The following is a 55,504-nucleotide window of genomic DNA, read 5'->3' as shown; positions in this document are numbered from 1 at the left end:
CCGGACTTGGCCGTGTAGTGGTCGCTCACCAGGCGGTACTCGCCGGCGACGATCGAGGTCAGGTAGGTGGGCAGCGGGGGCGTCGGGGCGAACCGCCAGACGGCGGCGCCGTCCGGGGCCGGCTCGGGCTCGGGGGTCGGGGAGGCGGAGAGGACGGTCCAGGCCGCCGGGGCGGTCACGGTGAAGGCGAACGGGGCCTTCAGGTCCGGCTGTTCGAAGGTGGTGAAGACCCTTCGGGCCTCCTGCACCTCGAAGTGGGTGAACAGGTAGACCTTCCCGTCCACCGGGTCCACCGAGCGGTGGAGCCCCGCGCCGGTATTGGAGTACGCGCAGTCCGCGACCACGATCAGCTCGTTCTCGGGGGCCAGCCCGTCCAGGTGGATCCGCTCGTCCCGGTGGACGGCGGCGGGGTCGAGGGCGCGCCCGTTGAGGGTGATCTCGTGGACCCGCTCGGCGAGCAGCTCGGCGAAGGTGGCCGAGGGTCCGGCGGGGTCCGCCGTGAAGCGGATGCGGGTCGTCGAGCGGAAGGTGTCGGGGCCGCGGGTGAGGTCGAGGCCGACGTCGTACGAGGTGACCGAGAGCAGGGCGCTCCGGGCGGCCGCTTCTTCGTAGGTCAGGTGGGGGCCGCTCATGGTGGTGCTCCTGTCTCGGGACGGTGCGGAGGGGGCGGGTTATGCGACGGGGACGAACAGGGAGGCGTCCAGCGGCCGGTCGAGGGCCGCCACGCCGATCGGGGAGGGGTCGGTGCCGGTGAGCCGGTCCGACAGGGCCCGGGCGATGAGCGGGGCGAACTTGAACGAGGTTCCGCCGCAGGCCGCGTACGCGTACCCGGTGCCGCCGAGGGCCACCAGGAGGGGGCCGCCGGTGTCGGCGAAGGACATGTAGTAGGCGTCCTTGGCGTCCATGACCCAGGCGGGGCCGATGCCGGGGATCAGGTCGGCGAACTCCGCCTCCAGCTGCCGGCGGAAGACGTCCTCGGTGCCGTAGTCGGTGATCTCGTCCACCGTGCGGCAGACCGAGGCCGAGGTGATCTTGAGTGCGGTCCCGGCGACCGGCGGGATCAGCCAGGCGCCGCGCCGCGTGCCGAGGGAGGGGATGGCCGGGGTGGCCGCCCAGGCCGCGGCCTGACGCCGGGGGACCCGGCAGTACAGCAGGGACTGGCGGGACAGGACGAGCCGGTCGGCGATCCCGGGCGGCAGCAGCCCGCGGGACCAGGGGCCCACCGCGACCAGTACCGCGTCGCCGCGCAGCACCCGCCCGTCGGCGAGCCGGACGTTGCCGCCGTCGCCGTCCACCTCGGTGGCCGCGCGGTGCTCGATCAGCTCGATGCCGGGCTGCCATTTGAGCCAGGCGACGCAGGCGTTCAGGACGCGGTCGGCGAGCAGGACCCCCGCCTCGTCCTCCAGTACGGCGCCCAGCGCGCCGTCCGCGTACAGGTGCGGGTAGCGGTCGGCGAGACCGGCCGCGGTCAGCTCCCGGGCGTTGCCCCCGGCGCCGGCGATGAGCAGTGCCCCGGCGGCGGCCGCCTCGGGGGGCAGCACGGTGAGGGCGCCGACCTGCTCGTAGAAGCGGGTCGAGAAGAGTTCTTCCAGTTCGAGCCAGCGACGGTGGGCGCGGAGCGCGGCCGCCGTGGCCGGAGGGTCGGCGGGGTGCAGGGTCCGCATGATCCGGTGCTGGTCGTAGGAGGTGGCCCGGCTGAAGGGGATGGGACCCTGGTCCACGATCGTGACCTTGTGCCCGCCGAGTACGCACTCGACGGCCGTGAGCAGGGCGATCACGCCGCCGCCCACCACTGTCACCCTCATCGCACACCTCACTTTCTTTGTTGGCGGGGTCTTGGGGGTGGGGCCGCCGGGTCAGCTGTCGAGGACGAGCGTGGTGAGGGCGGCCGCCTTGTCGAGGGACTCCTCGACGGAGGCGAAGTCCTCGCCGGCGCAGATCACGTAGGCGTAGCGGGCGAGGTAGCCCTCCGGGGGGAGCAGCAGCGTGGTGCCGGGCTCCACCATGGGGACGGCTTCCAGCAGGCCGGGGCTGTCGGACGGGGCGGGTACGTCGACCGAGCGGACGGTGCCGTTGGCGTGCGGGTAGAGGAAGCGGATGCCGACGGTCCGCTGGTGGGCCGGGGTCCACTCGGGGCGTACGCCCGTCGCCGCGTCCACGGCCAGCGCGGCCGGGTCGACGCCGGTGGCGAGCTTGCCGAGGTAGGGGATGAGGTCGCCGCCCAGCCGGGCGTTCACCTCGATGATCACCGGGCCGCGGGAGGTCAGCTTCACCTCGGTGTGGGTGATGCCGTACGCGATCCCCAGCTCGCGGTGGGCGGTCCGCAGGACGTGCAGCAGCTCCTCGTCCGCCAGCAGCGGGTCGGTGGCGGACAGGGTGTGCCCGGTCTCCTCGAAGTACGGGGCGGGGCCCAGCTCCTTGTGGGCGAGGAACAGGGGGGTGTAGCCGCCGTCGAAGTTCACCCCGTCGATGCTGATCTCGGGCCCGGTCACGCACTCCTCGACGAGCACCCCGCCCTCGTAGGAGAGGGAGCCGCCGCGGCTGGCGGAGTCCGCGACGTCGAAGGCGCTGAGCACCTCGTCGGGGCCGTCGACGCGGATGACGCCGATGCTGGCGCCCATGCCGCGGGGCTTGAGCACGACCGGGTACCCGAAGGAGTCGGCGGTGACCAGGGCCTCGTCGGCCTCGGTCACGTAGGCGAACCGGGGCTGGGGCAGTCCGGCGGCGGTGAGCACCTGCCGGGTGTTGTGCTTGTTGCGGCAGTTCTCCACGCCGGCCACGGTCAGGCCGGGCAGGCCGAGCCGCTCGGCGATGTGGGCGGTGGCGACGACGAGGGTCTCGTCGTAGCTGAACACGCCCGCCACGCGGTGGGTGCGGGCCACCTCCTCGGCGGCCGCGACCAGCGCCTCCTGGTCGGGGACCAGGCGTTCCGCGTCCAGCAGGGGCACGGTCGTGGAGCCCCTGACGTAGGGCTCCTGCCAGGTCGGGTCCACCGCGTCCAGGATCCATACCGGGTGGCGGCGGGCCGCGCCCGCGAGGAGGTACTCGCGGTAGGGGCGGCCTCCGCTGCCGACCAGGATCACCACTGCGTCGTCCGTCATGTCCGTCACCTCGTTCGTCGTTGCGTCGGTCGTGTGCTCGTTCATCGGTGTGCCGTTCCCGTGCGTCAGCTCGCCGCGGCGGCCAGGACCCGGTCGCCGGCCGTGGATATCGCCGCGACGCGCGGCTGCGCGATGCGCAGGTAGTCGGCGGTGGCCAGGCCCACGGAGCGGTCCAGGCGGGCGGCGTTGAAGTAGATCTCGTCGTTGTCGAGCAGCCGCTCGTCGACGATCAGGTGGAGGTCGGGGTGGAAGCTGAACGGCATCACCGTGCCGCTGACGCTGCCGGCGAGGCGTTCCGCGATCTCCCGGGTGGCGAAGGCGGTGCGGCCGCAGCCGCCGACCAGGTCCGCGAGGGCGTCCATGTCGACTTGGCGGTCGCCGGGCACCACGGCCAGGACGTACATGCCGGTCCGCTTGGTGATGCTCACCCGGACGACCATGCACTTGGCGGCCTCTTCGAGCCGGTGGCCGCGCAGCAGGCTCGCGAGGTCCGTGCGCCCCTCGGCGGGGTGGTCGATCAGCCGGTAGCGGGCCTGGTGGGAGTCGAGGAGGTCGATCAGCTTCCGGTACATCACAGCTCCTGTTCCACGTAGTGCCAGTCCTCGGGGTTGATGAGCCCGAAGGGGTTGATGGGTGCGACGCCCCGGAGGTCCTTGGCGACCTCCAGCAGCCGGAACGGGAAGTTCGGCATCCAGATCACCGGGACCTGCTCGGCGATGTAGTCCTGGTAGGCGTGGAGGTCGGCCAGGTCGTCGCTGACCACGGTCCTGGCGATCAGGGCGTCGGCCTTCGGGTCGCTGTAGCTGCCGAAGTTGACGGAGGATCCGGACGAGTAAAGGGCCTCGCCCGTCGGGTAGAAGCCGGGTCCGTAGCCCCAGCCGCCGTTCCAGTCGCTGAACTCCCACAGGCAGGGGCTGTCGGGGCCCGGGGTGCAGGTGGTGTCCTCCAGGACCAGGACGCTCGCCTCGACCTCGGTCAGCTCGATCTCGATGCCGGCCTTCGCGGCGTCGGCGGCGAACTTCCGCATGACCTCGGTGAGGGTCTCGTGGCCCTGGGCGTAGCGCATCGAGAACCGCAGCGGGGTGCCGGCGGGAATGCCCTCTCCGGCCTCGCCGGGGCCGGTGCCCTCGCGGACGCAGGTGGCCGGGGTGGTGCTGGTGTCCCAGCCGTTGGCCTCCAGCAGGGCGCGGGCCCGGTCGACGTCGAAGGGGTACGGGTCGTGGTGGCGGGCGGGGGAGAGGAGGGGGCTGTCCGGGAGGGACGGGATGGGTCCGGTGGTCGGGTAGCCGTAGCCCTTGTAGACGTCGCGGATGGCGCCGTTCGAGTCGAGGCAGGACTGCAGGGCCTGCCGGAAGTAGAGCTCCTTGAAGATCCGGCCCGAGACGGTCGGGTTGTTGAAGTTGATCGGGAAGTAGTGGATCTTGTAGGTGAGTTGGGGCAGCAGGTCGTAGTGCTCGCCCAGCGGGTTGGGCCCGCCGGTCATCGGGTCCTCGGCCGGTTCGGTGATCTCGTCGAAGGGCAGGAAGCCGATCTGCACGCCGTCCGGGGCGTCGGGGCCCTTGCGGAGCCTCTCGTACTGGTCGCCGTCCGAGTCGGTCGGGATCAGCCGGAACTCGTCGAGGTAGGGCTTGTTCGCCCCCGAGTAGCTCTCGTTCGGGACGAGCACGCACTCGCCGGAGACCCCGTCGATGGTGTAGCGGTCCAGCTTCCAGGGGCCGTTGACCACGCTCCACACCGGGCTGGTGTCCCAGCTCTCGCGGTCGTCGTTGCGGGCCCGCAGGTAGGCGTAGACCGCGGAGGCCTGCGCGGGGTCGTGGGTGGCGTCGGCCGGCCGGTCGTCGGCGGTGCGGTCCCAGGCCTTCGGCAGCGGGGTGATGGTGCTGAACTGGTTCATCAGCACCCAGTTGTGCGAGTACGCGTCGTCGAAGGTGAAGCTGACCTTGTCCTCGGCGACCTTCTCGTAGGAGACCAGGTTGTCCGGGAAGAAGCCCGGGGTGTAGCCGCCGAAACGGTCCTTCTCCGCCTCCAGCAGGTGCATCCACAGCATCACGTTGTCGGCGTTGACGGTCTCGCCGTTCGACCAGCGGTACGGCTTGACGGTGATCGTCGCCGTACGCCCGTCGGCGTCCCACACGGGGGGCTCGGCGAGGCTGCGCTCGTAGTCGACCGTCGGCTGGCCGCCGCTGCCGTACCAGTACAGCGGCCGGTACATCAGGGTCTGGAACTCGTGCAGGTTGGCGACCCCGTAGTAGTCGCCCGGGGTGAACGGGAAGATGAACACCGGGCTGAAGCCGCTGGTGCAGGCCCAGGTGACGCTTCCCCCGCGGCGCGGGGCGGGATGGGTCGTGGTCATGTCAGTACCTCTTCCAGGGCGGACTCGCCGCTGCTCGCGTGGGCGCCGTAGCGCTCCCAGCGCTCGTTGAGCCGGATGCGTCCGTCGGCGAGGAACTCGGGGGTGCTCCAGCACCGGCCGGCCACCACGTCGCCGTTTTCGAGCACCATCGTGTAGGCGAATTCGAGCTTCCCGTCGTCCGCGACGCGGCCGTTCAGGGAGCCCCGGCGGACCGGGCCGCCGTCGAAGTCGGCCCACAGCAGGTCGCCTTCGTGGCGGTAGTGGCCGATGGGGGCGCTCACGCCGGCCGGGTAGCCGGTGTTGCGGAAGTGCCGGCCGTCGTAGTCGATGGTCACCGGCGGATCTCCAGCGTGCAGCACTTCACCGATCCGCCGGCCTTCAGGAGCTCCGAGGTGTCCACCCCGTGCGGGACGAACCCGCGCTCGCGCAGCTCGTCCATCAGCCCGGTGGCGGTCTCCGGCAGCACCACGTTGAGCCCGTCGCTGACCGCGTTCAGCCCGAAGGCCTCGGCGTCCTCGCGGGAGGCGATCACCGCGTCCGGGTACAGGGCCCGCAGCACCGCCAGGCTCTCCGTGGAGAACGCGGCCGGGTAGTACATGACCGTGTCGTCGTCCAGGACGCACAGCGCCGTGTCCAGGTGGTAGAAGTGCGGGTCGACCAGGGTCAGGACGACCACGTGCAGTCCGAAGTAGGCCTTCAGCCCCTCGTGCGCCGCCGGGTCGCTGCGGAACCCGGTGCCGGCCAGGATGCGCCGCCCCGCCGGGGCGAAGTCGCCCTCGCCCTCGTTGACGTACTCCGGGACGTGCACCTCGGCGTAGCCGTGTTCGGCGAACCAGGCCCGGTAGGCGTCGGCCTCCGCGGCCCGCTCCTCGTGGCGGAAGCGGGCCACCAGCACCTTGCCGTCGACGACCGTGGCGCCGTTGGCCGCGAAGACCATGTCCGGCAGGCCCTCGACCGGGTCGATCAGGTCGACCTCGTGGCCCAGTTCCAGGTACAGGTCCCGCAGCCGCTCCCACTGGGCCATCGCCAGCTCGGCGTCCACCGGCTTGTCGGGCCGCATCCAGGGGTTGATGGCGTAGCTGACCTCGAAGTGGGCGGGCGGGCACATCAGGTAGTGCCGTCGGGTCGCCTCGCGCACCTCAGCCATGCTCGGGCCTCATCTCGGTGCGGATGCGGCTGGCCATCACGTGGGCGGTGCTCAGGGCCTCCTCCAGCGAGGTGCCCTTGGCGCCGAGGAAGCCGAGGATGTTGTTGCCGGCCGGCGGCCGCTTGATGACCGTCCCCGGCGTGGCCGTGATCTTCAGGAAGAAGACCGAGGGGTCCTCGGCGGCCTCCGGCGGCACCTCGACCGAGGCCACCGTCCCGGAGCCGCTGATCAGGCACATCGCGGCGGTGTGGACACCGGTCGGGGAGTACGGCGAGACGTCCGGGCGGGCGCCGCGCGAGACGTCGGCCACGCAGCGGATCGGGTCGTGCCCGGCGCTGATCCGGGCCATGTGGTCGAGGCCGCCGCCGCCGGGGCGGACGGCGATCTCCAGGACGAAGGGCTTGCCCTGGTGGAAGCGGATCTCGGCGTGGAGCACGGCCCGGCGCAGCCCCTGTGCGTGGGCGGCCGTCCTCACCACCTCGTGGACCTCGGCGACCTGCTCGGACGTCAGGGAGGTCGGCGCGTGGTGCACGTCGTCGTCGAAGGTGCCGCTCTCGACGGTGATCCGGTCGACGATGGAGCCCAGGTAGACCTCGTCGTCCCAGGCCACGGCCTCGATGAGGTGCTCGTGGCCGTCGAGGTAGCCCTCGATGATGACCCCGTTCGGGCCCAGGTCCAGGCCCTCGGCCTCCATCAGGGCCCAGGTCATGGTCTCGATGCCGGTCATCACGTCCGCGAACCGGACGCGCATCTCCTCCGGGTCGTCGACCTTGAAGACGAAGTTGCTCGCCGCGCCCAGGGTCGGCTTGAGGATCAGCGGGTAGCCGAGGTCGGCGCCGGCCGCGAGGGCCGCGTCGACGTCCCCGGCGAAGCGGAAGGCGGGGTGCGCGGCGCCGCCGCGCTCGTGGGCCTGGCGCATCAGGAACTTGTTGCGGCTGGTGCGGGCGGCCTCGACGCCGATGCCCGGCAGGCCCAGCGCCTCGGCGACGGCCGCGACGGCGACCACGCCCGACTCGGAGAAGGTCAGGACCCCCTCGAACTCCTCCTCGGCGTGCCAGGCCTTGGCCGCCGTGATGATGTCCTCGATCTGCTGGGACCCGGCGATCCGGTAGCGCGACGCGTCCCAGAAGTCCTCGGTGCCCAGGCCGTTGAGCACGTACAGCTCGGCCCCGAGTTCCTCGACCTGCCGGTAGCGCGACACGTAGTAGGTGGCGTTCTGGCTGGCTTCTACGGCGAGCAGCTTCATCTCGGTTGCCCCTCTCAGGCCTTGGCCGCGGCGGCCACGAGGACCTCGGCTTCGGCGTCGGATGCGGTATCGGCGGCCGGGGCCGGGGTCACGGCGGGCTCGGCGGGCTCGGCCTCTGCGGCGGGCGCCGCGAGGAAGGACTTCGGAAGGGCCAGGACGGTGGCGGTCGCCACGACCACGACCAGGGCGGAGAGGGCGTAGAAGCCGTACTGCACCTTGGTGGCGTCGACCAGGAGCGAGATCCCCGTGACGGCGGCGGTGCCGGCCGCGAGGCCGAAGGCGTTGGTGGCGCCGAAGACGAAGCCGGTGCGCTCCTCGGGAGCGGCCTTCATCAGGGCGGTGCGGGCCGCGATGCGGGCCACGCAGAAGGTGATGCCGGCGAACGGGATGGCCGCCATCATCGCGTACAGGTGCAGGGACTCCGTGACCAGGATGACGGCCCAGACCAGGTAGCCGATGAGGGCCGTCTTCACGAGGCCCGACTTGGCGCTGAGCTTCCCGAAGGTCCAGGGGGCGGCCAGGGCGCCGATGCCGAACAGGGCGTCGACGATGCCCAGGTAGCCGGTGTTGCTGTGGAAGGCGTCGATGACCAGGACCAGCATGATGCTGTTGCCGGTGATGATGACGATGTTGCCGATGGCGTAGAGCAGGGCGAGGCGGGCCAGCGGCGGGCGGGGCCCGGAGGCCTTCGCGGTGGCGGCGGCGGCCTTGGCGGCGGTCGCGGCGGCGCTGGCCGCCGAGCCGGCCGGGCGGCGGCCGATCGCGAACATCATCAGCGCCGAGACGAAGAAGGTCGCCGAGTTGAAGTAGAAGAGGGCGTCGACACCGGTCCAGACGATCACCCAGCCGCCGAGGGCGGCCGAGGCCAGGGAGCCGGCCTGGATGGCGACCTCGGAGTTGCCGTTGAACTTGGCGAGGCGGGCCTCCGGGATGCGCTCCTTGATCAGGGCGTTGCTGGCCGGGAAGAACAGGGCCGCGGAGATCGACAGGATGAAGCTGGCGACGTAGCTGACCGTGGACGGTTCGCCGCCCAGCGCCAGCCACAGCGGCAGGCCGATCGCCGCCACACCGCTGACCAGGTCGGAGGTGACCGCGAGGGTGCGGCGGTCGAAGCGGTCGACCAGCTTGCCGAAGTACACGGACAGCGCGACCTGCGGGATGGTCACCGCGATCATCAGCCAGCTGACCGCGAGCATGGTGTTCTGGGCGGTGAACACCAGGTACGAGGCGGCCGTCAGCTGGATGCCGTTGCCGAGGTTGGTGATGAACGTCGCGGGGACGAGCAGCCGTTCGGCCTTGTTGGCCTTCGGCGGGGCGGTCGTGGACACAGGGGCTCCTCGGGGGGTCAGACTCGGACGTCGACCGGCTCGGCGGGGGCGTCGAAGGCCCCTACGGCGGTGGACAGGGTGGGCAGTCGCAGGGCCGCGACGGGGGTGGCCGCGGTGAAGCGGCCCGGAAGGCTCAGGTCCATGCCGGCCTTCTCGGCGCGCTCGGCGAGGTCGACGAGCAGCGGGGCGGCGCAGGCGAGCAGCGCGCGCACGGACAGCAGCAGGTCGCCGGTGGCCGGCAGGTCGCCCGCCCGCGTGCGCCCGGCCTGCTTGAGCAGCCGGTCGAGGTAGACGACGACCAGGTCGGAGGCCCGGTGCAGGCTGAAGCTCTCCAGCTCGTAGTGGGCGCGGAAGCGGTCCACGACGATCCCGGCCTGCTCGGCGCCGGCGGCGGACACCGGCAGCGCCGTGCCCTCGGCCACGCCGTCGAGCAGCTCCGCCACCCGGCCGGCCAGCCGGTTCCACGGCTCGACCAGCCGGGAGGAGGCCAGGGTGTCCAGGGCCGCCCGGCTGAAGTTCGTCCGGGAGTGCTCGGGCGCGGTCAGGGCCAGGTAGAAGCGGACCAGGTCGCGGGGGACCTCGGCCACCAGGTCGGCGGCCCAGACGACGTGGCCCTTGCTGGTGGAGAACTTCTGGTTCTCCAGCTCGTAGAACTCGTTCGAGACGATGGCGTGCGGCTCGACGTACCGGCCGCCGTGCGCCATGAGCAGCGCCAGGTGCGTCATTCCCCAGAAGTAGACGTTGTCGAATCCGAGGAAGTAGACGAGCTCGATGTCGTTCTCGGCGAGCCAGTGCTCGTCGAGGCCGTCGGTGCGGTCGCCCTGCTGCGCGGCGGCCCACCAGGTGCAGTACATCGACGCGGCCATGCCCTCGGCCCACGCGTTGAGGACCTGCCCCGGCGTCTCGGGGAACGGCGCCGGGATGCCCCAGGAGACGGGGTAGGTGATCGGGAAGTCGGGCAGCGGCCGGGCCAGCGCCTCCCGTACGAGCTGCTCGGTGTGCGGGCGCAGGACGTCCCGGTGCGAGGCGTAGTAGGCGGTGAGCCGGTCGCGGTACTCCTCCATCGGGAGGACCAGGACCTGAGCCTCGCGGTGGGTGACCACGGCGTCCGGATCGGTGGTGGAGCGCGGGTTCAGCAGCTCGTCGAAGTTGTTCGGGTGGCCGCAGGACTCGCACAGGCCGCCGCGGCTCTCCAGGAGGCAGACCGGGCAGTCGCCGGCGACCAGGCCCTCCACGAGGTACTCGCCGGTGGCCTCCACGTACGGGAAGCGGACCGTCTTGAGCCGGAACGCCCCCGCGGCGTGCAGGTCGGTGACGAAGTCGAGGACGGTGGTCTTGTAGCCCTGGTCGAAGGGGGCGAAGCCGTCCACGGAGACCCCCGCCGCCTCCAGGGTGGCGACGATCTGCGCGGCGGAGCGGTCGGCCAGCTCCTGCGGTTCCAGCCCGGCCCGCAGGGCGCTGGCGACGACGTAGGTCTGGCTGTCGTCGGTGCCGCTGGTGTACGTCACGGGGCGGCCCGAGGCGCGCAGGTAGCGCGCGTACACGTCGCCGGCCAGGAAGGGGCCCGCCAGGTGCCCGGTGTGCAGGTCCCCGTTGGGGGTCGGCGGGGGCGCGATGATGACCGTACGGCGCGTCACTTGGCGCCCTCCGGGTGACGGGCCGAGAAGCGCTCGGTCATCTCCAGGTCCCACCAGACGCTGTACATCTCGAAGTCCGCGCCGGACTCGTTGACCACCCGGTGCTCGGTGCCCGGCGTGAAGTGGACGATGTCCCCCGTCTCGAAGGGCACGCGGGTGCCCTCGGACTCCAGGAACGCGGAGCCGGAGACGGCGATGAAGATCTCGTACTCGTGGTGCGCGTGCGGGGTCGAGGCGGTGCCGGGCGCGATCACGCACCACGAGCCCTCGAAGGGGGCGTTCAGTTCGGGCCAGGGCAGCAGCCGCTGGGCGTCCAGGCCGTTCTCGTGGACCAGACCGGCACGGTCCAGGTGCTTGATGAGCATCGGGTGGGTCTCTCTCGTGGGGTGGCGGGGCTCGTACGGGGCTGCGCGCGGCCGTCAGGCGGCGGCGCCGGCCAGGCTGAGCTCGCGGGCCTGGGCCGGGATGGCCACCGGGGCGGTGGCGCGGTGCGCGAGGATGTCGAGCGTGATCTCGGCGGAGCGGCCCGCGAGGACGCTGAGCAGCGAGTCGGCGATGCCGTGGGTGGCCTCGTTGACGCCCTGCAGGTAGCAGGCGGCGCTCGCCGGGCGGCCCAGGTCGAGCCGGTAGTGGCGGCTGACCTCGATCCGCTCCAGGCCGATCGAGTCGCCCAGGGCCCGGACCGCGCGGGGCATGTCGCGGACGAAGCCGGTGCCGAGGAGGACCAGGTCGGTGCGCATCTCGCGCTCGACGCCCGTCTTGCGGTCGGCGAGGGTCAGGACGACCTCGTCGCCGTCCATGCGCGCGCCGCGCACGTCGGTCATCGGCTGCATCCCCAGGCGGCCCTCGCCGGTGCGGCGGTCCTGGTAGAACTGCCGGTAGAGGGCGTCGAGGGTGGCCGGGGCCAGACCGCCGTAGTTGGAGCGGTACATCTCGTTCAGCAGCTGCCGGCGGGCGTCGGGGGCCGAGTCGTAGAACTCGTCGATGAAGGACGAGTAGTAGAGCTCGTTGGTGAACTTGCTGCTCTCGTAGCCGTTGAGGCCGATGGAGCGCATGATCAGCGTCGGCCGGCACTCGGGCAGGTCCCGCAGGGCCTGGCCGAACAGCTCGGCCGCGCTCTGCGCGCCGCCGATGACGGCGACCCGGTGCGGGAGTGCGGCGTTCACCTCGCGGATGCGCTGGGTGTACTGCGTGCTGTGGATGACGCGCTCGGCGGGCAGGCCGGCGAACACCTCCGGCACGTGGGCGTCGCGGCCCGCGCCGACCACCAGGTAGCGGCACTCGATGGTGTCGCCGTTCGCGAGGGAGACCGTCCAGCCGGTGATCTCGCCGTCGTCCGCGGTTTGGGCGGTGACGGAGACGCACTCGCGGCCGTACTCGATGCGCACCGTGGTGAGTTCGTCCGCGACCCACTGGAGGTACTCGGAGATCTCGCTGCGGTACGGCACCCAGCTGCCCAGGTTGACGAAGGCGTCGAGGCGGTCGTTGGCGTGCAGGAAGTTGACGAAGGAGAAGCGGCTCTGCGGGTTGCGCAGGGTCACCAGGTCCTTGAGGAAGGACACCTGGCTGAGCGCGTCGGGCAGCAGCATGCCGCGCTGCCAGACGATGTCCTGGTCGCGCTCGATCAGCAGGGTGTCGCCGGCCAGCTCGGGGGCCAGCTCCTCGATCGCCACGGCCAGGGCCAGGTTCGCCGGGCCTGCGCCGACTGCGAGCAGTTCGACCTTGCGATGTGCCATGGAAGTTACCTCCGTGAGGGGGAGCGATAACCGGATTCCACGCCGCGGCGCGATTGCCCGGAAGCCCTGGACGGCACGGACAATCAACTCCGCCGAGACGGGCGCCGGAGCGTTGATTGACCGGTCCTCCAGGCCGCTTCCGGTCAACGTGTGGCCCGATTTCGATGGGTCTCCACAGCCATGACAAGGAGTGCTCGTGCCGATCACCGACACCATCACGCCCGCCGGCACGTACTACCGGCCGGCCGCTCCGGCCCGGGTGGCCACCCGACGCCGCCTGCTCATGTGCCGACCCCGGCACTACGACGTGACGTACTCGATCAACCCGTGGATGAACCCGCAGCTGGCCACGGACAACGCGCTCGCGGTCCGCCAGTGGGAGGGGCTGCGCGACCTCTACCTGGAGCTCGGCCACGTGGTCGAGGAGATCGACCCCCTCGACGGCCTGCCCGACATGGTGTTCGCCGCCAACGGCGCCACCGTCGTCGACGGCCGCGTCTACGGCGCCCGCTTCCGGCACGCCGAGCGGACCGCCGAGGGCCCCGCGTACCTGCGCTGGCTGGAGGGCCGCGGCTACAAGGACGTGCTCTGGCCCGAATACGTCAACGAGGGCGAGGGGGACTTCCTCACCGTCGGCCGGCGCATCCTGGCGGGCACCGGCTTCCGCACCGACCCGCGCTCGCACCTGGAGGCCCAGGAGTTCCTCGGCCTGCCGGTCACCTCGCTGACGCTGGTGAACCCGGACTACTACCACCTGGACACCGCGCTGGCCGTGCTCTCGGACGACGAGGTCATGTACTACCCGGCGGCCTTCTCGCCGGGCAGCCAGGCCGTGCTGCGCGCCCTGTTCCCCAGCGCGATCCTGGCGAGCGCCGAGGACGCGGCCGTCTTCGGCCTCAACGCCTTCTCCGACGGCCGCCACGTGCTCCTGCCCGCCGCGGCCACCGGCCTGCACGCCCAGCTCAGGGCGCGCGGCTTCGAGCCGGTCGGCGTCGAGCTCTCCGAGCTCCTCAAGGCCGGCGGCAGCGTGAAGTGCTGCACGCTGGAGCTCCGGGACCGCTAGGCGGGACCGGCACCGGATCCGGCCCTGTGACCGGGTGCTCCGGGGGTCTGTGGGGTCCCCCGGATGGCCCCGTCACAGGGCCGTCGTGCGTCCTGTGGCCGAGAGTGGGTCAATGAACCCAGGGGGCCACACCACGCCGGAGGCGCACGCAGATGGGACTCTTCGATTTCCTGAAACACGACAAGAAGAAGCAGGCGGAGCAGACGGAACAGCAGGCCGCCGCCCCGGGCGCGGGCGCCGGCCCGACGACGCCGTCCGACATGGGGTCGAAGTACACCGACGCCGCGGCGTCCACCAAGGCGGCAGCCGAGCGGATGGCGGCCGCCGCGCCGCCCAAGCCGGGCGCGGCGCCGGCCCGGCCGCATCCGGCACCGGCCGCGCCCAGTGACATGTCGGCCGCGCACAAGGCCGTACCGGTGCCGCCGAAGCCGGCGCCGGCCGCGAAGAAGCGCACGTACACCGTCAAGCCGGGGGACTCGCTCTCCGCGATCGCCCGCCGCGAGCTCGGCAACGAGGCCCGCTGGCGCGAGCTGTACGCCATGAACCGGGGGGTGATCGGCGCCAACCCCGACCTCATCCACCCGGGACAGGTGCTGACGCTGCCTTCCTGAGCGGCCGTACCGCGCACGGCAGGGGCCCGGATCCATCAGGATCCGGGCCCCTGCCGTGGTGGAGTTGCCGTTGCGGAGCGGTGGCGCGGTGCGCGTTCAGGGCGTCCCGTTCTCCCGCTCCTTCTCCGCCAGTTCGTCGTCGAAGGTCGCCGGCGCGGCGTCCTGCGCCGACAGCTCGGTGGCGGCCGGGGGTTCCACGAGCCAGTCCGGGTTCGACTGCTGGTCCCACCACTTCCAGGCCGCGTACGCCCCGCCGGCGAGTACGCCCACCAGCGCGATCCCCTTGAACAGCCGCCCGCACTTCGCCCGCCGCTCGTGGCGCCGTACCAGCCGCTGCACCTCCTTGGCCGAGACCTGCCCGCGCAGCGCGGCCAGCGCCGCCATGGAGCGGTTCGAGGCCTCCTCGGCCACCGGGCGGCTCGCGGCGATGGCGCTCTCCAGGCGCGGCGCGGTGTAGTCGACGGCCTGACGTGCCGCCAGGCGCGTCTGGTGGACGGCCTTGGTCGCGGCCCGGTCCACGTTCGGGGGCAGGTGCGTGCGCGCCGCGCACATGCGCGGATGGAGATGGTTGTCGTAGGCGGCGCGGGCCTGCAGGGACGCCTGGCTGGCCGCGTGCGAGACCTTCGGCGCCAGCCGTGCGTTGGCCTCGTGGGCGTAGTGGACGGCCGCGTCCTTGGCGGTCCCCGCATAGGGTGCCACCACTTCCGCCGCGTGCCTCATGGCGTCCCTGGCGTTCTCGGCGGCCAGGCTCACGCTGTCCTTGCGGGTCACGGGATCCTCCTCGTCGGTGGCGGACACAGTTCACCTTTCCACCCTTTGTCGGATCATGCCTGCCATAGCGGCGCGTGGCATGCGTGACAGGGCATCCGGGTGGAGGAATTTCCGCCGCGCACTTCCCTCCGTGGGAGGATCGGGACCGACAGTGATGACTATGGAAGGCAGATCCGTGGCCGAGAAGCTCTACGCCACCCTGAAGACCAACCACGGCGACATCGAGATCGAGCTGCTGGAGAACTTCGCGCCGAAGACGGTCAAGAACTTCGTGGAGCTCGCCACGGGCGCCCGCGAGTGGACCCGTCCCACGGACGGCCAGAAGACCACGTCCCCGCTCTACGACGGCACCGTCTTCCACCGCGTCATCAGCGGCTTCATGATCCAGGGCGGCGACCCGCTCGGCAACGGCACCGGCGGCCCGGGCTACCGGTTCGCCGACGAGTTCCACCCCGACCTGGCCTTCACCAAGCCCTACCTGCTCGCCATGGCCAACGCCGGCCCGGGCACCAACGGCTCGCAGTTCTTCATCACCGTCGCGCCGACCGCCTGGCTGACCCGCAAGCACACCATCTTCGGCGAGGTCACCGACCCGGCCAGCCAGAAGGTCGTGGACGCCATCGCCGCCGGCCCCACCAACCCGCGCACCGAGCGGCCGCTGGACGACGTGATCATCCAGTCCGTGTCCGTGGAGCGGCGCGAGTCCAAGCGCTGACGCGGCCGCCGTCCGCCGGTTCCCGGAGCCTCCCGGGAACCTTCGCGGCCCGCCCGTCCGTACTGGATGTGTACGGACCGGCGGGGGCGCGCCCCCTGCCCCGCCGCTGACCGAGGGGACCGATGGACACCGACCGTCTGCCGGGCTGCTACCGCCACCCGGACCGCGACACCGGCATCAGCTGCACCCGCTGTGACCGGCCCATCTGCCCGGAGTGCATGATCAGCGCCTCGGTCGGCTACCAGTGCCCGGAGTGCGTGCGGGGCGGTTCCGGCACCGGGCACGCCCCGGCGGCCAACGCCCCGCGTACGGTCGCGGGCGGTCTGGTCGCGGGCGACCCGCAGCTCGTCACCAAGATCCTGATCGGGATCAACGTCGCGGTGTTCCTCGCCGCGTACGCCGTGCCCGGCCTGGCCGTCGGGCTGGAGCTGCTGGGGCGGTACGTGGAGTACTACGGGGCGCCCGTGGAGGGGATCTCCACCGGCCAGTACCACCGGCTGCTGACCTCGGTGTTCCTGCATGTGGAGTGGTGGCACATCTTCGGGAACATGGTCGCCCTGTGGGTGATCGGCGGCCCGCTGGAGGCGGCCCTGGGCCGCGCCCGCTACCTCGTCCTCTATCTGCTGTCGGGGCTGGGCGGCAGCGCTCTGGTCTATCTGCTGACCGCGCCGAACACCCCGACGCTGGGCGCGTCCGGCGCCATCTGCGGCCTGCTCGGCGCCACCGTCGTCCTCGCCCGCCGGCTGCGGTACGAGATGCGGCCGGTGCTGATCACCCTCGGGCTGATGCTGCTGGTGACCTTCGTGCCGCTGGGGGGCGGCTGGTCCGTGTCCTGGCAGGCGCACATCGGCGGCCTGGTGACGGGCGCGCTGGTCGCCCTGGGGCTGCTCGCACCCGCCACGGGCAGAAAGCGCACACTCGTCCAAGCGGGGACGTGTGTGGCGGTCTTCCTGCTGGCCACGGCCCTGATCCTGGTCCGTACGGCCGCACTCACCTGATCACACCGGCGTCAACTCTCCACAGAGTTATCCACAGATCTTCTGTCTTTTCCTCAGGTGTGGATGACGCTGTGGATAACTCATGGGGAGAGGTTGCGCCGCTGGGCTATCCGTGTACTACTTCCACTGAGTGGAAACGCCGAATCCGGCGGCGATGAATCCGAAACCGACCACGATGTTCCAATTGCCCAGCGCCTCGATCGGCAACTGGGTGTCGGTCACGTAGAAGACGACGATCCACGCGAGACCGATCAGGAAAAAGGCCAGCATGACCGGGGCGACCCAGCCTCGGCTCCCCAGCCTGATCTGCTGCGCCTGCTGCTTCGCCGGCGGCGGCGTGTAGTCGTCCTTCTTGCGGATACGTGACTTCGGCACGAGGGGCTCTCCTGTCGATGCGCTGGGGGACCTTGCCTGCCCCGGGCGTCCGTTAGCGTAGTGGACCTGTGGCGTTGAAGGAGAAGGGTACGTTGACTAATTCCGACGACTCCTCCGCGGGTCCCCGCCGCCGGGCCAGCCCGGTGCGGCTGCTGACGGCCGCGGTGTTCGCCCTGGCGGGCCTCATCTTCGTCACCAGCTTCAACACGTCCAAGGGTACGAACATCCGCACGGACGCCTCCCTCCTCAAACTCTCCGACCTGATCCACGAGCGCAGCGCCAAGAACGCCGAGCTGGAGAAGAACGCCGCGGCCGCCCGCGCCCAGGTGGACGCCCTCGCCGACCGCGACAACGGCAGCACCAAGGCCGAGGACGCCAGGCTCGCCGCCCTGCGCAAGGCCTCCGGCACCGAGGAGCTGGCCGGCAGGGGCCTGAGCGTCACCCTCAACGACGCCCCTCCCAACGCCACCGCCCGCGTCCCGGGCGTGCCCGAACCACAGCCCAACGACCTCGTCATCCACCAGCAGGACCTCCAGGCCGTGGTGAACGCGCTGTGGCTGGGCGGCGCCGAGGGCATCGAGGTCATGGGCCAGCGGCTGATCTCCACCAGCGCCGTCCGCTGCGTCGGCAACACCCTGATCCTCCAGGGCCGGGTGTACTCGCCCCCCTACAAGGTGTCGGCGGTCGGCGACCCGGGCGCCCTGCGCAAGGCCCTCAACGCCTCCCCCGCCATCCAGAACTACCTCCTGTACGTCAACGCGTACGGGCTCGGCTGGAAAGTGGAAGAGGACAAGCGGCTGACACTCCCCGGCTACTCCGGCACAGTGGACCTCCACTATGCGAAGCCGCTGGAGTCCGCCGCGCCCTGACGTCGTACTGCGCCTGGTGGTACGGACGTTCAGCGAGCTGTGCCTGACGGCGGGCACGCTGATCGTGCTGTTCGTCGTCTACGTCCTGCTGTGGACCGGGGTCACGGCGGAGCGGGCCATGGACGCGGAACGGGCCCGGCTGCGCGACCGCTGGGCGGCGGCGCCCGCCGCGGCCCCCCTCCCGGCCCCGTCGGCGCCGGCCCCTGCTTCACAGCCCTACCCCGCGGGCCGGGCCTTCGCCGAGATGTCCGTCCCCCGCTTCGGCGCGGACTGGAGCAAACCGGTCCTGGAGGGCACGGACGCCGAGCTGCTCAAGAAGGGCCTCGGCCACTACACCGGCACCGCCCGCCCCGGAACCGAGGGCAATTTCGCGGTCGCCGGCCACCGGCGCACGTACGGCGACCCCTTCAAGGACCTGGACGAGCTGCGCCCCGGCGACACGGTGGTCGTCCGGGACGCCGTGAACCGCTACACCTACACCGTCCGCGCCGAACCGCTGCGGATCCTGCCCACCGAGACCGGGGTGATCGACCCCGTTCCGCGCCGCTCCCCCTTCGCCACCCCCGGCAGGTACCTGACCCTCACCACCTGCGACCCCGAGTGGGGCCACAGCCACCGCCTGGTCGTCTGGGCGGAGCTCACCGGCACCGCACCCGCCGATGCCCCGGGATTGCCCGGCTGACCCACGCCGCGGGGGCCCCGGCCCGTAGTCTGGTGCGGTACCGCCTCAGCGGTGCGTGAGTGAATCGTGGACGACGAAGGAAACAGACGGAATGTACGGCTGGATCTGGCGGCATCTGCCGGGCAACGCGTGGGTGCGGGCGCTGATCTCTCTCGTACTGGTCCTGGCGGTGGTGTTCGTGCTCTTCCAGTACGTCTTCCCGTGGGCCGAGCCGCTCCTTCCCTTCAACGATGTGACGGTGGACGAGGGATCGGGAGCCACTCCGTGAGCGCGCGCATTCTGGTTGTCGACAACTACGACAGCTTTGTCTTCAATCTGGTCCAGTACCTCTATCAGCTCGGCGCCGAATGCGAGGTGCTGCGCAACGACGAGGTCGAGCTCGCCCACGCCCAGGACGGCTTCGACGGCGTCCTCCTCTCCCCCGGCCCGGGCACGCCCGAGGAGGCCGGGGTCTGCGTCGACATGGTCCGGCACTGCGCCGACACCGGCGTACCGGTCTTCGGCGTCTGCCTCGGAATGCAGTCCATGGCCGTCGCCTACGGCGGCGTCGTCGACCGGGCCCCCGAGCTGCTGCACGGCAAGACCTCCCCCGTGGTGCACGAGGGGCTGGGCGTCTTCGCCGGGCTGCCCTCGCCGTTCACGGCGACCCGCTACCACTCCCTCGCCGCCGAGCCGCAGACCCTGCCCGACGTGCTGGAGGTCACCGCCCGCACCGAGGACGGGATCATCATGGGCCTGCGGCACCGGGAGCACGACGTGGAGGGCGTCCAGTTCCACCCCGAGTCGGTGCTGACCGAGTGGGGCCACCGGATGCTCGCGAACTGGCTGGTGCGCTGCGGTGACGCCGGCGCCGTCGCACGGTCGGAGGGCCTGGCCCCGGTGGTGGGCAAGGCCGTCGCGTGACGACGGTCGCGCCGTCCGCGCCCAGCGAGGGCCGGGCCGCGCGGCGCAGGGCAGCGCAGGAGGCCGCGAAGCGCTCGCACGCGCGGGCCCGCAAACGGGGCGGGCGGGGCCGTCGACGCGCTCGCCCGCGTTCCGGCGGGCCCGTGGTGGTGCTCAGCCGGGCCGTGGGCGAGCTGTTCATCACGGCCGGCGTGGTGATGCTGCTGTTCGTCGCCTACCAGCTCTGGTACACGAACCTGCTGGCCGAGCGGTCGGCGAACGGGGCCGCCGGCTCCCTGCGCCAGACCTGGGAACACCCCCCGGCGGCCGCCGCCCCGCCCGTGGCCGCCTTCGAACCGGGCCAGGGCTTCGCCATCCTCCACATCCCCAAGCTGGACCTGAAGGTGCCGGTGGCGGAGGGCGTCAGCAAGGCGAAGGTGCTCGACAAGGGGATGGTCGGCCACTACGGCGAGGGCGCGCTGAAGACGGCGATGCCGGCCGACCAGCAGGGGAACTTCGCGGTCGCCGGGCACCGCAACACCCACGGGGAACCGTTCCGGTACATCAACCAGCTGGCGCCGGGGGACCCGATCGTCGTCGAGACCCGGGACGCGTACTACACGTACAAGATGACCTCGATACTGCCGCAGACCTCCCCGGCGAACGTGTCGGTGATCAAGCCGGTGCCGGAGGGTTCCGGATTCACCGGGCCGGGCCGGTACATCACGCTGACGACCTGCACCCCGGAATTCACGAGCACCTACCGGATGATCGTATGGGGCAGGATGGTCGACGAACGCCCGCGCAGCCAGGGCGCTCCGCCCGCGCTGAACAGCCGCTGAACAGCTTGTAAGGACGAATCCGCAGTGTCTCGTGCCCGCCGCCGCTCCGCACCGCCGCCCGCCGACCGCAGTGTGATCGCCGGGGCCCTGGGCCTGCTGGGGGAGCTCCTGATCACGGTGGGGCTGATCCTGGGCCTGTTCGTGGCGTACTCGCTGTGGTGGACGAACGTCCTCGCCGACCGGCAGGCCTCGGCCCGGGGCGACCAGATCCGCCGGCAGTGGCAGCAGCCCGGGTCCGGTCCGGGTTCTGCGGCGCAGCCGGGGGCCCTCGACACCCAGGACGGGATCGGCTTCCTGCACGTGCCGTCGATGAACAACGGCGAGGTACTGGTCAAGCCCGGCACCTCCCCGGAGGTCCTCAACGACGGCGTGGCCGGCTACTACACGGACCCGGTGAAGGCGGCGCTGCCCTGGGACGACAAGGGCAACTTCGCGCTGGCCGCGCACCGCGACGGGCACGGGGCGAAGTTCCACAACATCGACAAGGTGAAGAAGGGCGACGCGGTCGTCTTTGAGACCAAGGACACCTGGTACGTCTACAAGGTTTTCGCCGAGCTCACCCAGACCTCGAAGTACAACACGGACGTGATCAACCCGGTCCCCAAGGAGTCGGGCAAGACGGCCCCGGGCCGCTACATCACCCTGACGACCTGCACCCCGGTCTACACCTCGAAGTACCGGTACATCGTCTGGGGCGAGCTGGTGCGGACGGAGAAGGTGGACGCGCAGCGCACCCCGCCGGCGGAGCTGCGCTGAACCTGCTCGTACCGGCGTTTCACGTGAAACAGGCCCGGCCCCCCTCGGTGGGGGCCGGGCCTGTTTCACGTGCTGCTAGTTGCGGCCGCCGGTGAGGCCGCCGAAGAAGCCTCCGCCGCCCTGGCCGCCGTCCTGCGGCTGGTTCGGGTTGACCATGGTGCGGACGTTGACGACCGTGCCCGCCGGGACCGGGGCCCCGGCCGTGGGGTCGGAGCTCACCACGATGGCGTTGTCATCGGTGGGACCGCCCAGGACCGACCCGAAGTTCAGGTTGGCCTGCTTGAGGGTGTTCTTGGCCTGCGCGACGGTCTGCCCGGTCAGCGGCGGCACGGGGGTCGGCTGCGCGTTGCCCTTGGCGATGCTGACATTGACGGTGGTGTCCTTGGGCAGCTGCTGACCGGGCTCGTACTGCTGCGCCACGATCGTCTTCGGCGCGGCCCCGGGCTGGTCCACCTCGGTGGTGCTGCCGAGCTTGAGCTTGGCGTCCTGGAGCGCCTTGATCGCCTGCTCCTTGGTCAGCCCGGTGAGGGGCGGGACGACGCCCTTCGCGATCTCCTTGGCCACGGTGAGGGTGACCACCGAACCCTGCTCGGCCTCGGTGCCGCTCTTGGGGTTCTGGTCGGTCACCGTGCCGGGGCTGGCGGTGTCGGACTCGACGAGCTTCCGCTCGACCTGGAACTTCTTGGCCTTCAGCTGCGACTCGGCCTCCGCGACCGGCAGCCGGAGCACGTCGATCACCAGCACCTTGGGCGCGCCCGAGGAGACCTTGACCTTGATGGCCGTGCCCTTGTCGACCTTGGTGCCCTCGGCCGGGTTCTGCGAGCAGACGTTGCCCTTGGGCTGGTCCGCGCAGGGCTCCTCGCCCTCCTTCTCCACGGTGAGGCCCATGTTCTTGCCGCTGCTCTGCGCCGACTCGAAGGTCTGGCCGACGAGCTTGGGCACGGCGGGGCGGTTGTCCGCGGTGTTGAAGAGGGACTTGCCGATCAGGATCGCGCCGACCAGGACGAGTACCGCCGCCACGGCCAGCAGGATCGTCGAGGCACGGCTCTTCTTCTGCTGGCGGCGCCCGTGACCCTGGTCGTAGCCGCCGTGCCCCTGGTCCTGGTACCCGTATCCGCCGTCGCCCCCGGGGGGCATCGGCGGCATCATCGAGGTCTGGCCGGCGTCCGGGGAGCGCAGGGCGGTGGTGGGCTGGTCGTAGCCCTGGTGCCCGTAGCCGCCCTGGTCGGGGTAGCCGTAGCCGTTGCCGCCCATGGTGGCGGTCGCGGCGACGGGCTGGCCCTCCAGGCAGGCCTCGATGTCGGCCCGCATCTCGTCGGCGGACTGGTAGCGGTAGTCGGGGTCCTTGACCAGGGCCTTGAGGACGATGGCGTCCATCACGGGCGTGATCTCGGGGTCGAAGTTCGACGGCGGCTGGGGCTCTTCCCGTACGTGCTGGTAGGCGACCGCCACGGGGGAGTCGCCGACGAACGGGGGCCGCACGCACAGCAGCTCGTACAGCAGGCAGCCTGCGGAGTAGAGGTCGGAGCGCGCGTCGACCTGCTCGCCCTTGGCCTGCTCCGGGGAGAGGTACTGGGCGGTGCCGATCACCGCGGCCGTCTGCGTCATGGTCATCCCGGAGTCGCCCATGGCGCGGGCGATGCCGAAGTCCATGACCTTGACCTGGCCGGTCCGGGTGAGCATGACGTTGGCGGGCTTGATGTCGCGGTGCACGATGCCGGCGCGGTGCGAGTACTCCAGCGCCTGGAGGATGCCGATGCACATCTCCAGGGTCCGCTCGGGCAGCAGCTTGCGGCCGGAGTGCAGCAGCTCGCGCAGGGTGGAGCCGTCGACGTACTCCATCACGATGTACGGGATGGAGATGTTGTCGACGTAGTCCTCGCCGGTGTCGTAGACCGCGACGATGGCCGGGTGGTTGAGCGACGCGGCCGACTGGGCCTCGCGGCGGAACCGGGCCTGGAAGGACGGGTCACGGGCGAGGTCGGCACGCAGGGTCTTGACGGCTACGGTACGGCCGAGCCGCGTGTCGTGGCCGAGGTAGACCTCGGCCATGCCACCGCGGCCGAGCACGTGGCTCAGCTCGTACCGGCCGCCGAGGCGACGCGGCTCTTCCATAACGTTCCAGCCCTCTCCGTCAGTCCCGACCGCACCCGTGTGTGGTCCGGCGGTGTGCTGTTCGCGGCAAGGCTACCGGCCGATCGTCAGTGATCGGTTCGTGACCACAGGCTGATATCGGACCGGTACCGAGCGCTCGGATCCTGTCTGCGGGACTCATCCCTTGTTCTTCAGAACGGCTTCCATGACGGCCTTGGCGACCGGCGCGGCCAGGCCGCCACCCGTGATGTCGTCGCGGTCCTGGACGGCGCTGTCCTCGATGACGACGGCGACGGCGACGGGGGAGGTCCGGTCGGGCAGCTCCGCGTAGGAGATGAACCAGGCGTAGGGGCGCTTGGCGTTCTTCTCGCCGTGCTGGGCGGTACCGGTCTTGCCGCCAACGGTCACGCCGTTGATCTTGGCCGGGGTGCCCGTACCGTGCTCGACGACGTTCACCATCATCTGCTGGACCTTCTGCGCGTTCGCCGCGCTGAGGGGCCGGCTCATCTCCTGCGGCTCGTGCTTCTCGATGGTGTCGAGGTTGGGCGCGGTGAGCTGCTCGACCATGTACGGCTTCATCAGCTTGCCGTCGTTGGCGATGGCCGCGGTGACCATGGCCATCTGGAGCGGGGTGGCCGCCGTGTTGAACTGGCCGATCGAGCTCAGCGCGTTGCCGTCCTTGCCCATCGTCTTGTCGTAGACGCTGGCGAAGGCGCGGACCGGGGTGTCTACGGTGCTGTTGAAGCCGAACTTCTGGGCCGTCTCGACCATGCCGTCGCGGCCGACCTTGTCACCGACGTTCGCGAAGACCGAGTTGCAGGAGACCTGGAGCGCGTAGTTCAGGGTCGCCTTCTCGCAGCCCGTGGCGTGGTTGACCATCGGGGTCTTCGTGCCGGGCAGGATGTACGGCTCGGGGGTGTCGGTCGGGGCGTTGATGTCGCTGATCACCCCGTGCTCCAGCGCGGCGGCGGTGGTGACCACCTTGAAGGTGGAGCCCGGCGGGTAGGTCTCGCGCAGGGCGCGGTTGACCAGGTTCTTGTCGGAGCTGTCGTTGAGTTCGCGCCAGGCCTTCTCGTCGTTCTTGGAGTTGCCCGCGAAGGTCGACGGGTCGTACGACGGGGTGCTGGCCAGGGCCAGGATGGCGCCGGTGCGCGGGTCGATCGCGGCGACCGCGCCCTTCTTGTTGCCGAGCTGCTGGAAGGCGGCCTTCTGCGCGGCGGCGTTCAGGGTGGTGATGACGTTGCCGCCCTGCTTCTTCTCACCGGTGAACATGCCGATCGTCCGGTCGAAGAACAGCCGGTCGTCGTTGCCGGTGAGGATGCCGTCGTCGATCTTCTCCAGCTGGGTGGAGCCGAAGGCCTGCGAGGCGTAGCCGGTGACCGGCGCCCACAGCGGGCCGTCGATGTAGGTCCGCTTGAACTTGAAGTCGCTGCCGTCGGTGACCGCGGACCCGGTGATCGGCTGGCCGCCGACGATGATGTTGCCGCGCTCGGTGGCGTACTGGGCGATCTGGACCCGGCGGTTCTCCTTGCGGGTGCTGAGGTCCTCGGCCTGGACGTATTGCAGCCAGTTGGTCCGGATCAGCAGGGCGAGGACGAGGAGCCCGCAGAACAGCGAGATGCGGCGCAGGGGCTTGTTCATGACGGGCGGACCACCTGGGTCATCTCGGAGTCGGGGGACGGGGCGGGGGCCGGGGCGGGGCGGCGTGCGGTGTCGCTGATCCGGATGAGGATGGCGATGAGCATCCAGTTCGCCAGGACGGAGGAACCGCCGTTGGCGAGGAAGGGCATGGTCATGCCGGTGAGGGGGATGAGGCCCATGACTCCGCCGGCGACGACGAAGATCTGGAGGGCGAAGGCGCCGGAGAGCCCGATGGCGAAGAGCTTGCCGAAGGGGTCGCGGGCGGCGAGGGCGGTGCGCACGCCCCGCTCGATGATCAGGCCGTAGAGCAGGAGGAAGGCCATGACGCCGGTCAGGCCGAGCTCCTCGCCGACGGTCGAGAAGATGAAGTCGGAGTTGGCGGCGAAGCCGATGAGGTCCGAGTTGCCCTGGCCCCAGCCGGTGCCGAGGACGCCGCCGGAGCCGAAGCTCATGATCGACTGGCCGACCTGCTCGCAGGCGCCCGAGGTGGTGTAGCAGGCGAAGGGGTCCAGCCAGGCGGTGACGCGGACCTTCACGTGGCTGGCGGTCATGCCGACGACGGTGGCGCCGCCGACCGACATCAGCAGGCCGATGACGATCCAGCTGGTCCGCTCGGTGGCCACGTACAGCATGATCACGAACATGCCGAAGAACAGCAGCGAGGTGCCGAGGTCGTTCTCGAAGACGAGGACGAGCAGGCTCATCGCCCAGATCATCAGGATCGGGCCGAGGTCGCGGCCGCGCGGCAGGTAGAGGCCCATGAAGCGGCGGCTGGCCAGGGCCAGGGCGTCGCGCTTCACCATCAGGTAGCCGGCGAAGAAGATCGCGATGACGATCTTGGCGAACTCGCCGGGCTGGATGGAGAAGCCGCCGACGCTGATCCAGATCTTCGCGCCGAAGACGTCCGCGCCCAGACCCGGGATCACGGGCAGGATCAGCAGGACGAGGGCGCCGGCCATCGAGATGTACGTGAACCGCTGGAGCACGCGGTGGTCCTTGAGGACCAGCAGGACGACGGAGAACAGGGCGATGGCGAGCGCCGTGTACATCATCTGCCGGGGCGCGGACTCCGAGAAGCCGCCGAAGCTGCGCTTGGCCAGGGCCCGCAGCCGCTCGGACTGGTCGAGGCGCCAGATCAGGACGACGCCCAGTCCGTTGAGCAGGGTGGCGATCGGCAGCAGCAGCGGGTCCGCGTACTTGGCGTAGCGGCGTACGACGAGGTGCGCGATGCCGGAGAGCACGGCGAAGCCGAGCCCGTAGACCAGCATGCCCGGGGGCAGTTCGCCGTGGATGGACAGGCCCACGTTGGCGTAGGCGAAGATCGGGATGACCACGGCGAAGGCGAGCAGCAGGAGCTCGGTGTTCCGCCGGCTCGGCGCCTCGATGGCGCCGATGGTGGTCGTGTTGGTGACAACGCTCATGGTGTGGCGGGCCCCCTGTGCCCGCGTATGACTACTGCTTCTCGCACTGGCCGACGACTGCCTGCTCCGCGGGAGTCAGGGTGGGGCCGGGCGTCTGGCTGCCCTGCGCTTCGGCGGCGCGGCGGGCCTCGTCCTGCTTGCAGGCGGAGACCTGGGTGCCGAGCTCGTCGATCTTCTTGCGCGCCCCGTCGAGGCTGTCTTCGCTGATGGTGGCCTCGACCTGCTTCCGCTTGAAGGACGGCAGGTACTTCAGTTCGATCTCGGGGTGATCCGTCTCGACCTGAGAGAGGTGGATCCCGGCCAGGCTCTGGCTGACGCCGCGGTACAGCGCGATGTGGTCACCCTTGACGCCGACGTAGTACTGGGTCTGCGTCCAGCGGTGCGCGGCGTACAGACCCCCGCCGACGACACCGGCGACGAGGAGCAGGATCAGGGTGCGGGTGGTCCACTTGCGCCCTTTGCTGCGCCGCTTGCGCGGGTGGTCGTACGAGTCGTCGTACTGGCCGTCGGCGTCGTACGCCTCGGCTTCGCCGAAGGTTCCGTACGGGGCGCCGCCGCCCTGGCTCTGGTCGGGGTATCCGTAGCCGGCGGCGTCACCGCTGCCCGGGGGGCCGAAGGCGCCCGGGGGCGGCGGGGTCTGGCGGCCGAGGCCCGAGGCCCGGCCCGCCGGGGTCTGCATGGCGTTGCCGTCGAAGAGCTGGTGCGGGTTCTCGGCGACCGCGCCGACGACCACCGGGGTGTCGCTCAGCTGGGCGGCCATGGTGTCGCCGCTGTCGGTGTCGAGGACGTCCGCGACGATGCAGGTGATGTTGTCCGGTCCGCCGCCGCGCAGGGCGAGCTGGATCAGGGACTGCACGGTCTCGTGCGGGCCGTGGTAGTCGGCGAGGGTCTCCTCCAGGGTCTGGTGGGAGACCACGCCCGACAGGCCGTCGGAGCAGATCAGGTAGCGGTCGCCGGCCCGGACCTCGCGGATGGAGAGGTCGGGTTCCACGACGTCGCCGCTGCCGAGCGCCCGCATCAGCAGGGAGCGCTGCGGGTGGGTGGTGGCCTCTTCCTCGGTGATCCGGCCCTCGTCCACGAGCCGCTGGACCCAGGTGTGGTCCTGGGTGATCTGGGTGAGGACGCCGTCGCGGAGCAGGTAGGCGCGGGAGTCGCCGACGTGCACGAGACCGAGCCGCTGGCCCGTCCAGAGCAGGGCGGTGAGCGTGGTGCCCATGCCTTCGAGCTGGGCGTCCTCCTCGACCATCACGCGCAGCTGGTCGTTGGCGCGCTGCACGGCGACGCCGAGGGCGGTGAGGATGTCGGAGCCCGGGATGTCGTCGTCGAGCTGGACGAGCGAGGAGATGACCTCGGAGCTGGCGACCTCGCCGGCGGCCTGGCCGCCCATGCCGTCGGCGACGGCGAGGAGCCGGGGACCGGCGTAGCCGGAGTCCTCGTTGCCCTCGCGGATCATCCCCTTGTGCGATCCGGCGGCAAAACGCAGGGACAGACTCATGTGCACCTGCCCTGTCGACGACGCCTCGGGGTACAACCGGTCTCGAGCCACACTGCCCACCCTCCGGTCGGGAGCGCGCTCGGGTCCGTGTCCCCGGTGGGACGGACCGCTGCGGCTCGCTCGCTCCGCTCGCTCATTCTCGTACTACTTCCGCAGCTCGATGACGGTCTTGCCGATGCGGATCGGGGCGCCCGGCGGAATGGGCGTCGGGGTGGTGAGACGGGTCCGGTCCAGGTACGTGCCGTTGGTGGACCCGAGATCCTCGACGATCCACTGGCCGTCACGGTCGGGGTAGATCCTGGCATGGCGGCTGGAGGCGTAGTCGTCGTCCAGCACGATCGTGGAGTCGTGGGCGCGGCCCAGCGTGATCGTCTGGCCGGCGAGGGTCACGGTGGTGCCCGTGAGGGTTCCCTCGGAGACGACGAGCTTGGTCGGCGCGCCCCGACGCTGGCGCTGCTGCGGCGGAGCGGCCTGCCGCCCCGCCTGCTGCGGTGCGGCGGCCGCACCGCCGCCGCGGCGCGAGCCGCGTTGGGTGACGCGCGTACCGAAGAGGTCGCTGCGGATGACCTGAACGGCCACGATGACGAACAGCCACAGAACGGCCAGGAAACCCAACCGCATGACCGTCAGGGTCAGCTCTGACATTGCCCCCGCTTCACCCTTCGGCTTGCCGGTAAATGATGGTGGTGCTGCCCACGACGATCCGCGAGCCGTCGCGGAGCGTAGCGCGGGTGGTGTGCTGCCCGTCCACCACGATGCCGTTGGTGGACCCGAGATCCTGGATCGTCGGGGGTGTTCCGGTCCGGATCTCACAGTGCCGGCGGGATACGCCGGGGTCGTCGATCCGCACATCGGCCTCGGTGCTGCGGCCGAGTACGAGCGTGGGGCGCGAGATCTGGTGGCGGGTGCCGTTGATCTCGATCCAGCGGCGCGTGGTGCCCGGAGCGCCGGGAGACGGTGGGGCGGCGCCGGGGCGGCCGCCGGGTGCGCCCGGGGGCGGACCCGCGGGCATGGGAGGGGCGGCGACCGGCGGATAGCCGTAGCCGCCCTGCTGGCCCTGGGGGGCCGGCTGGGAGGGGTCCTGGGAGGTGCTGGAGGCCAGGGTGCGGCTGCGGACCCGGTAGAGGCCCGTGTCCAGGTCCTCCGCCTTCTCCAGGTGGACCTTGATGGGGCCCATGAAGCTGTAGCGCTGCTGCTTGGCGTAGTCGCGGACGAGGCCCGCGAGCTCGTCGCCGAGCTGCCCGGAGTAGGGGCTCAGGCGCTCGTAGTCGCCGGCGCTCAGCTCCACGATGAAGTCATTGGGGACGACGGTGCGCTCGCGGTTCCAGATGGTGGCGTTGTTGTCGCACTCCCGCTGGAGGGCGCCGGCGATCTCCACCGGCTGGACCTCGGACTTGAACACCTTGGCGAAGGTGCCGTTCACCAGACCTTCGAGACGCTGCTCGAACCGCTTCAGGACTCCCATCGGGCACCTCCTCCGTCGCTGTCGCCCTGTACTGCTTACTGATCGTATCCACGCGTGGCGGATTCGGGTGGTTCCCCTTCGCTCCTGTCCACAGGAGTGTTGGTCCTCACAGGGGATCGTAGGGGGGCTCCAGGGACAGTGTCCCGCACCCGGAGGGGACTGCGGGAGGGGCCGTCGGGAGGTCCACCGTGGGTGACGGGAAAGCGATTTCAATCCACCCCGTCTGACGTGCTACTGTTTCGACGTCGCCAGGGGAACGGGCCGAAAGGCAAGATCCACTGGAGAGCTACTCGGGCGAGTGGCGGAACGGCAGACGCGCTGGCTTCAGGTGCCAGTGTCCTTCGGGACGTGGGGGTTCAAATCCCCCCTCGCCCACATCGGGGAAGCCCCGATCCGGAATCCGGATCGGGGCTTCTCGCTGTTCCGGGGTCGTTCCGGGGCTGTTGTTCTGGTGGGGGCGCCCGTCCGACTTTCGTCTCGCGGGGCGAGACGAAAGAGGACGGAGACCGGGGTGCGCGGCTGTCTAGGGTCGGTCGCGTGGATGCCGAGGTGAGGGTGCGGGCGGGCCGGGACTGGCTGATGGGGCCGGAGCCCTGGTCCCGGCGGATGCTGGCGGGGGACCTGACCGCCGTCGTGGTGCTGGTCCTGCTCGGCCTCGGCGTCGACGAACTCAGCCGCAGCTCCGGCCTGAAGACGGCCCTGGGGGCCGTGGCCGTGGTGGCGCTGGTGCTGCTGCGCAGGCGGCTGCCGGCGGTCACGCTGGTACTGGGCGCCGCCGCGAGCGCCTTCCTGCCCGCCGTGTTCCTCGTGACAATCGTGCTGGGCTGGTCCGCGGGACGGCGGATCGTCGGCGTGGGCCGGGCGCTCGGCGCGTTCGTGCTCGCCTTCGTCGCGTCCGTCGGCCTCTCGGTGGTCGAGCAGTGGTCGCAGACGCGGCCCCTGCTGGTGGTCGTGTTCACCGCCCTGCTGTTCCTGGCCGCGACCGTCATGCCCGGTCTGGCCAGCCGGTACTGGCACCAGCGCCGGACCCTGCTCAGCGCCCTCCAGGAGCGCAACGACCGGCTGGTGCGGGAGCGGACGATGGTCGCCGGGCAGGCCCGGCTGCGGGAACGGCAGCGGATCGCCCAGGACATGCACGACAGCCTGGGCCACCAGCTGGCCCTGATCTCGGTGCACACCGGGGCGCTGGAGGTGGACCCGGCGCTGACCGACCGCCAGCGCGAGGCGGTCGGGGTACTGCGGCAGGCCTCCGTGGCGGCGATGCACGAGCTGCGCGAGGTCGTCGGGATCCTGCGGGACGGGGTCGAGGCCCCGGCCCCCGTGGAGGAGGCGCAGCCGGCCGCGCGGGGGGTGGCCGGGATCGCGGGCCTCGTGGAGGCCGCGCGGGCCGCGGGGACCGACGTACGGCTCGGCACGGCGGGGCGGCCCCGGCCGCTGGTGGCGGCCTGCGACCACGCGGCGTACCGGATCGCGCAGGAGGCGCTGACCAACGCCTACAAGCACGCGCCGGGGTCGGCGATCGCCGTGGAACTCCGCTACGAGGACGACTCGCTGGTGGTGGAGATCGCCAACGGCCCGGCGGCCGACCGGGGTTCCGGGGAGGTGGTGTCGGGCGGCCAGGGCCTGACGGGGCTGCGGGAACGGGCCCGGCTGGTCGGCGGCATGGTGCACGCGGGCGCCACCGAGGACGGCGGGTTCCGGGTGGCCGGGGTGCTGCCGTACGGGACGGAGCCGGCCGGGCTCGTCGAGGACGTCGCCGACGACTTCGGGCAGCGGTCGCAGGCGCGGGCGCTGGCGCTGAAGGGCGCGACCAGGGCGGCTCCGCCGATGGACTGGGCGGCGCTGGACCGGGAGCTGACGGCGCCCGTCCGCAGCCGGGCCGGGGGCGTGGCGATGGGCTGCGGCATCGCCGTCGCGGCCCTGGTGCTGCTGCTCATCGTGATGGGAGCCGGGCTGGCCCTGCTGGTGGGCTCCGCGAACAAGGCGATGATCAGCCGGGACGAGTTCGACGCGGTGCGCGTGGGCGAGTCCGAGCAGGCGGTCCGTGGCAGGCTGCCGGACGGCGACAGCATCCTGACGTCCGGGATGGACCGCAAGGGACCGCCGCGGCCGGAGGGGACGGACTGCTTCGCCCTGCTGTCCACGGAGGAGTCCAGGCTGACGACCGACACCGTTTTCCGGTTCTGCTTCCGGGACGGCAAGCTCGTGGAGAAGCAGGTCTACGAGGTCAAGGAGTAGGAGCGCGGGGTGACAGCCAAGGTGATCCGAGTGGTGATCGCTGACGACGAGCCGCTGATCCGGGCCGGGATCAGGATGATCCTGACCTCGGCTCCGGACATCGAGGTCGTCGCGGAGGGGGCCGACGGCCGCGAGGCGGTGGAACTGGCCCGCTCCCACGCCCCGGACGTGGTGCTGCTGGACATCCAGATGCCGGTGATGGACGGGCTGACCGCGCTGGACGAACTGGGCCGTGCGGTGCCGGGGGCGCGGGTGCTGATCCTGACCACCTTCGGGGAGAAGGAGAACGTGCTGCGGGCCCTGAGCGGGGGCGGGGCGGGCTTCCTGCTGAAGGACTCCGCGCCGGGCGAGCTGATCGGCGCGGTCCGGGCGGCGGCCGCCGGGGACGCGTACCTGTCCCCCGCCGCGACCCGGCACGTGGTGGACCAGCTGGCCACCGGGCGGGCCGCGGGCCGCGGCGAGGAGGCCCGGCGGCGGGTGGCCGCGCTGAGCGAGCGGGAGCGCGGGGTGCTGGCGCTGCTCGGGGAGGGCCTGTCCAACGCCGACGCCGGGCGCCGGCTCCACATGAGCGAGGCCACCGTGAAGACGTACGTCAGCCGGATCCTCGCGAAGCTGGAGTGCGAGAACCGGGTGCAGGCGGCTCTGCTGGCGCGGGACGCGGGTTTGTAGCAGGGCTGTGGCGGCCCTGTGGCGGTGCCGTGCACGGGACTTGGGGTACGGTCGGGCCGATCTGACCGGCGAAGAAGCGCCGGTGGGCCGCGACGAGTGCGGGGGCAGCGCAGATGGTGACGGCATCGGGACAGTACGCGATGGACGCGGCGGAAGCCGTCGGCGCGGCCGCGGGACGGACCGGCGGGCGGATACCGCGCGTACCGGGCTTCGCGCCGAGTGCCGTGACCGGCTCCCCCAAGGAGGCCGGCAAGGCCCTGCGGCTGCGCGTACCGCGCGCGGCCCACGCCCGTTTCGAGGCTCCCGCCGACCGCCCGGACGCCGTGCGCGCGGTGGAGGAGTCCAACGTCGGACGGGTCGCCGAGCTGACCCCGATACGCGTGGGCCGGATGGCCGCCAACCCCTTCGCCTTCCTGCGCGGATCCGCCGGCCTGATGGCCCACGACCTGTCCGCCGGCCCCGTGACCGGCGTGGGCGCGCAGATCTGCGGCGACGCGCACGCGGCCAACTTCGGCCTCTACGGCGATGCGCGCGGCCGCCTCGTGATCGACCTCAACGACTTCGACGAGACCGTCTTCGGCCCGTGGGAGTGGGACCTGAAGCGGCTGGCCACCTCGCTGGTGCTGGCCGGACGCGTGGCCGGCGCCGACGAGGACACCTGCCGGGCGGCGGCGCAGGACGCGGTGGGCGCCTACCGGCGCACCATGCGGCTGCTGGCCAAGCTGCCCGCGCTCGACGCGTGGAACGCCATCGCCGACGAGGAGCTCGTCTCCCACACCGACGCCCGCGACCTGCTGGGCACCCTGGAGCGGGTCTCGGAGAAGGCCCGCAACAACACCTCCGCCCGCTTCGCCGCCAAGTCCACCGAGGCGGGTGAGGACGGCGGCCGGCGCTTCGTCGACGCGCTGCCCGTGCTGCGCCGGGTCGGCGACCGTGAGGCCGCCGCCGTGGCCGCCTCGCTGGGCCCCTACCTGGCGACCCTCTCGGGGGACCGGCTGCCGCTGCTGGCCCGCTACGCGATCCACGACGTGGCCTTCCGCGTCGTCGGCACCGGCAGCGTGGGCACCCGCTCGTACGTGGTGCTGCTGCTGGACCACCGGGGCGAGCCGCTGGTGCTCCAGGTCAAGGAGGCCCGGCCCTCGGTGCTGCTGCCGCACCTGCCCGCGCTGGGCTTCCACTCCCCGGAGGAGGAGCACGAGGGCCGCCGGGTGGTGCTCGGACAGAAGCGGATGCAGGTGGTCTCCGACATCCTGCTGGGCTGGACCACGGTGGAGGGCCGCCCGTACCAGGTCCGCCAGTTCCGCAACCGCAAGGGCAGCGTGGACCCGGCGGCGCTGACCGCCGACCAGCTCGACGACTACGGCCGGATGACCGGAGCCCTGCTGGCCCGGGCGCACGCCCACAGCGCCGACCCGCGGCTGCTGGCCGGGTACTGCGGCAAGAACGAGGAGCTGGACGAGGCGATGGCCGTCTTCGCGGTGGCCTACGCCGACCGCAGCGAGGCCGACCACGCGGACCTGGTGGCGGCGGTGCGCGCCGGCCGGATCCCGGCGGAGTTCGGGGTCTGAGGGGTCTTGCGGGGCCTTGCGGGCCGGTGACGCCCGGGCCGAGGCACGTTTCACGTGAAACGTGCCTCCGGGCGGGCCGTAGGCTGGCCGGGTGAGCGAGCAGAGCGAACAGACAGCCCCCGAAGAGCCGACCGCCGCCGGTGACGAGCGGCCCGAGGCGCGGCTGGAGCGCGCCGTACGGGCCGCCGAGCAGGCACTGATCGAGTTCGAGATCGCGGTGGAGACCTTCCGGGTGGAGGTCGAGAACTTCTCCCGGCTCCACCACCAGAAGCTCGGCCCGATGTACTCGCGGCTCGACGAGCTGGACGCGCTGATCGCGGAGGCGAAGGCCGCGCGCAGCGGCGATCCCGAGGACCTGCGGCGGGCCCGGGAGGCCCGCGCGCTGGTCATGCCGATGCCCGGCGTGGACGAGCTGTTCCACGACTGGCTGGGCTCGGACGGGATCTCCGACGACGCGGCCGCGATGCTCACCGACCGGCCGGTGCGTCCGCCGGAGCGGGTGCGGCCCTCGGAGGAGGTCCGCCGGCTCTACCGCGATCTGGTCCGCAAGGCCCACCCGGACCTCGCCCAGGAAGAGACGGAGCGGGCGCGGCGCGACGCGTTCATCGCACGGGTCAACGCCGCCTACGGGCGCGGCGAGGAGCAGCTGCTGCGAGAGCTGGCCGAGGAGTGGGCCGCCGGACCGGCGCCGGAGGCCGTGGCGCCGAGCGAGAGCGATGAGCTGTACGCCCGCCTGGAGTGGCTGGCCCAGCGCAAGGAACTGCTGTCGATGGTGGCCAAGGAGCTGGAGGACAGCGCGATCGGCGCGATGCTGCGGATGGCCCCCGACGACCCGGACCGGCTGCTGGAGGAGATCGCCGAGCAGCTGCTGGCCGAGGTCTCCGAACGCGAGGCGGAGCTGGCGTCCCTCGCGACTCCGTGAGCCGCGCTCCCGGGTCGGATAGGTTGGCGAGACAGATCCGTGAAGAGAGAAGGCGACTGTCATGAACTTCGGACCGCTCCCCTCGGTGGAAGCCGCCGCGGTGCCCGCCGAAGGCCTCGTCCTGGACGTCCGTGAGAACGACGAATGGGCGGCCGGTCATGTCGAGGGCGCGCTGCACGTCCCGATGAGCGACTTCGTCGCGCGCTTCGGCGAGGTGACGGAGGCGGTCGCGGAAGGTCGCACGGCGTACGTGATGTGCCGCGTGGGCGGGCGCAGCGCCCAGGTCACCCAGTACCTGGTGGGCCAGGGCATCGACGCCGTCAACGTGACCGGCGGGATGCAGGCCTGGGACGGCGCCGGGCGCCCGATGGTCACGGACAACGGGAACCCGGCCTTCGTCCTGTAGGGCGCGGGCTCAGCCGAGGGGGTGGGCGGCCAGCAGGTCGCCCAGGGCCTCCTCGTGCGCGGCGGCCGGGCCGAGCTGGAGCTCCAGCTGCTTGGCCCAGGCGTGGTAGCGGTGCAGCGGGTAGTCGGTGTCGGCGCCGAAGCCGCCGTGCAGGTGCTGTGCGGTCTGTACGACCCGGCGTACGCCCTCCGAGGCCCAGATCTTGGCGACGGCCACGTCTCCCGCGGTGGGCAGCGGGCCGCCCGCCGCGCCGGTCGCGGCGTCGAGCCGCCAGGCCGCCTGCCAGAGGGTGACCTCCATGGCGCGCAGGTCGATGTAGCGGTCGGCGGCCTGGACGGCGACGGCCTGGAAGGTGGCCACGGGGAAGCCGAACTGCTCGCGCTTGCCTGTGTACCCGCTGGTCATGGTGAGGACGGCCTCGCCGAGGCCGAGCGCGAGGGCGCAGGTCCCGGTGGCCAGGACCTGGCGCAGCCGCTCCCAGGCGCCGGGGGCGTCGATCACGTGGGCGGCGGGCACGCGGACCCCGTCCAGGGTGAGTTCGGCGAGCTTCTCCCCGCTGGTGGAGTACTGGTCGGCGAGGGTGAGGCCCTCGGTGGTGCGCGGGAGCAGCGCGAGGACGGCCCCGCCGTCCGCGGTGTGGGCGGGTACGGCGATCCAGTCGCTGCCGTGCGCCCAGGCGACGGCGGTCTGCACCCCGTCCAGGACCCAGACGGCGCCCTCGCGGTGTGCGCCGACGGCCAGTTCGGCGGGGTCGTGGCCGGTGCGGCCCTGAGCGGCGACGGTGAGGACGAGCGTGCCGTCCGCGGCGCCGGGCAGCAGGGCGGCGGCCAGCTCGGGGCCGCCGTGGGCCTGGACGGCCATGGCGGTGGCGCAGTGCTCCAGCAGCGGCACCCGGGCCAGCACCCGGGCCGCCTCGCGCAGCACCAGGCAGAGCGCGATGGTGTCGAGGCCGGCCCCGCCGTATTCCTCGGCGAGGACGAGGCCCAGCAGGTCGGAGCCGGCGAGCCTGGCCCACAAGGGCCGGTCGAAGTCCTCCGCGACGGCTCCCGGGGTGAGCGCGGGGCTGGGCACGCCGTCGGGAGCGACGTCCGCGAACACGGCCTTCGCCGCCTCGACGGCCGCCTGCTGTTCCTCGGTGAAGGTGAAGTCCACTGCCTGTCCTCCCGCGCGCACCGGTTCCGATCCGCCTACTGGATCTGACGGTGCGTCAAGATAGAGCAGGCGGCGGCAAAAACCCAGACCGCGCGGGCCGGTCAGCGGTCGAAGTCGATCTCCACTTCCTCCGTCACCGGGTGGGACTGGCAGGCCAGCACGAACCCGGCCTCCGTCTCCTCCTCCTCCAGTGCGAAGTTGCGGTCCATCCGCACCTCGCCCGAGACCACGAATGCCCGGCAGGTGCCGCACACCCCGCCCTTGCAGGCGTACGGGGCGTCCGCGCGGTTGCGCAGCACGGCGTCCAGCAGGGACTCCCCGTCCTGCACGGCCCAGGTGCCCGAGCGGCCGTCGAGGCGGGCGGTGACCCGCCCGTGGGCCGCCACCGGCGCCGAGGACCGTACGGGGTTCTGCGGGGCGGTCTCCTCGACGTGGAAGATCTCCTCGTGCACCCGGGTCCGGACGACGCCCAGCGCGCCCAGGGCCTGCTCCGCGCCCGTCACCAGCCCGTACGGGCCGCACAGGAACCAGCCCGTCACCTCGCCGACCGGCAGCAGCGCGGGCAGCAGGGCCGTGAGGCGGGCCTCGTCGAGCCGCCCGGACGGCAGCCCGGCCTCCTGCTCCTCGCGGGAGAGGACGGTGACCAGCTGGAAGCGGTCGGGGTAGCGGTCCTTGAGGTCGGCCACCTCCTCCAGGAACATCGTGGAGGCCGCCGTACGGTCGCTGCGCACCAGGCAGAACCGGGCGTCTGGGCGGGCCGCGAGCAGCGTGGCCGCGATCGACAGCACCGGGGTGATGCCGCTGCCGCCGACGATCGCCGCGTAGTGCGCGGAGGCCGGGGCCGCCGCCGGGTCCAGCACGAACCGCCCGGCCGGGACCATCACGTCCAGCACGTCCCCGGCGCTGATCTCCTTGTGGGCGAAGGTGGAGAACTCGCCGCCCTCCACCAGCCGCACCCCCACGCGCAGCACGGCCGGGCCGGGGCCGTCGGCGGCCGGGGCGGGGGAGCAGATCGAGTAGGTCCGGCGGACCTCGGAGCCCTCGGCGGGGGTCCGGCGGAGCGTGAGGTGCTGGCCGGGGGCGTGCCGGTAGTCGGCGCGCAGCTCCTCGGGCACCGACAGGGTCAGCGCCACCGAGTCGTCCGTGAGCCGGTCGACCGCCGCCACCGTGAGGGGGTGGAACGCGCCGTGGCGGGGTGCGGCCATCTACAGCTCCTTGAAGTGGTCGAACGGTTCGCGGCAGGCGACGCACCGGCGCAGCGCCTTGCAGGCGGTGGAGGAGAACCGGCTGAGCAGCTCGGTGTCGGTCGAGCCGCAGTTCGGGCAGCGCACCGACAGGGTGAGCGGGACCGGTCCGCCGGCGGAGTGCGGGCGGGGCGGTGCGATGCCGAACTCGGCGAGCTTGCGGCGGCCTTCGGCGCTGATGTCGTCGGTGGACCAGGCGGGGGACAGCACCGTGGTGACCCGCACGTCCGGTATGCCGTGCCCGGTCAGGACCTGCCGGATGTCGGCGGACATGGCCTCGATGGCCGGGCAGCCGGTGTAGGTCGGGGTGAGGAGCACCTCGGCGTGCCCGTCGTCATGCATCCGCACGCCGCGCAGGACGCCCAGCTCGGCGAGGGTCAGTACGGGCAGCTCGGGGTCGGGGACGGTGCCGGCCAGCTCGGCCAGCTCCGCCTCCAGGCGGGTCGTCCCGGCCGTGGCGGTCACCACGACGCCCCGGGGTGGCTGCGGTGCAGGTGCTGCATCTCCGCGAGCAGCCGCCCGAACGGCTCGGTGTGCAGGCCCTGGCGGCCCGCTCCGGCGGCCCAGGCACCCGTACGCGGGCCCTCGGGCAGGGTGAGCCCGGCCCGCTCCAGTACGTCGCCCAGCGCGGCCAGCCAGCGGGCCTCCAGGGCGGCCGGGTCGACGTCGAGACCCTCGACCGGCCGGAACATCTCCCCGGTGTACTTCCACAGCCCGTCCAGGGCCGCGCGCATCCGCCGGCGGCTCTCGTCCGTGCCGTCGCCGAGCCGCAGCGTCCACTGTTCGGCGTGGTCGCGGTGGTAGGCGGTCTCCTTGACGGCCTTGGCCGCCAGGGGGGCGAACGGGCCGTCTCCGGCGGCCAGTTCCGCGTACAGCTCGTGCTGGTAGAGGGAGAAGTACAGCTGGCGGGCGATGGTGTGGGCGAAGTCGCCGTTGGGCTGCTCGACCAGCTGGAGGTTGCGGAAGGCGCGCTCCTCGCGGAGGAAGGCCAGCTCGTCCTCGTCGCCCGCCATGGACAGCAGGATGCGGGCCTGGCCGAGCAGGTCGAGCGCGATGTTCGCGAGGGCGACCTCCTCCTCCAGGACGGGGGCGTGGCCCGCCCATTCGCCGAGGCGGTGGGAGAGGATCAGCGCGTCGTCCGCGAGGGCGAGGACGGCGGCCGTGGCCGCGGGCGGGGTGGCGGTGTCGGCGCTCACAGGTGGCGCACCCCCTCGGGGATCTCGTAGAAGGTGGGGTGCCGGTAGGGCTTGTCGGCGGACGGGGCGAAGAACGGGTCCCGCTCGTCCGGCGAGGAGGCCGTGATCTCGGCCGAGGGCACGACCCAGATGGAGACGCCCTCGTTGCGCCGCGTGTAGAGGTCGCGCGCGTTGCGCAGGGCCATCTCCGCGTCGGGGGCGTGCAGGCTGCCCGCGTGCGTGTGCGAGAGGCCGCGGCGCGAGCGCACGAACACCTCCCACAGGGGCCAGTTCTGCGTCATGCCTGTACCTCTCGTCCGGTGCCGGTGTGCTTCTGCGCGTACGCCGTGGCCGCTTCGCGGACCCAGGCGCCTTCCTCGTGGGCCTGGCGCCGCTGGCTGATGCGCTGTTCGTTGCAGGGGCCGTTGCCCTTGAGCACGTCCCAGAACTCGGCCCAGTCGATGGCGCCGAAGTCGTAGTGCCCGCGCTCCTCGTTCCACTTGAGGTCCGGGTCGGGCAGGGTCAGGCCCAGCGACTCGGCCTGGGGGACGGCGATGTCGACGAAGCGCTGGCGCAGCTCGTCGTTGGAGTGCCGCTTGATCCGCCAGGCCATCGCCTGGGCGCTGTGGACCGACTCGTCGTCCGGCGGGCCGAACATCATCAGGGAGGGCCACCACCAGCGGTTCACGGCGTCCTGGGCCATGGCGTGCTGGGCCTCGGTGCCCTGGGAGAGGGCGAGGAGCAGCTCATAGCCCTGGCGCTGGTGGAAGGACTCCTCCTTGCAGATCCGGACCATCGCACGGGCGTAGGGGCCGTACGAGCAGCGGCAGATCGGCACCTGGTTGGTGATGGCCGCGCCGTCCACGAGCCAGCCGATGGCGCCGACGTCCGCCCAGGTCAGGGTGGGGTAGTTGAAGATCGAGGAGTACTTCTGCTTGCCGGAGTGCAGCTTGTCGAGCAGCTCGTCACGGCTGGTGCCGAGGGTCTCGGCGGCGCTGTAGAGGTAGAGGCCGTGCCCCGCCTCGTCCTGCACCTTGGCCATCAGGATCGCCTTGCGGCGCAGCGAGGGCGCGCGGGTGATCCAGTTGGCCTCGGGCTGCATGCCGATGATCTCGGAATGGGCGTGCTGGGCCATCTGGCGTACCAGGGAGGCGCGGTACTCCTCGGGCATCCAGTCGCGCGGCTCCACGCGCTCGTCCGCCGCCACGGCGGCGTCGAAGTCCGCCCTCAGCTGCGCGCCGAGGTCGGCGGATCCTCCGTCCACCCCGCCCGACGTCCCCGTCTCCGGAGTCACTGCGACCATCACGGCTCCCTGTCAGAGTCTGCCGTCCGCCCGACCGACCGATCGTTCGGTTCATCCTCTTCAATGGTGAGACGGCGGCCCGTAGGGTGTCAACCTCTGTGGGCAACCCTGTGGACGCCGGATGATCGGGGCGGGATGGATTCGAACGAGCGCGAGGGCGAGGACGAGCCCGGGCCGGCAGCGAGCCGGGCGCCCGGCATCGCCGGCCTGTCCGCCCCGTACCGGGTCCTCGCCGCACTGGCCCTGGCGGCCCTGGCCGTGGCCGCCTGCCTGCACCTGGGGCTCGTCTTCCTGCACGTCGCCCCGTCGAACACGCTGAGCAAGCGGCACGCGGGCCTCGTGGACGGCTGGGTCTACCCCGAGTTCGAACAGAACTGGAAGCTCTTCGCCCCCAACCCCCTCCAGCAGAACATCGCCGTCGAGGCCCGCGCCCAGGTCCGCACCGCGGGCGGCGGGCTCGTCACCACCGGCTGGCGCGACCTGTCCGCCGAGGACGCGGCGGCCATCCGGCACAGCCTGCTGCCCAGCCACACCGAACAGAACGAGCTCCGCCGGGCCTGGGACTTCTTCACCGGCTCCCACGACGAGAACGACAAGCCGACGAACGCCCAGCGCGGCGAGCTGTCCGAGGCCTACCTGAAGCGGATCGCGGTGCAGCGGCTGGCCCCGGGCACGGACGGCGGCGACCGGATCGTACGGGTCCAGCTGCGCTCGGCGACGCGGTCCGTGGCCGCGCCGGCCTGGAGCGAGGAGACGACCGACACCCAGACGTACTACCGGGAGCTGCCGTGGTGGACCGTCTGAGGCGGGCGCTCGCGCAGGTCAGCGGGCAGGCGCTCGGCCCGTACCAGAGCGCCGTCGTACGCATCGGCTTCGCCGGGACCTGGCTGTTCTTCCTGCTGCGCGAGTTCCCGAACCGGTACGAGCTGTACGGGCCCGACGGGCCGTGGAGCTGGCAGCTCGCGGAGCGGCTGGTCGCCGGCAACCACGCCTTCACGGTGCTGCTGTGGTCCGCGTCCGGGTGGTGGTTCGAGCTGGTCTACGGCGCCTCCGTGGCCGCGAGCGCGCTGCTGGCCCTGGGCTGGCGGACGCGGGCGACGTCGGTGCTCTTCATGGCCGGCGTGCTGTCGCTGCAGAACCGCAGCGTGTTCATGGGCGACGGCGGGGACAACGTCATCCACCTGATGGCCGTCTACCTGGTGCTGACGCGCTGCGCGCAGGTGTGGTCGCTGGACGCGCGGCGGGCGCGGCTGCGGGGCACCGCCACGGCGGGGGCGGCGGGGCCGGTGCTGTGGGGGGTGCTGGGCGCGTTCCTCGCATACGGGGCGGTGAGCGGGCGGCTGAGCGGCGGGTGGACGGCCGTGTTCGCGGCGCTGTGGGTGGGGGCGGCGCTGTGGTGGCTGGTCGAACGGTACGAGCCGGAGGGGGAGCGGCGGGCCGCCCTGGACGTGCTCGCGAACCTGCTGCACAACGCGGGGATGCTGGTGATCATGGCGGAGGTGTGCCTGATCTACGCGACCGCGGGCTGGTACAAGATCCAGGGCTCGCGGTGGCAGGACGGGACCGCGCTGTACTACCCGTTGCGGCTGGACTACTTCACCCCGTGGCCGGGGCTGTCGGGGGTGCTGGCGGGCAGCGGGGTGGTGGTGATGCTGCTGACCTACGGGACGGTGGCGGTGCAGGTCGCGTTTCCGTTCACGCTGTTCAACCGGCGGGTCAAGAACGTGCTGCTGGCGGTGATGATGCTGGAGCATGCGGGGATCGCGGTGCTGTTGGGGCTGCCGTTCTTCTCGTTGGCGATGATCGCCGCCGATGCGGTGTTCCTGCCGACGGGGCTGCTGGTGTGGGTGGGGGCGCGGGCCGGCGCGGCCGCGGGTGCCGCTGCGCGGAGCCGTCTCCCCGCCCCGCCCTTCGCCCGTTCCCTGGGGGCTCCGCCCCCAGACCCTCCCCCAGCTACCGCTGGGGGTGCCCCCAGCGCCTCAAACGCCGGCGAGGCCGGATAGCCGGCGGGCCTTAGGGTCGGGGGTATGAGTGTGGTGCGGGAGTGGGGCGAGATCGCCGGGCGGGACGACGTCGTGGTGCTGGACGGGTTCCATGCGCTGAAGCACGCCCTGCGGTTCGGGGCCGAGGTGCTGGCGGTCGTCGCCGAGGAGCCGGACGGTGTACGGGCCCTGGCCGCCGAGCTGGCTCCCGACGTGGAGGAGGCGGTGGCGCGGCTCGTGCGTCAGGGGTCGCTGAAGGAGCTGCTGCCCCGCGTGCACCCCACCGGGGTCGCCGCCCTCGCCGTACGGCCGGAGCGGGCGGCAGGAAGGGCCGCCCTCGCGCGGACGCCCCGCCCCGCGCCGATCGTCCTGCTCGACAACCCCCGCAACCTCGGCAACGTCGGCGCCGTCGTCCGTCTCGCCGCCGGGTTCGGGGCCACCGGCGTGGTCACCCGCGGCGACCTCGACCCCTGGCACCCCAACGTCGTGCGCGCCGGGGCCGGCCTGCACTACGCCACCACCGTGGACCGGGTGGAGCTGGAGGAGCTCCCGCCCGGGCCCGTGTACGCGCTCGACCCGGAGGGCGAGGACATCCGTGCCCTCACCCTCCCGGACGACGCCCTGCTCGCCTTCGGCTCCGAGCGGCACGGGATCTCGCCCGAGCTGCGGGCCCGGGCCGATCACCTGGTGTCGCTGCCGATGCGGCCGCAGGTCTCCAGCTACAACCTGGCCACCAGCGTGGCCATGACCCTCTTCCACTGGGGCGGGCCCAGGCCCTGAGGGTCAGGCCTGGCGGCGGACCTCCACCACGCGGAAGCGGTTCGAGACGAACGCGCCGTCGCACAGCGCGGCGTTCGCCGCCGGGTTGCCGCCCGAGCCGTGGAAGTCGGAGAAGGCCGCCGTCTGGTTGACGTAGACCCCGCCCGTCAGGTTCAGCGACAGCTGCGCCGACTCCTCCAGGCAGACCTCCTCGATCGCCCGCTCGGTGTCCTCGGAGGTGGTGTACGCGCCCACCGTCATGGCGCCCTTCTCCCGCACCGTACGGCGCAGCAGCTCCAGGGCGTCGGCCGTGGAGTCCACGGCCACCGCGAAGGAGACCGGGCCGAAGCACTCCGACAGGTACGCGGCCTCCGGGTCGGGCTTGCCGGCGTCCAGCTTCACGATCACCGGGGTGCGCACGACCGCGTCGGGGAACTCGGGGTTGGCCACCTCGCGGGAGGCCAGCGCGACCTCGCCCAGCCCGGCCGCCGCCTCCAGGCGGGCCTTGACGTCCGGGTTGACCAGCGCGCCCAGCAGCGCGTTGGCCCGGGCGTCGTCGCCCAGCAGGCCGCCGACCGAGGCGGCGAGGTCGGCGACGACCTCGTCGTACGACTTGTGGCCCGCGTCCGTCTCGATGCCCTCGCGCGGGATCAGCAGGTTCTGCGGGGTGGTGCACATCTGGCCGCTGTAGAGGGACAGGGAGAAGGCCAGGTTGGACAGCATGCCCTTGTAGTCGGAGGTCGAGTCGACGACGACCGTGTTGACCCCGGCCTTCTCCGTGTAGACCTGGGCCTGGCGGGCGTTGGTCTCCAGCCAGTCGCCGAACTCGGTCGAGCCCGTGTAGTCGATCAGCTTGATCTCGGGGCGGACCGCGAGGGCCTTGGCGATGCCCTCGCCCGGCCGCTCGACCGCCAGCGCCACCAGGTTCGGGTCGAAGCCGGCCTCCGCGAGGACCTCGCGGGCCACCTTCACGGTCAGGGCCAGCGGGAGGACGGCGCGCGGGTGCGGCTTGACCAGGACGGCGTTGCCGGTGGCCAGGGAGGCGAACAGGCCGGGGTAGCCGTTCCAGGTGGGGAAGGTGTTGCAGCCGATCATCAGCGCGATGCCGCGCGGCACCGCCGTGAACGTCTTGCCGAGCTCCAGCGGGTCCCGCTTGCCCTGCGGCTTCGACCAGTCCGCCTGGCCGGGGACGCGGGTCTGCTCCTCGTACGCGTAGGCGACGGCCTCCAGGCCGCGGTCCTGCGCGTGGGGGCCGCCCGCCTGGAAGGCCATCATGAAGGCCTGGCCGCTGGTGTGCATGACCGCGTGCGCGAACTCGTGGGTGCGGGCGGAGATGCGGGACAGGATCTCGATGCAGACCGCGGCACGGGCCTCGGGCCCGGCGTCGCGCCAGGCGGCCATGCCGGCCTTCATCGCGGGCAGCAGCACGTCCGGGTCGGCGTGCGGGTACTCCACGCCCAGCTCCGGGCCGTACGGGGAGACCTCGCCGCCGGTCCAGCCGTCGGTGCCGGGCTGGTCGAGGTCGAAGCGGGTGCCGCGGACGGCCTCGAAGGCGGCGAGCCCGTCGGCCGGGGCGGTCTCCCCGTAGGCCTTGGGGTGCTCGGGGTGCGGGGACCAGTAGGCGCGGCTGCGGATCGCGGCCAGCGCCTGGTCCAGCGTGGTCCGGTGCTTCTCGGTGAGCTGGGAGAGGGTGAGCTCGGCGGCCATCAGGGACCAACTCCTCGTTGAGCCGGGCAGGATCAGGCTGGTTCTCAGCGTGAGATCAGGCAGGGGCGGGTGAAGAAGAGCAGACTGGAGTTAGAGTAACCGAACGATCGGTCGGGACAAGAGGGCCCGGCAGGACCTGTGGACAACCCGGTGCGGGAGGATCAGGACATGACAGCAATCGAGCGGTCCCGCACTGTGGCGGTCGTCGGCGCCGGCACCATGGGACAGGGCATCGCCCAGGTGGCCCTCCTCGCAGGTCACCGCGTGCTGATCCACGACATCGACCAGGCCCTCGCCGCCACCGGCGCCGCCCTCGTGCGCGACCGCGTCGAGCGGATGGCCGCCAAGGGCCGCCTCGACCCGGCCGAGGCCGAGGACGCGGCCGGCAGGATCGAAGCGGCCGACGGCCTGGGCGCCCTCGCCGACGCCGCCCTCGTCATCGAGGCCGTCGTCGAGGACGTCACCGTCAAGCACGCACTCTTCGCGGCACTCGAAGAGGTGGTCCCGCAGGACGCCCTGCTGGCCACCAACACCTCCTCCCTCTCCGTCACCGAGCTCGCCGCCGGCCTGGCGCACCCCGGCCGCTTCCTCGGCCTGCACTTCTTCAACCCGGCCCCACTGCTCCCCCTCGTCGAGGTGGTGAGCGGCTCCGCCACCGACCCGGCGGCCGCCGAGCGCGCGTACCGCACCGTCCTGGGCTGGGGGAAGACCCCCGTCCGCTGCGCCGACACCCCGGGCTTCATCGTCAACCGGATCGCCCGCCCCTTCTACGCGGAAGCCTTCGCCGTGTACGAGGAGCAGGGCGCCGACCCGGCCACCATCGACGCCGTCCTGCGCGAGAGCGGCGGTTTCAGGATGGGCCCGTTCGCCCTGACCGACCTCATCGGCCAGGACGTCAACGAGGCCGTCACCCGCTCGGTGTGGGAGTCCTTCTTCCGCAGCCCCAAGTTCACCCCCTCGCTCGCGCAGCGCCGGCTGGTCCAGTCCGGCCGCCTCGGCCGCAAGTCAGGGCACGGCTGGTACCCGTACGGCGAGGGCGCGCAGCAGCCCGCGCCGCGCACGGCCGGCCCCGAGGAGGCGCCGGAGAAGGTGACCGTCGTCGGCAACCTCGGCCCGGCCGCGGCCCTGGCGGGGCTCATCGAGGAGGCCGGGATCGCGGTGACCTCCACCGCGCACGGCGGCCCGTACATCCAGCTGCCCGGCGAGGGACAGCTGGTGCTCGCCGACGGCAAGACCGCGGTCGAGTTCACCGACGTCGTCTACTTCGACCTCGCGCTGGACTACCGCGACGCCACCCGCATCGCCCTGTCGGTCAGCGAGGACACCAGCGAGCGCACCCTCGCCGAGGCCGTCGGCCTCTTCCAGAAGCTGGGCAAGAAGGTCTCCGTCATCGGCGACGTCCCCGGCATGATCGTCGCCCGGACCGTGGCCATGCTGATCGACCTCACGGCCGACGCCGTGGCGCGCGGGGTGGCCTCCGCCGAGGACATCGACACCGCGATGCGGCTCGGCGTCAACTACCCGCTGGGCCCCTCCGAATGGCACGGGCGCCTCGGCCGGGACTGGGCGTACGACCTCCTGCACCACCTGGACGAGCGCTGCCCCGGCGGCCGCTACGCCCCCTCGCTGGCCCTCTTCAAGCTGGGCTACGCGGACGGGGGCGACGAGGCGGACGAGGCGGACGAGGCGGCGGAGGAGGGCACCGGATGACCACGGCCAGGCGGGACACCTACACGCCCGAGACGCTCCTGTCGGTGGCGGTGCAGGTGTTCAACGAGCGCGGTTACGACGGCACGTCCATGGAACACCTCTCCAAGGCCGCCGGCATCTCCAAGTCCTCGATCTACCATCACGTGGCGGGCAAGGAGGAGCTGCTGCGCCGGGCCGTCAGCCGGGCGCTGGACGAGCTCTTCGCCGTCCTGGAGGAGCCCGGCGCCCTGCGCGGCCGGGCCGTCGGACGCGTCGAGTACGTCACCCGCCGCACGGTCGAGGTGCTGGTCGCGGAACTCCCGTACGTCACCCTCCTGCTGCGGGTGCGCGGCAACACCCGCACCGAGCGCTGGGCCCTGGAGCGCCGCCGCGAGTTCGACCACCAGGTCGCGGACCTGCTCAAGGCCGCCGCCGCGGACGGGGACCTGCGGGCGGACGTCGACATCCGGCTGGCGACCCGCCTGCTCTTCGGCATGGTCAACTCCCTGGTCGAGTGGTACCGGCCGCACCCGGGCACGACCCCCGACCAGCTCGCGGACGCGGTGGTCAGCATGGCCCTGGACGGCCTGCGCACCAAGCAGTAGCGGGCGGACAACGACGGAGGGGGCCGGGATCCGGCCCCCTCCCCCCTTTTCCCTGTCAGTCCTCCGTGAGCGCCGGGCCGCCGCCGCCCGGGCCGGGATCCAGCAGGTCCGTCTCCTCGAACACCAGCAGCGTGCGCGTGGAGAGCACCTCCGGGATGGACTGGAGGCGGGTCAGCACCAGCTCGCGCAGGGTCCGGTTGTCAGCCGTGTGGACCAGCAGCAGGACGTCGAAATCCCCGCTGACCAGTGCGATGTGCGCGGCCCCCGGCAGCTCGCGCAGTTTCTCCCGGACCGTCCGCCACGAGTTCTGGACGATCTTCAGGGTGATATAGGCGGAAGCGCCCTGACCTGCCCGTTCGTGGTTCACGCGGGCCGTGAACCCGCGGATCACCCCGTCGTCGATCAGCCGGTTGATCCGGGCGTACGCGTTCGCCCGCGAGACGTGCACCTGCTCGGCCACCGACCGTATCGACGCCCGGCCGTCCGCCTGGAGCAACCGCATGATCGACCGGTCGATCGGGTCGAGGGGGCGGGGCGGAACGGGCGGCGCCGGCGGCACCGGCGGGACGGCCGGGGCACCCCCCGGCGGGACCGGTACGGAACCCGTTCCGGCCATTTGTTCATCCGGCATTGCCCACTGCCTCCCTCTCCTGGACGTCCTGCACCCATCCCAGGGCCCCGTCGCCAGTTTGTCCACAGCCTGGAGGCGCCTGTAGCCAAATTGCGCCGACGACCGAACAATCGGTAGGTGAGGCACCCCACAACCGGGGACTCCTTTGCCCGCTTCCCACGAGGAGGTGTACGCCGCCATGACGGTCCAAGAGCTGCCCGGTGCCGGTGCGTCCCACCGTGTCACCCCGCCGCCCGCCTGGAGGCCCCGTACGGAGGCCGCCCCGCTGCTTCCGGACCCGGAGCCCTACCGGGTCCTGGGCACCGCGGCCGCCGAGCACCTCGACCCCGCGCTGATGCGCCGCTACTACGCCGAACTGGTCCGGGGCCGCCGCTACAACGCACAGGCCACCGCGCTGACCCGGCAGGGCCGCCTCGCCGTGTACCCCTCCACCGTGGGGCAGGAGGCCGCCGAGATCGCGGCCGCCCTGGTCCTGGAGGAGCAGGACTGGCTCTTCCCCAGCTACCGCGACACCCTCGCGGCCGTGGCGCGCGGACTGGACCCCGTCCAGGCGCTGACGCTGCTGCGCGGCGACTGGCACACCGGCTACGACCCGCGCGAGCACCGCATAGCCCCGCTGTGCACCCCGCTCGCCACCCAGCTCCCGCACGCGGTGGGCGTGGCGCACGCCGCGCGGCTGCGCGGGGACGAGGTCGTCGCGCTCGCCATGGTCGGCGACGGCGGCACCAGCGAGGGCGACTTCCACGAGGCGCTCAACTTCGCGGCCGTCTGGCAGGCCCCGGTGGTCTTCCTGGTCCAGAACAACGGCTTCGCCATCTCCGTCCCGCTCGCCAAGCAGACGGCCGCCCCGACCCTGGCCCACAAGGCCGTGGGCTACGGGATGCCCGGCCGGCTGGTCGACGGGAACGACGTCGCCGCGCTGCACGAGGTCCTCTCCGAGGCCGTGGAGCGGGCGCGCGCGGGCGGCGGCCCGACCCTGATCGAGGCCGTCACCTACCGGATGGAGGCCCACACGAACGCCGACGACGCGACCCGGTACCGGTCCGACTCCGAGGTGGAGGCCTGGAAGGCGCACGACCCGGTGGAGCTGCTGCAGCGCGAGCTGACCGGGCGCGGCTGGCTGGACGAGTCCGGCGTCCAGGAGGCTCGCGAGGCGGCCGAGGCGATGGCGGCGGACCTGCGCGAGCGGATGAACGCCGAGCCCGTACTGAACCCGATGGACCTCTTCGCGCACGTCTACGCCGAGCAGACCGGCCGGCTGCGGGAGCAGGCGGCCATACTGCGCGCGGAACTGGAAGCTGAGGACGACGCATGACCACGGTGGCTCAGCAGGGGGTCAAGCCCGCGACGATGGCGCAGGCGCTGACCCGGGCCATGCGCGACGCGATGGCGGAGGACCCGACCGTCCACGTGATGGGCGAGGACGTCGGCACGCTCGGCGGCGTCTTCCGGATCACCGACGGACTCGCGAAGGAGTTCGGCGAGGACCGCGTCACGGACACCCCGCTCGCGGAGGCCGGGATCCTCGGCACCGCGGTCGGCATGGCCATGTACGGGCTGCGGCCGGTCGTGGAGATGCAGTTCGACGCGTTCGCCTACCCGGCGTTCGAGCAGCTCATCTCGCACGTGGCGAAGATGCGCAACCGCACGCGCGGCGCGATGCCGCTGCCGATCACCATCCGGGTGCCGTACGGCGGCGGCATCGGCGGCGTCGAGCACCACTGCGACTCCTCCGAGGCGTACTACGTGGCGACGCCCGGCCTGACCGTGGTGACCCCGGCGACCGTCGAGGACGCGTACGGGCTGCTGCGCGCGTCGATCGCGAGCGACGACCCGGTGGTCTTCCTGGAGCCGAAGCGGCTCTACTGGTCGAAGGCGCAGTGGTCGCCGGACGCCCCGGCGGCGGTCCCCGGGATCGGCAAGGCGCTGGTCCGGCGGACCGGCACCAGCGCCACCCTGATCACGTACGGACCCTCGCTGCCGGTCTGCCTGGAGGCGGCCGAGGCGGCGCGCGAGGAGGGCTGGGACCTGGAGGTCGTGGACCTGCGCTCGCTCGTCCCCTTCGACGAGGAGACGGTCGTGGCCTCCGTACGCCGGACCGGGCGCGCGGTGGTGGTCCACGAGGCCGGCGGCTTCGGCGGGCCGGGAGCGGAGATCGCCGCCCGCGTGACGGAGCGGTGCTTCCACCACCTGGAGGCGCCGGTGCTGCGGGTGACGGGCTTCGACATCCCGTACCCGCCGCCGATGCTGGAGAAGCACCACCTTCCCGGCGTGGACCGGATCCTGGACACCGTGGCCCGCCTGCAGTGGGAGAACTGATGCCACAGGTACTGGAGTTCAAGCTGCCCGACCTCGGCGAGGGGCTGACCGAGGCGGAGATCGTGCGCTGGCTGGTGGCCGTCGGCGATGTCGTCGAGATCGACCAGCCGGTGGTCGAGGTGGAGACGGCCAAGGCGATGGTCGAGGTGCCGTGCCCGTACGGGGGCGTGGTGACCGCCCGCTTCGGCGAGGAGGGCACCGAACTTCCGGTGGGCGCCCCGCTGATCACCGTGGCGGTGGGCGGGCCGGTCGCGGAGGCGCCGGCCGCCGCCGACTCCGGTTCCGGTTCCGGGAACGTGCTGGTCGGCTACGGCACGGACCACTCCCGCCCGGCGCGGCGCCGCCGCGTGCGCCCGGCACCCGAGCCGTCGGCGGTCGCCCCGGCTGCCGCTCCGGCCCCGGCTCCCGCTCCGGCTCCTGTGACGGCGTCCGTCGCCGTGGCCGCCGGGCCGGTGCCGGTGATCTCCCCGATCGTGCGCAAGCTCGCGCGGGACAACGGCGTCGACCTGCGCTCCCTGCGCGGATCCGGCCCGGAAGGCCTGATCCTGCGGGCCGACGTGGAAGCGGCGCTCCGCCCGGCGGCCGAGCCGGCGCCGGTCGCGGTCCCGGCCTCCGTCCCGGCCGGCGAGCGCATCCCGCTCAAGGGTCTGCGCGGCGCCGTGGCGGAGAAGCTCTCGCGCAGCCGGCGCGAGATCCCCGAGGCCACCTGCTGGGTGGACGCGGACGCCACCGAGCTGATGGCGGCGCGGGCCGCGATGAACGCCGTGGACGGCCCGAAGATCTCGGTACTCGCGCTCCTGGCCCGGATCTGCACGGCCGGACTCGCCCGGTACCCGGAGCTCAACTCCACGGTGGACCTCGCGGCGAACGAGATCGTCCGGCTCCCGGCGGTCCACCTGGGCTTCGCCGCCCAGACCGAGCGCGGGCTGATGGTCCCCGTCGTCCGGGACGCCCACACGCGCAGCCCGGAGTCCCTGTCGGCGGAGTTCGCCCGGCTCACGGAGCTGGCCCGGGCGGGGAAGCTGGCGCCGTCGGACCTCACGGGCGGCACGTTCACCCTGAACAACTACGGGGTGTTCGGGGTGGACGGCTCCACGCCGATCATCAACCACCCGGAGGCGGCGATGCTGGGGGTGGGACGGATCATCCCGAAGCCGTGGGTGTACCGGGGGGAGCTGGCCGTCCGCCAGGTCGTCCAGCTGTCGCTGACGTTCGACCACCGGGTCTGCGACGGGGGGACGGCGGGGGGCTTCCTGCGCTACGTCGCGGACTGCGTGGAGAACCCGTCGGTGCTGCTGCGGAGCCTGTAGCCGGGGGCGGGGAGGGGGCCGCTGCGCGCAGCCGTCCCCTACCCGCCCTTGCGCTGGTCGCCGCCGCCCTCTGGTGAGCGGCCCAGCCGGTCACACCGTCAGGAGGATCTTGCCCACGTGGGCGCTGGACTCCAGGACCCGGTGGGCCTCCGCGGCCTCGGTGATCGGGTACGTCGCGTGGACCACCGGCCGGACGCGGCCCGAGCCGATCAGGGGCCACACGTGTTCCCGTACGGCGGCGATGATGGCCGCCTTCTCCTCCAGCGGGCGGGCCCGCAGTGAGGTGGCCGTGAGGGCCGCCCGCTTGGCCAGCAGCATGCGCAGGTCCAGTTCCGCCTTGACGCCGCCCTGGAAGCCGATCACCGCCAGCCGGCCGTTCATGGCCAGCGCCTCCAGGTTCCGGGCGAGGTACTTCGCGCCCATGATGTCCAGGATGACGTCCGCGCCGGCCCCGTCCGTCGCGGCCTTCAGTTCCTCCACGAAGTCCTGCTCGCGGTAGTCGATCAGGATGTCCGCGCCCAGCTCCGCGCAGCGCTCCAGCTTCTCCTTGCCGCCCGCCGTCACCGCCACCCGCGCGCCCACGGCCTTGCCCAGCTGGACGGCCATGGTGCCGATACCGCTCGAACCGCCGTGCACCAGCAGGGTCTCGCCCGGCCGCAGCCCGGCGACCATGAACACGTTGGACCAGACCGTCGCGACGACCTCCGGCAGCGCGGCCGCCGCCACCAGGTCCACGCCCTGCGGCACCGGCAGCAGCTGGCCCGCCGGCACGGCGACCTTCTCCGCGTACCCGCCGCCCGACAGCAGCGCGCACACCTCGTCGCCCACCGCCCAGCCGGACACCCCCGGCCCCAGTGCGGCGATGCGTCCGGAACACTCCAGGCCGGGATAGGGCGACGCCCCCGGCGGCGGATCGTAGAAGCCCTGCCGCTGCAGGACGTCGGCGCGGTTCACGGCGCTCGCCGCGACCTCGACGAGAACCTCGCCCTCGCCCGCCACCGGATCGGGTACGTCGGCCCAGACGAGGGCCTCGGGGCCGCCCGGCTGTTCGATGGTGATCGCATGCATGGCCCGGAATCTACCGCGCCCGCTACTCCGCCGGGCCGAGAGTGACCTGAGGGGTCGTCGGAGGAGCCGCCCGCACGATGGTGATCAGGCGGTCCGTCAACTGGAGGGGGCTCGCGTGCGGATCGTCGTAGGGGAGCAGGCGGTGTCCGCGCAGCACGCTGACGATCAGGTCGTCGGTCTCGCGGACGCCCCGGCCGACCTCCGACCGGTTGACGGGCCGTTCGATCAGGTCCAGGCCGCTGCCCTGCTGGATCAGGTCCTCCATCACCGTGCCCGCGCTCGGGCTCAGCACGGACAGCCCCAGCAGCCGTCCGGCCGCGCTCGCGCTCGTGATGACAGCGTCCGCGCCGGACTGCTTCAGCAGGGGCGCGTTCTCCTCCTCGCGGACCGCCGCCACGATCTTCGCGCCCCGGTTGAGCTGCCGGGCCGTCAGCGTGACCAGGACCGCGGTGTCGTCCCGCTGGGTCGCGATGATCACCTGCCGGGCCTTCTGCAGCTCGGCGCGCACCAGCACCTCCGAACGCGTGGCATCGCCGACGACCCCCGTGAACCCTTCCGTGTTCGCCATGTCGATGACCTTGGCGCTGGGGTCCACGATGACGACCTGCTCCTTCCGCAGGCCGGTCGCCAGCAGCGTCTGGAGCGCCGAGCGGCCCTTGGTGCCGAAGCCGACGACGACCGTGTGCTCGCGCAAGTTCTTCCTCCAGCGGCTCAGCCGCCACTCTTCCCGGGTGCGCTCGGTCAGGACCTCCAGGGTGGTCCCGACCAGGATGATCAGGAACAGCACGCGCAGCGGGGTGATCAGCAGGACGTTGACCAGTCGCGCGCCGTCGCTGTACGGGACGATGTCGCCGTAGCCGGTCGTCGACAGGGTGACCGTCGCGTAGTAGACGCAGTCGAGGAAGTCGACCTTCTCATTGGCGTTGTCGTGGTAGCCCTCGCGGTCGAGCCACACGATCAGGACCGTCAGGCACAGCACGAACAGCGCCATCAGCAGCCGCCGGGTGACCTGACGCAACGGCCTTTCCACGACCCGCTTGGGGAGTTTGACGCGGCGTGCGACGAGCTTCTCGTCTGCGCCGCGCGCCATCGCGTCCTGGCCGTGGAGTTTCACGTGAAACATCCCCCGGCGGCCCATGGCAGGTCGAGGACCTCCAGTTCCTGCCCGGACCGCGCGCCGTGCGGCGGTACGACGGCCAGGGCGTCGGCGGCCGCCACCCCGCGCAGCATCGCCGGGCCGTTGTAGCGCAGCGGTACGGCGTGCTCGTCGGTCAGCAGGACCGGCACCAGCCGGGTGTCGTACGGGTGCCCGGGCACGTCCCCCTGCACCGGCACGGCGTAGCGGGGGCGCTGGCGGCGCCCGGCGAGGGCGCGCAGCAGCGGTTCGGCGAGGGTCAGCAGACCGGAGACGGCGGCGAGGGGGTTGCCGGGCAGGCCCACCACGTGGCGGCCGTCCGTCCGGTCACCGAGGCGGGCCAGCAGCATCGGGTGCCCGGGGCGTACGGCGACCCCGTCCACGAGCAGCTCGGCGCCGGCGCGCTCCAGTACGGGGTGCACGTGGTCGACGGGGCCGGAGGCGGTGCCGCCGGTGGTGACGACCAGGTCGGCGGTGGAGCCGGTGATCGCCTCGAACAGGGCCTCGGCCCCGGCCGGGTCGTCGCCGAGCCGCCGGGTGGAGACGACTTCGGCTCCGAGGCGGGTGATCCAGGGGTCCAGCATGGGGCTGAGGGCGTCGCGGATCAGCCCGTCGTGCGGGAGGCCCTCGGTGAGGAGTTCGTCGCCGAGGACGAGGATCTCCACGCGGGGGCGGGGCCGGGTGACCAGCTCGTCGTACCCGGCGGCCGCGGCCAGGCCCAGGACGGCGGGGGTGACGAGGGAGCCGGCCGGGAGCAGCGGATCGCCGGAGCGGCACTCCTGGCCGCGCGGGCGGATGTCCTGGCCGGTCCCGACGGGGCGGGTGGCGTACAGCTGGCTGCCGGACTCGCGGGCGTGCTCGCTGCGGATCACGGCGGTGGTGTCGCCGGGGATCCGGGCGCCCGTGGCGATCCGTACGGCCTCGCCGTCGGCGAGGGGCGCGGGGGAGGCCTCGCCGCTCCCTCCGGCCAGGATCCCGTCGCCGGGGCGGATCGCCCAGGGGCCGGGCCCGGCGACGGCCCAGCCGTCCATGGCGGAGGTGTCGAAGGACGGCAGGTCGCCGAGGGCGTCCAGGGAGGTGGTCAGCACCTCGCCCAGGGCGTCCGCGAGGGCCACCCGGTGGCTACGGGCCCGTACGGCCGTGCCGGCCAGGGCGGCGGTCTCCCGGGCGCGCTGCCAGGGGGTGGCGCGGTGGGCGGCGGAGCCGCCCTCGGGGGTGTTCGTGCGGCTGACCAGGGCGAGGGCCTCGTCGAGGGCGCCGTCGGCGTCGGTACGGGTCACGGAGAGCCGTTCCCCTCGGGGTCGGTGGGCTCGGGGTCGAGGGACTCGGCCTCCGCCGCCCAGCGCAGGGCCAGACCGGCGGCCTTGCGGGAGGCTTCGGCGACGGCCTCGGCGGGGTCGGCGCCGGCCGCCTCGGCGCGGGCGGCCGCGTATCCGACGAGGAACGTCGTCAGCGGTGCGGCGGGCCGGGCGACACCGTGGGCGGCGTCACGGGCGAGGTCGAGCAGGGTCTTGGTGTCGACGTCCACGTCGATGCCGAGCTCGTTCTTGGCGGCGTTGATCCATTGCTCCAGCACGGTCCCATGCTCCCTGATCCGGGCGCGGGCCGTCGCCAGGTCCTCCCAGGTGTCGCAGTCGAAGGAGGCGAGTGGCGCAGCGGCGGTGACCCTGGCCAGGTCCAGCTCGGCGGTGAGCGCGCGGAGGGGGAGGCCGTGGAGGGTGCCGTGCTCGGTGGCGAGCAGGGCGATCTCGCGGCGCAGGGGTTCGGCGCGGTAGGCGGCGACGAGGGGCTGGTCGCGGCCCTCGGGATCCCTGAGCAGGGCCCCGTCGCCGGGGCCGTCGGCGGCCGCGGTGAGCAGGGCGTGGACGGTGTCCCGGTCGAGGAAGGGGAGGTCGGCGGAGAGTACGAGGACCAGCCCGGCGGTCGTCCGCCGCAGCCCCGCGTGCAGGGCGGCCACCGGGCCGCCGCCCGGCGGGGTCTCCAGGGCCCAGCGGACCGGGCGGGCCGTCTGCCGGCGGCCGCCGACGACGACGGTGGCGGCGGCGTCCGGGCAGGCCGCCAGGACCCGGTCGAGGAGGGTGCGGCCGCCTACCGGGAGGGTGGGCTTGTCGGCCCCGCCGAGGCGCCGGGCGGCGCCGCCGGCGAGGACGATGGCGTCGTAGCTCATGCCCTTGAGTATGCGCGGGCCATGTCCACTCCGTGGGGGCCCACTTAACCCCCGCTTACGCCGCGGGCCGCGCCCCGGGTGGGCCGCTGCGCGGAGCCTCTCCCCGCCCCGCCCTTTCACCGCTTCCGCCTCAGACGCCGGCGGGGCTGGAAAGACCCTGGGGCTCCGCCCCAGACCCCGCGCCTCAAACGCCGGCGGGGCTGGAATGTGCTGCGCACATCCAGCCC

54 protein-coding genes, 1 tRNA gene and 1 pseudogene (1 of these 56 cut by a window edge) are annotated in these 55,504 nt (G+C 72.3%); 24 read left to right on the top strand and 32 right to left on the bottom strand.

Annotation, left to right across the window (positions count from 1 at the left end; all coding sequences use genetic code 11):
- The 12 genes from pepN to AB0F18_RS15710 all read right to left on the bottom strand — a co-directional run.
- On the bottom strand, positions 1-632 hold the 5' portion of the coding sequence (pepN, locus tag AB0F18_RS15765; protein WP_362060102.1) for an aminopeptidase N. Its footprint begins 1,957 nt before the window's first position; the window shows 632 of its 2,589 coding nt (coding positions 1-632); the start codon lies at positions 630-632; its stop codon lies off the left edge, out of view.
- A 39-nt stretch (positions 633-671) separates the two neighbouring features.
- Positions 672-1,805 carry an FAD-binding oxidoreductase gene (locus AB0F18_RS15760; RefSeq protein ID WP_362060099.1) on the bottom strand — a complete coding sequence of 378 codons (1,134 nt, stop codon included), beginning with the start codon at positions 1,803-1,805 and terminating at the stop codon, positions 672-674.
- Positions 1,806-1,856: 51 nt separating this feature from the next.
- Positions 1,857-3,101: an ATP-grasp domain-containing protein gene (locus AB0F18_RS15755; protein WP_362060096.1), complete on the bottom strand. Its 1,245-nt coding sequence runs from the start codon at positions 3,099-3,101 to the stop codon at positions 1,857-1,859.
- Positions 3,102-3,166: 65 nt separating this feature from the next.
- The gene (locus tag AB0F18_RS15750) at positions 3,167-3,673 is read right to left on the bottom strand and encodes a YbaK/EbsC family protein (RefSeq protein WP_362060093.1); all 507 of its coding nucleotides are present in this window, start codon (positions 3,671-3,673) and stop codon (positions 3,167-3,169) included.
- Entirely contained in the window at positions 3,673-5,454 is a 1,782-nt protein-coding gene (locus AB0F18_RS15745) for an ABC transporter substrate-binding protein (protein ID WP_362060090.1), read from the bottom strand. The genes AB0F18_RS15750 and AB0F18_RS15745 overlap by 1 nt, the downstream gene beginning before the upstream one ends.
- Positions 5,451-5,789, bottom strand: coding sequence for a hypothetical protein (locus AB0F18_RS15740; RefSeq protein WP_362060087.1), 339 nt, complete (start codon positions 5,787-5,789; stop codon positions 5,451-5,453). The genes AB0F18_RS15745 and AB0F18_RS15740 overlap by 4 nt, the downstream gene beginning before the upstream one ends.
- Positions 5,786-6,601: a dimethylargininase gene (gene ddaH / locus AB0F18_RS15735; RefSeq protein ID WP_362060084.1), complete on the bottom strand. Its 816-nt coding sequence runs from the start codon at positions 6,599-6,601 to the stop codon at positions 5,786-5,788. Before ddaH (AB0F18_RS15735) ends, AB0F18_RS15740 begins: the two co-directional genes overlap by 4 nt.
- The gene (locus tag AB0F18_RS15730) at positions 6,594-7,847 is read right to left on the bottom strand and encodes an ATP-grasp domain-containing protein (RefSeq protein WP_362060081.1); all 1,254 of its coding nucleotides are present in this window, start codon (positions 7,845-7,847) and stop codon (positions 6,594-6,596) included. Before AB0F18_RS15730 ends, ddaH (AB0F18_RS15735) begins: the two co-directional genes overlap by 8 nt.
- 14 nt (positions 7,848-7,861) lie before the next feature.
- Positions 7,862-9,175: an MFS transporter gene (locus AB0F18_RS15725; protein ID WP_362060078.1), complete on the bottom strand. Its 1,314-nt coding sequence runs from the start codon at positions 9,173-9,175 to the stop codon at positions 7,862-7,864.
- A gap of 17 nt (positions 9,176-9,192) precedes the next feature.
- On the bottom strand, positions 9,193-10,812 hold the full coding sequence (locus tag AB0F18_RS15720) for a class I tRNA ligase family protein (RefSeq protein WP_362060075.1): 1,620 nt from the start codon (positions 10,810-10,812) through the stop codon (positions 9,193-9,195).
- Positions 10,809-11,177, bottom strand: coding sequence for a cupin domain-containing protein (locus AB0F18_RS15715; protein ID WP_362060072.1), 369 nt, complete (start codon positions 11,175-11,177; stop codon positions 10,809-10,811). Before AB0F18_RS15715 ends, AB0F18_RS15720 begins: the two co-directional genes overlap by 4 nt.
- A gap of 54 nt (positions 11,178-11,231) precedes the next feature.
- The gene (locus AB0F18_RS15710; protein WP_362060069.1) at positions 11,232-12,548 is read right to left on the bottom strand and encodes a SidA/IucD/PvdA family monooxygenase; all 1,317 of its coding nucleotides are present in this window, start codon (positions 12,546-12,548) and stop codon (positions 11,232-11,234) included.
- Between the two features lie 196 nt (positions 12,549-12,744).
- Between AB0F18_RS15710 and ddaH (AB0F18_RS15705) the strand changes: the two genes are divergently transcribed.
- Entirely contained in the window at positions 12,745-13,611 is an 867-nt protein-coding gene (ddaH, locus tag AB0F18_RS15705) for a dimethylargininase (protein ID WP_362060066.1), read from the top strand.
- A 152-nt stretch (positions 13,612-13,763) separates the two neighbouring features.
- A complete protein-coding gene (locus AB0F18_RS15700; RefSeq protein ID WP_362060063.1) occupies positions 13,764-14,222 on the top strand; it encodes a LysM domain-containing protein in 459 nt (152 codons plus the stop codon).
- Between the two features lie 96 nt (positions 14,223-14,318).
- Here the strand turns inward: AB0F18_RS15700 and AB0F18_RS15695 are convergent, their stop codons facing one another.
- Positions 14,319-14,993: a DUF5324 family protein gene (locus AB0F18_RS15695; protein WP_362060060.1), complete on the bottom strand. Its 675-nt coding sequence runs from the start codon at positions 14,991-14,993 to the stop codon at positions 14,319-14,321.
- A gap of 175 nt (positions 14,994-15,168) precedes the next feature.
- Between AB0F18_RS15695 and AB0F18_RS15690 the strand changes: the two genes are divergently transcribed.
- Both AB0F18_RS15690 and AB0F18_RS15685 read left to right on the top strand, forming a co-directional pair.
- Complete coding sequence (locus tag AB0F18_RS15690) at positions 15,169-15,708, top strand: peptidylprolyl isomerase (protein WP_362060111.1); 540 nt, start codon at positions 15,169-15,171, stop codon at positions 15,706-15,708.
- A gap of 122 nt (positions 15,709-15,830) precedes the next feature.
- Complete coding sequence (locus tag AB0F18_RS15685) at positions 15,831-16,706, top strand: rhomboid family intramembrane serine protease (RefSeq protein WP_362060058.1); 876 nt, start codon at positions 15,831-15,833, stop codon at positions 16,704-16,706.
- A gap of 117 nt (positions 16,707-16,823) precedes the next feature.
- On the opposite strand, the gene crgA is transcribed toward AB0F18_RS15685, so the two are convergent.
- Positions 16,824-17,081, bottom strand: a complete 258-nt coding sequence (gene crgA, locus AB0F18_RS15680) for a cell division protein CrgA (RefSeq protein WP_079428582.1) — start codon at positions 17,079-17,081, stop codon at positions 16,824-16,826.
- 92 nt (positions 17,082-17,173) lie between these two features.
- Between crgA and AB0F18_RS15675 the strand changes: the two genes are divergently transcribed.
- The 6 genes and pseudogenes from AB0F18_RS15675 (at position 17,174) to AB0F18_RS15650 (ending at position 21,112) form a co-directional block, all read left to right on the top strand.
- Positions 17,174-17,950: a DUF881 domain-containing protein gene (locus tag AB0F18_RS15675; RefSeq protein ID WP_362060055.1), complete on the top strand. Its 777-nt coding sequence runs from the start codon at positions 17,174-17,176 to the stop codon at positions 17,948-17,950.
- Entirely contained in the window at positions 17,919-18,632 is a 714-nt protein-coding gene (locus tag AB0F18_RS15670) for a class E sortase (RefSeq protein WP_362060052.1), read from the top strand. The genes AB0F18_RS15675 and AB0F18_RS15670 overlap by 32 nt, the downstream gene beginning before the upstream one ends.
- 91 nt (positions 18,633-18,723) lie before the next feature.
- Entirely contained in the window at positions 18,724-18,900 is a 177-nt protein-coding gene (locus AB0F18_RS15665) for a hypothetical protein (RefSeq protein ID WP_030011120.1), read from the top strand.
- A complete protein-coding gene (locus tag AB0F18_RS15660; RefSeq protein WP_362060050.1) occupies positions 18,897-19,535 on the top strand; it encodes an aminodeoxychorismate/anthranilate synthase component II in 639 nt (212 codons plus the stop codon). The genes AB0F18_RS15665 and AB0F18_RS15660 overlap by 4 nt, the downstream gene beginning before the upstream one ends.
- Before the next feature lie 140 nt (positions 19,536-19,675).
- Positions 19,676-20,356, top strand: a pseudogene (locus AB0F18_RS15655) (class E sortase); the annotation flags it as partial.
- 24 nt (positions 20,357-20,380) lie between these two features.
- Positions 20,381-21,112, top strand: coding sequence for a class E sortase (locus AB0F18_RS15650; RefSeq protein ID WP_362060047.1), 732 nt, complete (start codon positions 20,381-20,383; stop codon positions 21,110-21,112).
- 75 nt (positions 21,113-21,187) lie between these two features.
- Here the strand turns inward: AB0F18_RS15650 and pknB are convergent, their stop codons facing one another.
- The 6 genes from pknB to AB0F18_RS15620 form a co-directional block, all read right to left on the bottom strand.
- On the bottom strand, positions 21,188-23,227 hold the full coding sequence (gene pknB / locus AB0F18_RS15645; RefSeq protein ID WP_362060045.1) for a Stk1 family PASTA domain-containing Ser/Thr kinase: 2,040 nt from the start codon (positions 23,225-23,227) through the stop codon (positions 21,188-21,190).
- 156 nt (positions 23,228-23,383) lie between these two features.
- Complete coding sequence (locus tag AB0F18_RS15640) at positions 23,384-24,847, bottom strand: penicillin-binding protein 2 (RefSeq protein ID WP_362060042.1); 1,464 nt, start codon at positions 24,845-24,847, stop codon at positions 23,384-23,386.
- Positions 24,844-26,268 carry an FtsW/RodA/SpoVE family cell cycle protein gene (locus tag AB0F18_RS15635; RefSeq protein WP_362060039.1) on the bottom strand — a complete coding sequence of 475 codons (1,425 nt, stop codon included), beginning with the start codon at positions 26,266-26,268 and terminating at the stop codon, positions 24,844-24,846. The genes AB0F18_RS15640 and AB0F18_RS15635 overlap by 4 nt, the downstream gene beginning before the upstream one ends.
- A gap of 31 nt (positions 26,269-26,299) precedes the next feature.
- Complete coding sequence (locus tag AB0F18_RS15630; protein ID WP_362060037.1) at positions 26,300-27,763, bottom strand: PP2C family serine/threonine-protein phosphatase; 1,464 nt, start codon at positions 27,761-27,763, stop codon at positions 26,300-26,302.
- A 144-nt stretch (positions 27,764-27,907) separates the two neighbouring features.
- The gene (locus tag AB0F18_RS15625) at positions 27,908-28,408 is read right to left on the bottom strand and encodes an FHA domain-containing protein (RefSeq protein WP_362060035.1); all 501 of its coding nucleotides are present in this window, start codon (positions 28,406-28,408) and stop codon (positions 27,908-27,910) included.
- Between the two features lie 10 nt (positions 28,409-28,418).
- Positions 28,419-29,228 (bottom strand): DUF3662 and FHA domain-containing protein, encoded by an 810-nt coding sequence (locus tag AB0F18_RS15620; protein ID WP_362060032.1) that lies wholly within the window; start codon positions 29,226-29,228, stop codon positions 28,419-28,421.
- Between the two features lie 292 nt (positions 29,229-29,520).
- Here AB0F18_RS15620 and AB0F18_RS15615 point away from each other — a divergent pair.
- The 6 genes from AB0F18_RS15615 (at position 29,521) to AB0F18_RS15590 (ending at position 35,031) form a co-directional block, all read left to right on the top strand.
- Positions 29,521-29,603 (top strand) — tRNA-Leu (locus AB0F18_RS15615).
- Positions 29,604-29,765: 162 nt separating this feature from the next.
- A complete protein-coding gene (locus AB0F18_RS15610) occupies positions 29,766-31,466 on the top strand; it encodes a histidine kinase (protein ID WP_362060029.1) in 1,701 nt (566 codons plus the stop codon).
- 9 nt (positions 31,467-31,475) lie between these two features.
- On the top strand, positions 31,476-32,135 hold the full coding sequence (locus AB0F18_RS15605; RefSeq protein ID WP_362060026.1) for a response regulator transcription factor: 660 nt from the start codon (positions 31,476-31,478) through the stop codon (positions 32,133-32,135).
- 140 nt (positions 32,136-32,275) lie between these two features.
- Entirely contained in the window at positions 32,276-33,703 is a 1,428-nt protein-coding gene (locus AB0F18_RS15600) for a DUF2252 domain-containing protein (RefSeq protein ID WP_362060108.1), read from the top strand.
- A 91-nt stretch (positions 33,704-33,794) separates the two neighbouring features.
- On the top strand, positions 33,795-34,625 hold the full coding sequence (locus tag AB0F18_RS15595) for a hypothetical protein (RefSeq protein WP_362060022.1): 831 nt from the start codon (positions 33,795-33,797) through the stop codon (positions 34,623-34,625).
- A gap of 61 nt (positions 34,626-34,686) precedes the next feature.
- On the top strand, positions 34,687-35,031 hold the full coding sequence (locus AB0F18_RS15590; RefSeq protein WP_362060019.1) for a rhodanese-like domain-containing protein: 345 nt from the start codon (positions 34,687-34,689) through the stop codon (positions 35,029-35,031).
- Positions 35,032-35,040: 9 nt separating this feature from the next.
- Here the strand turns inward: AB0F18_RS15590 and AB0F18_RS15585 are convergent, their stop codons facing one another.
- From AB0F18_RS15585 to paaA, 6 genes are all read right to left on the bottom strand, one after another.
- Complete coding sequence (locus AB0F18_RS15585) at positions 35,041-36,183, bottom strand: acyl-CoA dehydrogenase family protein (RefSeq protein ID WP_362060017.1); 1,143 nt, start codon at positions 36,181-36,183, stop codon at positions 35,041-35,043.
- Between the two features lie 101 nt (positions 36,184-36,284).
- The gene (locus AB0F18_RS15580) at positions 36,285-37,388 is read right to left on the bottom strand and encodes a 2Fe-2S iron-sulfur cluster-binding protein (protein ID WP_362060015.1); all 1,104 of its coding nucleotides are present in this window, start codon (positions 37,386-37,388) and stop codon (positions 36,285-36,287) included.
- Positions 37,389-37,895 (bottom strand): 1,2-phenylacetyl-CoA epoxidase subunit PaaD, encoded by a 507-nt coding sequence (gene paaD, locus AB0F18_RS15575; RefSeq protein WP_362060012.1) that lies wholly within the window; start codon positions 37,893-37,895, stop codon positions 37,389-37,391.
- A complete protein-coding gene (gene paaC, locus AB0F18_RS15570) occupies positions 37,889-38,623 on the bottom strand; it encodes a 1,2-phenylacetyl-CoA epoxidase subunit PaaC (RefSeq protein ID WP_362060009.1) in 735 nt (244 codons plus the stop codon). Before paaC ends, paaD begins: the two co-directional genes overlap by 7 nt.
- On the bottom strand, positions 38,620-38,904 hold the full coding sequence (gene paaB, locus AB0F18_RS15565) for a 1,2-phenylacetyl-CoA epoxidase subunit PaaB (protein ID WP_042801229.1): 285 nt from the start codon (positions 38,902-38,904) through the stop codon (positions 38,620-38,622). Before paaB ends, paaC begins: the two co-directional genes overlap by 4 nt.
- Positions 38,901-39,905 carry a 1,2-phenylacetyl-CoA epoxidase subunit PaaA gene (paaA, locus tag AB0F18_RS15560; protein WP_362060006.1) on the bottom strand — a complete coding sequence of 335 codons (1,005 nt, stop codon included), beginning with the start codon at positions 39,903-39,905 and terminating at the stop codon, positions 38,901-38,903. The genes paaB and paaA overlap by 4 nt, the downstream gene beginning before the upstream one ends.
- 135 nt (positions 39,906-40,040) lie before the next feature.
- On the opposite strand from paaA, the gene AB0F18_RS15555 reads away from it, so the two are divergent.
- The 3 genes from AB0F18_RS15555 to AB0F18_RS15545 are packed head-to-tail and all read left to right on the top strand — an operon-like array spanning position 40,041 to position 42,667.
- Positions 40,041-40,709: a DUF5819 family protein gene (locus tag AB0F18_RS15555; RefSeq protein ID WP_362060003.1), complete on the top strand. Its 669-nt coding sequence runs from the start codon at positions 40,041-40,043 to the stop codon at positions 40,707-40,709.
- Positions 40,697-41,908: an HTTM domain-containing protein gene (locus tag AB0F18_RS15550; RefSeq protein WP_362060000.1), complete on the top strand. Its 1,212-nt coding sequence runs from the start codon at positions 40,697-40,699 to the stop codon at positions 41,906-41,908. Before AB0F18_RS15555 ends, AB0F18_RS15550 begins: the two co-directional genes overlap by 13 nt.
- 24 nt (positions 41,909-41,932) lie before the next feature.
- The gene (locus tag AB0F18_RS15545; RefSeq protein WP_362059997.1) at positions 41,933-42,667 is read left to right on the top strand and encodes a TrmH family RNA methyltransferase; all 735 of its coding nucleotides are present in this window, start codon (positions 41,933-41,935) and stop codon (positions 42,665-42,667) included.
- A gap of 3 nt (positions 42,668-42,670) precedes the next feature.
- Here the strand turns inward: AB0F18_RS15545 and paaN are convergent, their stop codons facing one another.
- Positions 42,671-44,353, bottom strand: coding sequence for a phenylacetic acid degradation protein PaaN (gene paaN, locus AB0F18_RS15540; protein ID WP_362059994.1), 1,683 nt, complete (start codon positions 44,351-44,353; stop codon positions 42,671-42,673).
- A 168-nt stretch (positions 44,354-44,521) separates the two neighbouring features.
- Between paaN and AB0F18_RS15535 the strand changes: the two genes are divergently transcribed.
- Entirely contained in the window at positions 44,522-46,063 is a 1,542-nt protein-coding gene (locus AB0F18_RS15535) for a 3-hydroxyacyl-CoA dehydrogenase (protein WP_362059991.1), read from the top strand.
- Complete coding sequence (locus AB0F18_RS15530; RefSeq protein ID WP_362059988.1) at positions 46,060-46,647, top strand: TetR/AcrR family transcriptional regulator; 588 nt, start codon at positions 46,060-46,062, stop codon at positions 46,645-46,647. The genes AB0F18_RS15535 and AB0F18_RS15530 overlap by 4 nt, the downstream gene beginning before the upstream one ends.
- A 55-nt stretch (positions 46,648-46,702) precedes the next feature.
- On the opposite strand, the gene AB0F18_RS15525 is transcribed toward AB0F18_RS15530, so the two are convergent.
- Complete coding sequence (locus tag AB0F18_RS15525; protein ID WP_362059986.1) at positions 46,703-47,278, bottom strand: Lrp/AsnC family transcriptional regulator; 576 nt, start codon at positions 47,276-47,278, stop codon at positions 46,703-46,705.
- Positions 47,279-47,456: 178 nt separating this feature from the next.
- Here AB0F18_RS15525 and pdhA point away from each other — a divergent pair, with 178 nt between their 5' ends.
- From pdhA to AB0F18_RS15510, 3 genes are read left to right on the top strand one after another with little or no spacing between them, the layout of a single operon-like run.
- Complete coding sequence (gene pdhA / locus AB0F18_RS15520) at positions 47,457-48,593, top strand: pyruvate dehydrogenase (acetyl-transferring) E1 component subunit alpha (protein WP_362059983.1); 1,137 nt, start codon at positions 47,457-47,459, stop codon at positions 48,591-48,593.
- Positions 48,590-49,597, top strand: coding sequence for an alpha-ketoacid dehydrogenase subunit beta (locus AB0F18_RS15515; protein WP_362059981.1), 1,008 nt, complete (start codon positions 48,590-48,592; stop codon positions 49,595-49,597). The genes pdhA and AB0F18_RS15515 overlap by 4 nt, the downstream gene beginning before the upstream one ends.
- Positions 49,597-50,907, top strand: a complete 1,311-nt coding sequence (locus AB0F18_RS15510; protein ID WP_362059978.1) for a dihydrolipoamide acetyltransferase family protein — start codon at positions 49,597-49,599, stop codon at positions 50,905-50,907. Before AB0F18_RS15515 ends, AB0F18_RS15510 begins: the two co-directional genes overlap by 1 nt.
- Before the next feature lie 90 nt (positions 50,908-50,997).
- Here the strand turns inward: AB0F18_RS15510 and AB0F18_RS15505 are convergent, their stop codons facing one another.
- The 4 genes from AB0F18_RS15505 to AB0F18_RS15490 are packed head-to-tail and all read right to left on the bottom strand — an operon-like array spanning position 50,998 to position 55,277.
- Positions 50,998-51,975, bottom strand: coding sequence for an NAD(P)H-quinone oxidoreductase (locus AB0F18_RS15505; protein WP_362059976.1), 978 nt, complete (start codon positions 51,973-51,975; stop codon positions 50,998-51,000).
- A gap of 22 nt (positions 51,976-51,997) precedes the next feature.
- Positions 51,998-53,098 (bottom strand): potassium channel family protein, encoded by a 1,101-nt coding sequence (locus AB0F18_RS15500; RefSeq protein WP_362059973.1) that lies wholly within the window; start codon positions 53,096-53,098, stop codon positions 51,998-52,000.
- Entirely contained in the window at positions 53,086-54,345 is a 1,260-nt protein-coding gene (locus AB0F18_RS15495) for a molybdopterin molybdotransferase MoeA (RefSeq protein ID WP_362060105.1), read from the bottom strand. The genes AB0F18_RS15500 and AB0F18_RS15495 overlap by 13 nt, the downstream gene beginning before the upstream one ends.
- Before the next feature lie 41 nt (positions 54,346-54,386).
- Complete coding sequence (locus tag AB0F18_RS15490; RefSeq protein WP_362059970.1) at positions 54,387-55,277, bottom strand: NTP transferase domain-containing protein; 891 nt, start codon at positions 55,275-55,277, stop codon at positions 54,387-54,389.
- Between the last annotated feature and the right edge of the window lie 227 nt (positions 55,278-55,504).

Origin of the sequence: Streptomyces sp. NPDC029216 (assembly GCF_040648015.1) — a bacterium.
Taxonomy (GTDB): Bacteria; Actinomycetota; Actinomycetes; order Streptomycetales; family Streptomycetaceae; genus Streptomyces.
The sequence above is the reverse complement of the archived record's forward strand: the minus strand, read 5'-3'. Positions and strand labels throughout refer to the sequence as shown.

Bases quoted from the DNA above. Each gene is read 5' to 3' on its own strand.
- AB0F18_RS15760 (WP_362060099.1), bottom strand. From the start codon at position 1,805: ATGAGGGTGACAGTGGTGGGCGGCGGCGTGATCGCCCTGCTCACGGCC.
- AB0F18_RS15755 (WP_362060096.1), bottom strand. From the start codon at position 3,101: ATGACGGACGACGCAGTGGTGATCCTGGTCGGCAGCGGAGGCCGCCCC.
- AB0F18_RS15750 (WP_362060093.1), bottom strand. From the start codon at position 3,673: ATGTACCGGAAGCTGATCGACCTCCTCGACTCCCACCAGGCCCGCTAC.
- AB0F18_RS15745 (WP_362060090.1), bottom strand. From the start codon at position 5,454: ATGACCACGACCCATCCCGCCCCGCGCCGCGGGGGAAGCGTCACCTGG.
- ddaH (WP_362060084.1), bottom strand. From the start codon at position 6,601: ATGGCTGAGGTGCGCGAGGCGACCCGACGGCACTACCTGATGTGCCCG.
- AB0F18_RS15730 (WP_362060081.1), bottom strand. From the start codon at position 7,847: ATGAAGCTGCTCGCCGTAGAAGCCAGCCAGAACGCCACCTACTACGTG.
- AB0F18_RS15715 (WP_362060072.1), bottom strand. From the start codon at position 11,177: ATGCTCATCAAGCACCTGGACCGTGCCGGTCTGGTCCACGAGAACGGC.
- AB0F18_RS15710 (WP_362060069.1), bottom strand. From the start codon at position 12,548: ATGGCACATCGCAAGGTCGAACTGCTCGCAGTCGGCGCAGGCCCGGCG.
- AB0F18_RS15700 (WP_362060063.1), top strand. From the start codon at position 13,764: ATGGGACTCTTCGATTTCCTGAAACACGACAAGAAGAAGCAGGCGGAG.
- AB0F18_RS15685 (WP_362060058.1), top strand. From the start codon at position 15,831: ATGGACACCGACCGTCTGCCGGGCTGCTACCGCCACCCGGACCGCGAC.
- AB0F18_RS15670 (WP_362060052.1), top strand. From the start codon at position 17,919: ATGCGAAGCCGCTGGAGTCCGCCGCGCCCTGACGTCGTACTGCGCCTG.
- AB0F18_RS15665 (WP_030011120.1), top strand. From the start codon at position 18,724: ATGTACGGCTGGATCTGGCGGCATCTGCCGGGCAACGCGTGGGTGCGG.
- pknB (WP_362060045.1), bottom strand. From the start codon at position 23,227: ATGGAAGAGCCGCGTCGCCTCGGCGGCCGGTACGAGCTGAGCCACGTG.
- AB0F18_RS15640 (WP_362060042.1), bottom strand. From the start codon at position 24,847: ATGAACAAGCCCCTGCGCCGCATCTCGCTGTTCTGCGGGCTCCTCGTC.
- AB0F18_RS15635 (WP_362060039.1), bottom strand. From the start codon at position 26,268: ATGAGCGTTGTCACCAACACGACCACCATCGGCGCCATCGAGGCGCCG.
- AB0F18_RS15630 (WP_362060037.1), bottom strand. From the start codon at position 27,763: ATGAGTCTGTCCCTGCGTTTTGCCGCCGGATCGCACAAGGGGATGATC.
- AB0F18_RS15625 (WP_362060035.1), bottom strand. From the start codon at position 28,408: ATGTCAGAGCTGACCCTGACGGTCATGCGGTTGGGTTTCCTGGCCGTT.
- AB0F18_RS15620 (WP_362060032.1), bottom strand. From the start codon at position 29,228: ATGGGAGTCCTGAAGCGGTTCGAGCAGCGTCTCGAAGGTCTGGTGAAC.
- AB0F18_RS15600 (WP_362060108.1), top strand. From the start codon at position 32,276: ATGGACGCGGCGGAAGCCGTCGGCGCGGCCGCGGGACGGACCGGCGGG.
- AB0F18_RS15590 (WP_362060019.1), top strand. From the start codon at position 34,687: ATGAACTTCGGACCGCTCCCCTCGGTGGAAGCCGCCGCGGTGCCCGCC.
- AB0F18_RS15580 (WP_362060015.1), bottom strand. From the start codon at position 37,388: ATGGCCGCACCCCGCCACGGCGCGTTCCACCCCCTCACGGTGGCGGCG.
- paaB (WP_042801229.1), bottom strand. From the start codon at position 38,904: ATGACGCAGAACTGGCCCCTGTGGGAGGTGTTCGTGCGCTCGCGCCGC.
- paaA (WP_362060006.1), bottom strand. From the start codon at position 39,905: ATGGTCGCAGTGACTCCGGAGACGGGGACGTCGGGCGGGGTGGACGGA.
- AB0F18_RS15555 (WP_362060003.1), top strand. From the start codon at position 40,041: ATGGATTCGAACGAGCGCGAGGGCGAGGACGAGCCCGGGCCGGCAGCG.
- AB0F18_RS15545 (WP_362059997.1), top strand. From the start codon at position 41,933: ATGAGTGTGGTGCGGGAGTGGGGCGAGATCGCCGGGCGGGACGACGTC.
- paaN (WP_362059994.1), bottom strand. From the start codon at position 44,353: ATGGCCGCCGAGCTCACCCTCTCCCAGCTCACCGAGAAGCACCGGACC.
- AB0F18_RS15535 (WP_362059991.1), top strand. From the start codon at position 44,522: ATGACAGCAATCGAGCGGTCCCGCACTGTGGCGGTCGTCGGCGCCGGC.
- AB0F18_RS15530 (WP_362059988.1), top strand. From the start codon at position 46,060: ATGACCACGGCCAGGCGGGACACCTACACGCCCGAGACGCTCCTGTCG.
- AB0F18_RS15525 (WP_362059986.1), bottom strand. From the start codon at position 47,278: ATGCCGGATGAACAAATGGCCGGAACGGGTTCCGTACCGGTCCCGCCG.
- pdhA (WP_362059983.1), top strand. From the start codon at position 47,457: ATGACGGTCCAAGAGCTGCCCGGTGCCGGTGCGTCCCACCGTGTCACC.
- AB0F18_RS15515 (WP_362059981.1), top strand. From the start codon at position 48,590: ATGACCACGGTGGCTCAGCAGGGGGTCAAGCCCGCGACGATGGCGCAG.
- AB0F18_RS15510 (WP_362059978.1), top strand. From the start codon at position 49,597: ATGCCACAGGTACTGGAGTTCAAGCTGCCCGACCTCGGCGAGGGGCTG.
- AB0F18_RS15505 (WP_362059976.1), bottom strand. From the start codon at position 51,975: ATGCATGCGATCACCATCGAACAGCCGGGCGGCCCCGAGGCCCTCGTC.
- AB0F18_RS15500 (WP_362059973.1), bottom strand. From the start codon at position 53,098: ATGTTTCACGTGAAACTCCACGGCCAGGACGCGATGGCGCGCGGCGCA.
- AB0F18_RS15490 (WP_362059970.1), bottom strand. From the start codon at position 55,277: ATGAGCTACGACGCCATCGTCCTCGCCGGCGGCGCCGCCCGGCGCCTC.